Source organism: Subtercola boreus (genome assembly GCF_003399635.1).
GTDB lineage: Bacteria > Actinomycetota > Actinomycetes > Actinomycetales > Microbacteriaceae > Subtercola > Subtercola boreus_B.
Genome location: NZ_NBXB01000029.1, coordinates 1 through 56240, shown reverse-complemented (window position 1 = coordinate 56240; position 56240 = coordinate 1). Strand labels below are relative to the sequence as shown.

The window sequence follows — 56240 nt, the reverse complement described above, 5'->3', positions numbered from 1 at the left end:
CGTCACCCGGCAGGCTGCCGCGATCGCGTCGGAGCACATCCTGCTCGGGCTCGAACACGCGGCCACCCGCATCGGCCGCACGCTCACCCTCGACGAGGTCGACACCCCGCCGAGCCGGGCGCTCGACGGTCTCTGGGAGACGCAGCGGAGCTTCGCCGTGGAGATCGCCTCGCAGATCGGCACCCGTGCACCGAACGAGCCGCACCGACGCGTGCTGCTGGTGATCGCCGAGCGCATCGCCGCGACCCGCCGACGGGACGCCGACCTCGGCTACCGGGGACCGGAGGAACTGCTCGCCGACCTGAGGGTCATCCAGGACTCGCTCCGCGACGCCGGTGCCCTCCGGAGTGCGAACGGAGAGCTCCAGAACCTCATCTGGCAGGTCGAGACCTTCGGATTCCACCTCGCCGAGCTCGAGGTGCGCCAGCACTCGAAGGTGCACCGTGAAGCAGTCGCCGAGGTGCGGGCCGGAGGGAAGCTCAGCGAGATGACGCTCGAGGTGCTCGACGTCTACCGCACGATCGCGTTCCTGCAGCGCCGGTACGGGGTACGGGCCTCGAGGCGCTACATCGTGTCGTTCACGCAGTCCTCCGCCGACCTCGCCACGGTGTACGCACTGGCGGAGGCCGCGATGGGTTCGCCCGAGGCCTCGCCGGTTCTGGATGCGGTGCCCCTGTTCGAGACGTTCGACGACCTCGCTGCGTCGACGACGATCCTCGCCGAGATGATCGAGCTGCCCGAGGTGCAGGCCCGGCTCGACGCGACAGGGCGACGACTCGAGGTGATGCTCGGCTACTCCGACTCGTCGAAGGATGTCGGCCCCGTCTCGGCCACGCTCGCCCTCTACTCGGCGCAGCAGCGCATCACGCAGTGGGCGGCCGACAACGACATCGTGCTCACGCTTTTCCACGGTCGGGGTGGTGCCCTCGGCCGCGGCGGCGGGCCGGCCAACGAGGCTGTGCTCGCCCAGCCGCCCGGATCCGTCGACGGCCGCTTCAAGCTCACCGAGCAGGGGGAGGTGATCTTCGCGCAGTACGGCGACAAGACCATTGCCGCCCGGCACATCGAGCAGATGGCCGCAGCGACCCTGCTCGCCTCGACGCCGTCGAACGAGCAGGCGAACCAGTCGGCGACCGAGGACTTCAGCGACGTCGCGGCGACCATGGATGCCCGCTCACGCGAGAGGTTCTACGAACTCATCAAGAGCGACGGTTTCGCCCCCTGGTTCGCCCAGGTCACGCCCCTCGAGGAGGTCGGCCTGCTGGCGCTCGGCTCGCGTCCCGCCCGCCGCGGGCTCTCGATCGAATCGCTCGAGGACCTCCGCGCGATCCCGTGGGTGTTCGCCTGGACGCAGGCGCGCATCAACCTCACGGGGTGGTTCGGTCTGGGCTCCGCGCTCGCCGCCGTGGGCGACATCGGGGTGCTGCAGGATGCCTATTCGCGCTGGCCGCTGTTCACGGCCATGATCAACAACGTCGAGATGTCCCTGGCGAAGACCGACCTGCGGTTGGCGAAGCGCTACCTCGCCCTCGGCGACCGCTCCGATCTGGCTGATCTCGTGCTCGAGGAGATGGAACTCACCCGCGACTGGGTGAAGCGGACGACCGGCCACGATGCGCTGCTCGAGGCGCGACCCGTGCTCCGCCGGGCCGTGCGGCTGCGGAGCCCGTACGTCGACGCCCTGTCGCTGCTGCAGCTCCGGGCGCTCAGGGACATTCGCGCATCCGGCAGCGCCGACCCGCTCGACGAGCCGCACCAGCTGCTCCTCCTCGCTGTCAACGGGGTCGCAGCGGGCCTGCAGAACACGGGTTAGCAGCACGCATCGTTAGCCGGCGGCTCAGGGCGCGGGGCGGAACGCGGCTCCTGGATGATCGGGGGCGAGCCTCGGCGTCGGGGTGCCCGTGAGGCGCTCCCGCAGGGAGCCACCCCGCGATTCCGCGGGCAGCAGGCCGCGGTCGCGGAGCCTCGGCATGACCTCCTCGATGAACTCGGCATAGGTGGCGAGGCCGCCGTAGCTGTGCTCGATCAGGAAGCCGTCGACGTCGGTCTCGGCCGCGAGACGTTCGATCCCGTCGGAGACCCGGTCGGCCGTGCCCGTGATCTTCGTGCCGCCGAGTGTCGCGGCCAGCGCGTCGAGCACGTCGCCCACGGTCTGGCCCGAGCCCTGGTACATCGCGAGCGTCGTCTGGCCGATCTCCGTCGTCAAAGCGTCGACGGGGGTCGCGGGGTCGAGCCCCAGCAGGTTGACGCCGCTCCAGCCGAGGAACAGGGCCGCCATCGCGTCACGGCTCGGAGCGGCCGTAAGGGCCCGCCGGGCATCCCCAGCCTCGGCCTCGGTCGCCCCCACGATCACCGAGATGCTGTTGATGACCTTCACGGAGTCGCGGTGCCGGCCTCGCCGTTCGACCCGGTCACGGATGTCGCGCACGGTCGCCGCCGCCTTCACCGGGTCGCGCTCCTGGATGAACACGCATTCGGCGATCCGGCTGGCGAACTCCCGCCCGCTCGGCGATGCGCCGGCCTGGAAGAGTGTCGGCGTGCGTTGCACCGACGGGCTGACCGGAAACAGTCCGTCGAGCGAGAAGTAGCGGCCGTCGTGCGTGATGCGGTGCACCTTCGCCGGGTCGGTGAAGACACGGGCAGCCTTGTCGAGCACGAGGGCGTCGTCGCTCCAGCCCCCCTCCCAGAGCTTCATCGTGAGGTCGACGAATTCGTCGGCGCGGGCGTAGCGCTCCTCGTGCGGGGTCACGTCGGGGTGCCCGAGCAGCCGCACGAGGGCGGTCTGCATGTCGCTCGTCACGACGTTCCAGCCGATCCGCCCGCGCGTCAGGTGGTCGAGGCTCGCGAAGCGGCGGGCCAGCAGGAATGGATGCTCGGCGGTCGTCGATGCGGTCACGACGAACCCGAGCCGGTCGACAGTGGCGGCCAGGCCGCTGACGATGGTGAGGGGATCGTGCACGGGGAACTGCACAGCCTCACGCACGACGACCTCGGGAACGGCGAAACCGCTCGTTCCGTCGGCCGCAACCGCCTCGTGCATCGGATACCCGAGCGCGTCGGCGAAGAAGAGGAAGTCGAACCCCGCCGCATCCAGCTGCCGGGTCAGCGCCTGCCAGTACTCGAGGGTCGCGAATCCGGCCGGGTCGCTTCGCTCGTGGGGCCATCCGTTGCTGATGAAGCTCGGGGTGAGCTCTTCGAACGCGCCGAGCACCAACTGCTTCGGCGAACCGTCTCCCATCAGCCGAGCTGCGCTTGCCAGTCGGTGGGTACACGATCGGCGGGGCCGGGCGTCGTCTGGCCGAGGGGGTGATGCGTCGGGGCAGTGAGAGACGGGCCCTCGAAGACCGCCTCGGTGCGGTAGTCGAACATCCAGGTCTCACCCGGTTCGAAGCTCTGGATGACGGGGTGCCCCGTCTCACGGAAGTGCGCGGTCGCGTGCTTGGCCAGGGAATCGTCGCAGCAGCCGACATGCCCGCATTCTGCGCAGCGGCGGAGGTGGAACCACCAGAGCCCCTCGGCGTCGCACTCGACGCAGTCGTTTCCGCTCGGTGCCACGTCGGGATCGATTCCGCCTGATGCTGTCACACCTGCGATGCTAGACCATCAGTCAGCACCATCGCCCAGCACCCCGATCTCGACGAGGGCCTGTCTCGACCGCTCGCAGCAGCTCGTTGACGCCCTCTGACTCGCAGACGAACGCGGTCACGCCGGCCGCCCTCAAGCCGTACACGTTGGCCTGGGCCGAGCAGTTCGGGATGGGTGAACTGCAGAACGGTCGCGGTTCCCTAGTGGTCATGTACATGTCGCCGGGGGTAACCTGAGATTCTGAGGGGTTCAGAAGATCTAGTCCGCACCGGGTGAGCAGCTCGTGCGGGGCGCGAAAGACGACACCATGACGAATGAACCCGGCTTCACAGAGGTCCAGCCATCCCGCTGGACGCTGGAGGGGTGGGAGGGTCTTCGGGCCCTTGGACCGCACCTCGTGTCGGAGAATCCCGAGGGCTTCCAGGCATGGGGGAGGCGATGGTCGCTTCCGGGTGTCATCATCTCCGACGTGGCCCAGACCCCGCTTCAGATGTCGCCATCGGGGCGGGATCCTGAGCAGCGCGACTACGTCAGCATCGTGTTCGTTCGGCACGGGATCTTCGAGTTGTACGAATCCGGCCGGACGTTCCGGTTCGAAGCAGGCCAGGCCGGTTACATGGCGGGCTGGGACCAGGTCGAAGCTGTCAATCCGGTGAAATCGCGGGTGGCCATGGTCTCGATCCATCGTGATCTCCTGGCCGCACACGGGGTCACCGTCCCCGGGCGAATCGGCAGTTTCCCTGATGCATCGCGGCTGCGTCGTCCCACCCTCGCCTTCCTCCTCGCCCTGATGGTGGAGTTCGCCGCTGCAGGCGAGCGACCGATGGCGACCGAGGCCACCTCGACGGTGCTTGCCCAGCTACTGGCCGGACTTTTCCTCGAGGGCGCCGGTCGCCGCTCTGATGCCGAGATCTTCCCACAGGGTCTGCGTGCACGGGCTGAGGCTCTCATCGCCAACCGCTCCAACGATCCGGAATTCTCCCCCCAGGTGCTCGCCGAGATGCTGAACGTCTCTCTCCGTCATCTGCAGCGGAGCTTCTCCGTAGAAGGCGTCGGGCCAGCCGAGGTGATCAGGGGGAAGCGGCTGGAAACGGCGCTGGCGGCTCTTCGTCTGGCCTCCCACGCGCCACGATCGGTGGGGGAGATCGCGCAGCAGGCGGGATTCTCGAGCGTGAAGGAACTCCGGCACGCCCTCCGCGCGAGTTACGGGATCACCCCGCGCGAACTGCTTGCTGGCCGGCCGCTCGGCTCCGCCATAGACACGATCGACCGACTCTCCCTCATCGGCTGAAGCCCGGATCGCTGAGCCCCGATCGCTGAGGCCGCAGCCCGCCGCCTGAAGGAGTGCGGCCTGGCTTCCGACTACCCGATTGCCGAGAGCCAGACCGCGGGAATTCACACAGCAACGGAGCGTCAGAACTCGCTCGGTCACCGCTCGGGGAACTCCGGAGGCACCGCCTTCGTGGGGGGAGAGGCGGTGCGTCGGTATGAACTATCCGCCCTTCGGCGACGGCTCACAAGTCGCCGAAATGAGGCTTGACGAGATCTCTGCCGTGATCTAGCCTCCCTCACTCCGCGTGGCGACAGGTGGCGCGGAGCGTCCCCGGGGCTGTATCATCTGTTCTAGTCATTTGCACCTTTACTCAGTCGACTGGATCGATCCGATGCTCTCCACCTCGCCACAACTCGCGGTCTCGACCGTGATCTTCGCGCTGCGCAAAACGGGCGCCGAGAGCCCCGCGACGCTCTGGCTTCCCCTCGTGCGGCGCATCCGTGAACCGTTCGGGGGCAGGTGGGCGCTTCCGGGCGGCCCGATCCGGGCATCCGAGAGCCTTGCGGATGCGGCGGGGCGCAACCTCCTCGAGACGACGGCGCTCACTCCGCAGTACCTGGAGCAGCTCTACGCATTCGGCACGGTCGAGCGTTCGCCGGGCACCCGGGTCGTGTCGATCGTCTACTGGGCGCTCGTGGAGGCAGAGGAGGCCGAACGGGCAGCGGAGGGAGAGAATGTGCGCTGGTTCCCGGCCGACGACCTGCCGGAGCTCGCGTTCGACCACAATGCGATCGTCGACTACGCGCTCTGGCGGCTCCGCAACAAGATGGAGTACAGCCGCATCGCACACGCGTTCCTGGGCGAGATGTTCACGCTCGCGCAGCTGCGGGAGGTGTATGAGGCGGTGCTCGGGCGGCCGCTGGATCCGGCAAACTTCCGGCGCCAGATCGAGGCCACCAAATCCATCGTCGCGACCGAGGAGCGGCAGTCGGGCGGTCGGCACAGGCCGCCCCGGCTCTTCCGCTACAACGAGTCCTTCGACCTGGCCGACAACGGCCCGCTGCCACACGCCTGAACCGCCAACGCCGTCCGCAAGGAGCACGTCATGCCATCCGTCGCCACCACCCTGAACCTGATCCGCCCCGGCGGAGCCGTCACCAGCTGCAGCCCGGCCCTGAAAGACGCGCCGTGGAACTTCGACGCCGTTCCCCTGCCGGCCTACGGTCCGGGGTCGTCGATGGCCGACGTGGCTCCCGCTGACACCCCTCGCCAGGGCGAGATCCCCGCCGAGTACCGCATCGCGACAGACGAGGAACTCGACCGGCGCATCCTGGCCGCGAAGGCGACGCTCGGCGACCGTGTCGTGGTGCTCGGTCACTTCTACCAGCGGGATGAGGTCGTGAAGTACGCCGACTTCGTGGGCGACTCCTTCCAGCTCGCGAACGCTGCGCGCAGCCGACCGGCCGCCGAGGCGATCGTCTTCTGCGGGGTGCACTTCATGGCCGAGACCGCCGACATCGTCTCGAACGCCGACCAGCAGGTCGTCCTGCCGAACCTCGCGGCGGGCTGCTCGATGGCCGACATGGCCGACATCGACTCGGTCACCGAGTGCTGGGAGCAGCTCGAGGAGCTCTACGGCACCGAGCCCGATGCGAGCGGACGGGTGCCGGTCATCCCGGTGACCTACATGAACTCGTCGGCTGCGCTGAAGGGTTTCTGCGGCGAGCACGGCGGCATCGTCTGCACCTCCTCGAACGCTGCCACGGTGCTCGAGTGGGCGTTCGAGCGCGGCCAACGGGTGCTCTTCTTCCCCGACCAGCACCTCGGCCGCAACACCGCGAAGGCCATGGGTGTGCCACTCGAGCGCATGCCGATGTGGAACCAGAGAAAGCCGCTCGGCGGCAACGACCAGCAGGCGGTGGTGGATGCCCGGGTCATCCTGTGGCATGGGTTCTGCTCCGTGCACAAGCGGTTCACCGTCGCCCAGATCGACAAGGCACGCGTCGACTTTCCGGGCGTGCGCGTGATCGTGCACCCCGAGTGCCCGATGCCCGTCGTCGATGCGGCGGATGAAGCGGGCTCGACCGACTACATCCAGAAGGCGGTCCTGGCGGCGGAACCGGGACAGGTCTTCGCTATCGGCACCGAGATCAACATGGTGCAGAGGCTGGCGGCCGAGCATCCGGAGCACACGATCTTCTGCCTCGACCCGGTGGTCTGCCCCTGCTCGACGATGTACCGCATCCACCCCGGCTACCTGGCCTGGGTGCTCGAGGCGCTCGTGCGCGGCGAGGTGCTGAACCGTATCTCGGTCGACGAGAGCGTGGCGGTGCCTGCACGGGTGGCGCTCGAGCGGATGCTGGCGGCCCGGCCGTGACCGCGCGGATGGACGCCCGTGGCGGGTCTGCTGCAGCGTGGCCCGGTGCCCGGGGCGGGTCTCGAGGAGCGCGGCCGACGCTCGTGGTGGTCGGCAGCGGCATCGCGGGGCTGGTGGTCGCGATCGAGGCGAGCCGCACCCACAACGTGACCCTGATCACAAAGGCGGAGCTCGGTGAGAGCAACACCCGCTACGCGCAGGGCGGGATCGCGGCCGCGATGTTCCCCGAGGATTCCGTCGCCTCCCACGTCGCCGACACCCTGGCCGCCGGGGCCGGGCTGAACCGGCGGGCAGCGGTGGAGGTGCTTTGCGCTGAGGGTCCTGCCCGCATCCGCGATCTGATCCGGCTCGGCGTCGAGTTCGACGAGGAGGGCGGTGTGCTCGCCCATGGCCTCGAGGCGGCACACGGTTTTTCGCGCATCCTGCATGCCGGCGGGGATGCGACCGGTTCGGCTGTCGAGAGGGCGCTCGTCGGCGCGGTGCGGCTCACCGCATCCACCCTGCTCGAGGACACCTTCGTGAGCGACCTTCTCGTCGAAGACGGCAGGGTTGCCGGAGTGCATGTCGTCCTGCGCTCGGGCGAACACCGTACGCTGACGGCCGACGCGGTGGTGCTCGCGAGCGGGGGAGCAGGGCAGCTCTACAGCCACACCACGAACCCGCGGGTGACGACCGGCGACGGGGTCGCGGCGGCCTACCGGGCCGGTGCCGAACTCGGCGACCTGGAGTTCTTCCAGTTCCACCCGACGTCGATGGACGCCCCCGGCAACTTTCTCGTCTCGGAGGCCGTGCGCGGCGAGGGCGCCGTGCTCCTCGCCGAGGACGGTCACCGGTTCATGCTCGATGTGCACCCCGACGCCGAGCTCGCCCCCCGTGACGTTGTGGCACGCGCGATCGCGCGGCAGATGGAGGTGCAGGGCGGGCGCGGGGTGCTGCTCGACGCCAGCGGGCTCGGTTCTTCGTTCTTCGCCGATCGGTTTCCGAGTATCTCCGCCCAGTGCCGTCGCAACGGGGTCGACCCCAGCACGGAGCCGATTCGCGTCACGCCGGCGGCGCACTACTGGATGGGCGGTGTGAGCACCGACGACCGGGGGCGGACGACGCTCCCCGGCCTCTTTGCGGTGGGCGAGGTGGCGTGCACGGGCGTGCACGGCGCGAACCGGTTGGCGTCGAACTCTCTGCTCGAGTCAGTCGTGTACGCCTGGCGGGCGGTCGAGGCCCTGCAGGGTCGGGCCGACGACGCGCCGGGCCCAGGGGACGCAGATCGTTCCATCCCGGAGCGGGACGAACGATCCGGGTCCCTTCGCCGTGACGTGCTCGGCCCGGGGGACGCAGATCGCGCCATACCCGAGCGGGAGGGACGATTCGGGTCCCTGGGGGGCGGGGACGAGACGCGGCCGTTCAGCCGCGATGCGCTGCAGCAGCTGATGTGGGATGCCGTGGGGGTGCACCGCGACGGTTCACGGCTGGCTGACGCGCTCGAACAGTTCGAGACATGGGCAGAGGAGCGATCATCCGGAACCGCAGGCAACACCGGAAGCAGCACCGGACGCAACAGGGCGGAGGCGGATGCCTTGCGGGCGCTCGAAGACGACAACCTGCTGCTGCTGGCCCAGCTCGTCACCCGCGCGGCGCTCGCCCGGCGGGAGTCGCGCGGCGCGCACTTCCGCTCCGACTTCCCGGAGACCGACGACGCCTTCGGTCATCACCTCGTCACCCGTTCCGACCGGAGAGTGCTCGAATCGCTATGACAGCCACAACTGCAACAGCCCCAACTGCGACGCCAAGCGCTGCAACACCCACCCTCACACCGCGCCAGATCGACCCCGTGGTGCTGATGGCGCTCGACGAAGACGCGCCCTGGGGCGACCTGACGTCGCAGACACTCCTTCCCGCGGACGCCCGCGCCGACGCCGCGCTGGTGGCACGCGAGGCCGGCGTCTTCAGCGGCGGAGACGTGTTCGCCGCCGCCTTCCGCCTGGTCGACGAGTCGGTCACCGTCGAGGTGCTCGTGCCCGACGGCACGGCTTTCGAGCGGGGAGCGACCCTCGCAACCGTGTCCGGATCCGCCCGGTCGGTGCTGCAGTCCGAGCGGATTGCGCTGAACTTCGTGCAGCGCCTGTCAGGCATCGCCACCCTGACCGCCGAGTATGTGGCGCTCGCGGCCGGAACAGGGGCCCGCATCGTGGACACCCGGAAGACCACGCCCGGCCTCCGGGTCTTCGAACGCCACGCCGTGCGCTCTGGTGGCGGTCACAATCACCGGTTCTCGCTGAGCGATGCGGTGATGGCGAAGGACAACCACCTGGCCGTGCTCACCCAGGGCGGTCTGTCGGTGACGGATGCCCTGCTCGCCGTTCGCGCCCAGCTCTCCCACACCACCCACCTCGAGGCCGAGGTCGACCGGCTCGACCAGATCGAGCCGGTGCTGGCCGGCGGGGTCGACACGATCATGCTCGACAACTTCTCGCTCGCCGACCTGCGGGCGGGCGTGGAGCAGGTCGCCGGGCGCGCGATCGTCGAAGCGAGCGGTTCGGTGAACCTGGGGACGGTGGCCGACATTGCAGCCACCGGAGTCGACATCATCTCGGTGGGCGCCCTGACCCACAGCGTGCGATCGCTCGACTTGGGGCTCGACGTGACGCTGATGGCTGCGGCCACCCCTCCAACGCCGTGATCTACCTCGACTCGGCGGCCAGCACCCCGGTGCGCCGGGAGGTGCTCGAGGCGATGTGGCCCTACCTCACCGGCGATTTCGGCAATCCGTCGAGCACCCACTCGCTCGGCGAGCGGGCGGCTGACGCCCTGGCAGAGGCCCGGGCATCCGTCGCCCGTGTGCTCGGCGCGCGAGCCAGCGAGATCGTCTTCACCTCGGGCGGCACCGAAGCCGACAATCTCGCCGTCAAGGGGATCGCGCTGGGTGCCCCGCGGGGCCGGCACCTGGTGATCACGCCGATCGAGCACGAGGCGGTGCTCGAGTCGGCGGACTACCTGCGACGGCACCACGGCTTCCGCGTCGACGAGGTACGTGTCGACAGCACAGGCCTCGTCGATGCGGAACACTTCACCGCCCTGCTCACCCCGCAGACGACCCTCGCCTCGGTGATGTTCGCGAACAACGAGGTCGGCACTGTGCAGCCCCTCGCCGAGCTCGCCGGGATCGCCCGTGCGGTGCGGGTGCCGCTGCACACCGACGCCGTGCAGGCGGCTGGCTGGCTGTCTCTGGATGTCGCGGAGCTCGGAGTCGACGCGCTGAGCTTTTCGGGCCACAAGCTCGGCGCACCGAAAGGTGTGGGCGTGCTCTTCGCGCGTGGCCGCCTGCCGCTCGAGCCCGTAGTGCACGGCGGAGGCCAGGAGCGCGGTCACCGCTCAGGCACCGAGAACGTGGCGGGCGCGGTGGGCCTCGCCACAGCTCTCACGCTCGCCGAGCAGACGCGCACGGCCGACGCGTCACGCACTGAGCTGCTCCGCGACGCGCTCATCGCCGGCGTGCTCAGCGGCGTTCCGGATGCCCGGCTCACCGGTCATCCGACGGCCCGGTTGCCCGGCAACGCCTCCTTCTGCTTCCCCGGAACGAGCGGAGAGGCCCTGCTGCTCGAACTGGAGCGGGGCGGCATCGTCTGCTCGAGCGGTTCGGCCTGTGCGGCGGGCAGCGACGAGCCGTCGCACGTGCTGCTGGCGCTCGGCTACGAACCGACGCTGGCGCAGACCGCCGTGCGGTTCACGCTGGGCGCTTCGACGACCGCCCCGGAGATCGTGGAGACGATCGGGGCCGTCGGCCGGGCGTTCCGTGCGGTGCGGTCGCTTGCGCGATAACCCGCTGATCGCCTGGCCCGACCACGCGATAGCGCAGAACGGTCGCCGGGCGCAAGACCCCAACGGGAGCGCACGCGATGGGTAGGCTCGATGAGTGGCCACCGTCACACACATCGCAGGAGGGGTTTACACTCATGAACATTCTCGTAGCAATCATCGCGATCGTCGCGATCGTTCTGCTCATCACCGGCGGCGTCTCGTCGTCGCTCAGCTTCCTGATCTGGGTGGGTGTCGTTCTGCTCGTCATCGCCCTCATCGTATTCCTGCTGCGCTTCATCACCGGCCGCAAGGTCTGATCGAGCCTCACCGAAAAGCCCTCGCCGCATTCAGCGGACGGGGGCTTTTCTCATCTACCCGGTTCAGTCTTCGTGGGCGACCCGCGGCCGGCTGATCGCCGGAACCCCGACGACGAGCGAGTGCGGGGGAGCATCCTGCAGCACGACGGCGTTCGCACCGACAGCACTCCCGTCGCCGATGACGATGGGCCCGAGGAGCTTCGCCCCGGCCCCGAGCAGCACGTTGTTTCCGACGGTCGGATGCCGGGTGCCCGCAACCGGGCCGACTCCGCCCAGGGTGACTCCGTGGTAAATCAGCACGTCGTCGCCGACCCGCGCCGTCTCGCCGATCACGACACCCATCCCGTGGTCGATGAAGACCCGCCGGCCTATGATCGCTCCGGGATGGATCTCGACTCCCGTCAGCGACCGCGCGAGCTGGGAGAGCAGTCGCGCCGGCAGCTTCAGCCCCGGGCGGAGCCAGAGCGCATGGGTGAGGCGGTGCATCCAGAGCGCGTGCATGCCCGAGTACGCGAGCAGAACCTCGAGCTTCGAACGCGCGGCCGGGTCCCGTCTCTTCGCCGTCGCGAGGTCTTCGCGAAGGCGGGAGAAGAAGCCCAAGGCCGAATCAGCCTCGGAGGTCGTCGTAGAGCACCGACGACACATAACGCTCGCCGAAGTCGCAGACGATCGCCACGATGGTCTTTCCGGCGTTCTCGGGCCGCTTCGCCACCTCGAGGGCGGCCCAGAGGATGGCGCCCGAGGAGATGCCCGCAAGGATTCCCTCGTCGGTGGCTAGCTGGCGTGCCAGGCGGATGGAGTCATCCAGCGTCACGTCGATGACCTCGTTGTAGATGCTGGTGTCGAGGATGTCGGGCACGAAGTTCGCGCCGATGCCCTGGATCTTGTGCGGGCCGGGAGCGCCGCCGTTCAGAATCGGGCTGTCCTTCGGCTCCACGCCGATGACTTGGATGTCGGGGTTCTTGCCCTTGAGGTACTGGCCGACACCGGTGATGGTTCCGCCCGTGCCGATGCCCGCGATGAAGATGTCGACGGTGCCGTCGGTGTCGTCCCAGATCTCGGGGCCGGTCGTCGCCCGGTGGATCGCCGGGTTGGCCTCGTTCTCGAACTGGTGGGCGAGGATGGCGCCCTCGGTCTCTGCCGCGATGCGCTCGGCCGTCTCGACCGCGCCGCGCATGCCGTCGGGGCCGGGGGTCAGCACGAGCTCGGCGCCGTACGCCCGGAGCAGCACGCGGCGCTCCATGCTCATGGTCTCGGGCATCGCGAGGATCACTTTGTAGCCCCGGGCGGCACCGACCATGGCGAGGGCGATGCCGGTGTTCCCGCTGGTGCCCTCGACGATCGTTCCGCCGGGCTTCAGTGCGCCAGCCTTCTCGGCGGCCTCGATGATGGCCACACCGATACGGTCCTTCACGCTGTTCGCCGGGTTGTAGAACTCGAGCTTCGCGAGGATCGTGGCGCCTGAGCCCTCGGTGACGCGGTTCAGTCGGACGAGCGGAGTGCGGCCGACGAGGTCGGTGACATTGTCGTAGATGCGGGACATGTTCCCAGCCTAGCTTTCGGCCAGCAGGGTGAGCGTGTCTTCGTGCAAGACGCCGTTCGTTGCCAGCGCACTGCCAGACCACAGGGCGTCTTCGCCCGCGAGTCCGGTGAAGCGGCCGCCCGCCTCCTCGACGATCGGGATGAGCGCCGCGACGTCATACGGCTGCAGATCGTACTCGCCCGCCACGTCGACGAGCCCCTCGGCCACCATCATGTAGGCCCACATCTCGCCGTAGGCTCGCGTTCGCCAGACCTTCCGCGACAGTGTCAGCAGCGCGTCGAGCCGGCCGGCCTCGTCCCAGCCCTTCAGCGAGTTGTAGCTGATCGAGGCGTCGGCGAGCGTGGCCACCTTCGACACGGCGAGCCGTCGTGGTTGGCCGCCCTGCACGCTCAGCCAGGCGCTCTGCCCGGTGGATGCCCACCAGCGCTTCTGGAAGGCCGGGGAGCTCACGACGCCGAGCACCGGCACGCCGTCGACCACGAGGGCGATCAGGGTGGCCCAGACCGGCACGCCGCGGAGGAAGTTGGCGGTTCCGTCGATCGGGTCGATGATCCACTGGCGGTGCGGGGTGGTGCGGGCTTGGTCGGTGCCGCTGGCGGTGCTGCCGGTGCCGGGTGCGGGCTTGCCGTCGGCCGTGGCCTTGGTGCCGGGTTCGCTGGCTGGTGCGGTGGTGGCTCCCGTGCCGGGATCCTCCCCGAACTCCTCACCGAGGATCGCGTCGCCGGGGCGCTCCTTCGCGAGGCCGTCGCGGATCGCGCGTTCCACCGCCCTGTCGGCATCCGTGACCGGCGTGCGGTCGGGCTTCTGCTCCACCACGAGATCGAGCGCCCGAAACCGTTCGGCCGAGATCGCGTCGGCCGCGTCGGCCAGGTCGAGGGCGAGGCGGAGGTCGTCGGCGAGGCCGTATTCGTTCGGTTCGGTCACCCAACCACCCTACCGATGGCCCCGCTCCGCGCCACGCGGCCGCCCTGGCCGCCTCCCGCACACGTTCCGCTACGGTTTGTCGCTTCCGCGCGTCGGCGCGCACCCGCGGATGCGACAAACGGGCGCGGATGCGACGAAGGGGTGGGGATCCGACGAAGGGGCGGGGCGGGATGGGATCTTGAGAGCGTTGAGAGCGCCGATCCACGAACCTCGGTTCACCGATACCAGATGCGAGCCGCCCGCTGTTCGAAAGAGTGTCATCGTCTTGTCTTGTGGATTTACCGGCTGCACCGTGAGCATTCCCTTCGACCCGCACTCGGGCTGTGCCGCCGTTGAGCAGCCGGGGCTCCAGCCAGCCGCCGAGCGCGCCGGCCTTCACCGCGCCGCCCTGCAGGTCACGCGTGGCGCGGAGGCGCCCGAGCGTCACACCCAGCGAATTGACCCTCTGCTCACCTGTGAACGTGGAGTGCGCCCCTGTCATTCACTGAGCATAGCTCACGCTTGGCCCACCCCGGAGTCACTTCTCGAGGGTGGTGATGATCTTCTGCAGGGACTCGAGGCGCGCCTTGCCGCTCTCACCGAGCTCGCCGGCCGAGACGCGGTCGACGATCTCCCAGTCGTGGGCCTGGCTGAGCTCGATGCCGCCGGCTGACTTCGGCAGAGTCGCCGCGGGGATGGCATAGTTCGCGAACGACTTCAGGATGTTCGCGGGCTGCACGTGGCCGAGTCCGAACGAGCGCACTCCCGGGGTGTCGATGATCCAGCCCGGGTCGCCGTTGTCGTCGCGCACCCGCAGGCAGACGGTGGACGACGACGTGTGCCGCCCGCGACCGGTGACGTCGTTCACCCGGCCGACGGCCCGGTCGGTGCCGGGAACGAGGGCGTTCACGAGCGTCGACTTGCCGACGCCGGAGTGCCCCACGGTAACCGTGGTGTGCCCGACGAGCAGGGCCTTGAGGTCATCCAGCGGGAAGTCGTCCTTCGCGCCCATGATGATCTCGAGGTCGAAACAGTCGAACTGCTCCAGGAACGAGGTGGGATCGGCGACATCCGTCTTCGTGATGCAGAGGATGGGGGCGAGCCCGGCGTCGAACGCAGCGATGAGGTACCGGTCGATCAGGTTGGCCCGCGGCTCGGGGTTCGCCGCGGCGACCACGATGAGCATCTGGTCGGCGTTCGCCACGATCACGCGTTCGACGGCGTCGGAGTCGTCGGCACTACGGCGCAGCAGGGTCTTGCGATCATCCACCCGCACGATGCGGGCGAGCGATCCTTCGGCGCCGCTGGTGTCGCCCACGAGGTGCACGGTGTCGCCGGTGACGATGCCGAGGCGGCCGAGTTCCCGTGCGCGCGACGCCGTGATCACGGCCTCGTCGGCAGCGTTCTCGCGCACGAGCACCCCGAAGCGTCCGCGGTCGACGGAGAGGATGCGGCCGTTCACGGCGTCCGCGTGCTCGGGCCGCTGTTTGGTGCGGGGCCGGTTGCCTTTCGGATTCGGGCGGCTCCGGATGCTCGACTCATCGAATTCGTCGAACTCGTCGGGCTCGTCGTCGGCCCCGTCGCTCCACCAGGTCACTCAGGCAGCTCCGTGTTCGCATCATTCGGCGCGGAGACCGAGGTGGCGACATCCAGAGCCTCGGCCGGGGTGGCGACATCCACACTCGTGACGGCGCGCTGCCCGGGCTCGCCGAACACCAGCGCCTCCCACAGGGCGGCGAACTCGGGCAGGGTCTTGGCGGTCGTGGCGATGTTCTCGACGACCACGCCGTCGACCGCGAGGCCGATGATGGCGCCGGCGTGCGCCATGCGGTGGTCGTCGTAGGTGTGCCAGACGCCGCCGGAGAGCGGGCGCGGGTCGACGCGGAGTCCGTCGTCGAGTTCGGTGACGCTTCCACCCAGAGCGTTGATCTCGGCGGCGAGGGCGGCGAGCCTGTCGGTCTCGTGGTGCCGGATGTGCCCGATGCCCGTGATCGTGCTGGGGGAGTCGGCGAGGGCCGCGATCGCGACGATCGCCGGAGCGAGTTCTCCGCCCGCCGAGAGGTCGAGCTCGACACCGTGGATGCCAGGCCCTCCGGTGACCGTCAGCCTGTCGCCATCGCGGGTGACCGTCGCGCCGAAGAGCGGAAGCAGGTCGGCCAGGTGGGCGCCCACCTGTGTGGTGGACTCGGGCCAGCCGGCGAACGTCACGGATCCGCCCGTGACGAGCGCGGCGGCGAGGAACGGGGCCGCATTGGAGAGGTCGGGTTCGATGGCGACATCGTGGGCGGCGATGGCGCCGGGCTCCACCTGCCACACGCCGGGCTCGGGTGACGTGACGGTGACGCCACGGGCATCCAGAGCGGCGATCGTCATCTCGATGTGCGGCAGGCTCGGCAGGCGCTCACCCTCGTGCCGGAGGGTCAGTCCCTTCGTGAACCGGGCCGCCGCCAGCAGCAGTCCGGAGACGAACTGCGACGAGGAGGAAGCATCGATCGTGATCTCACCGCCGTCGACGGCCCCTGAGCCGTAGACGGTGAACGGGAGGTTCTGGCGGCCGTCGGCGTTGATGTCGACGCCGAGCGCCCGGAGCGAGGAGATCGTGGTGGCCATCGGGCGGCGGCGGGCACCCTCGTCACCGTCGAACACGACGGGGCCGAGGGCGAGCGCGGCGACGGGCGGCAGGAAGCGCATGACCGTGCCGGCGAGACCGCAGTCGACCGTGGTGCTGCCGAGGAGTTCGGCGGCGGGCGTCACCAGCCAGTCCGGCCCGAACCGTCCGGCGGCGGGGCCGGGTGCGGGGGGCTCGTCGACGATGGTGACCCCGAGCGAGCGGAGAGCGTCGGCCATCAGCTGGGTGTCCCGGGATCTGAGCGGCGCCGCCAGGCGGGACGGCCCGTCGGCCAGGGCTGCGAGAACGAGCTCGCGGTTCGTGAGGCTTTTCGACCCCGGGAGGGCCACCGTGGCAGCCAGGGGGCCGCGGGCGCGCGGTGCCGCCCAGTCGCGATCCGGTTCCACAGGGGCGGTGTCGCCGTAGGGGTTGAAGTCGGGGGCGGAATATCTCGAGATCAGCATCAGTTGTCCAGAGTATCGGCGATCCGCACATTCACGAAGGAGGGTGTCACCGTGGCAGTAGCAGCCAGCACTCTCGAGCGGCCCCGGAGTCGGTCCGTTCCGGCAGAGCGCATCGTAGACTTGCCGGTGATGACAACCGTGAACACTGATCCCCGCGCGCTCTTCGAGGAGCAGGCCATTCCCTTCCTCGACCAGCTCTATGGCGCCGCGCTCCGCATGACCAGGAACCCCGCTGACGCGCAGGACCTCGTGCAGGAGACCTTCGTCAAGGCCTATGCGGCCTTCGCCCAGTTCGAGCAGGGCACGAACCTCAAGGCGTGGCTGTACCGCATCCTGACGAACACGTTCATCAACGTGTACCGCAAGAAGCAGCGCGACCCCTACCAGGGCACCACGAGCGATCTCGAGGACTGGCAGCTCGGCAACGCCGAGTCGGCGACCGCCACGGGTACGTCGTCGCGTTCGGCCGAGGCGGAGGCCATCGACCATCTGCCCGACAGTGCGGTGAAGGATGCCCTGCAGTCGATTCCCGAAGACTTTCGTCTGGCCGTCTACCTGGCCGACGTTGAGGGCTTCTCCTACCAGGAGATCGCCGACATCATGAAGACTCCGGTCGGAACCGTGATGAGTCGCCTGCACCGTGGCCGACGACTGCTCCGCGGGTTGCTGACCGAGTATGCAGAGGGCCGGGGCATTCCCGTCCCCTCCAAGGAGAGCGTGGGGGCGGCGTCGACGAAGACGTCCACTACAGCTCCCGCCACCCGAGCACGACAGAAGAAGACCACACCGGCAGGTTCCACCGCTGCCGGTTCGAAGGGAAGCACGACATGACCGACTGCGGCTGCACCAAAGCCAAGGCTGAACTCGAGGAGTTCCTGCACAACGAGCTGGAGAGTCACGACGCTGCGGACATCCGCGAGCACCTCGCGGGCTGCTCCGACTGCTCGTCGGAACTGCACATCGGTGTAGTGCTGACCGAGGCGGTGCAGCGCGCCTGCAAGGAGATCGCGCCCGAGCAGCTCCGCGACCAGGTGCTGTTCAGCATCCGCCAGATCCAGAGCACGCACTAGCGGCTGTATTTGTCGTGCAAGAGAGGCCCCGCCCACCTTCCGGTGAGCGGGGCCTCTTCGCTGTATTGTCGTGCAAGAGAAGCCCCGCCCACCTTCCGGTGAGCGGGGCCTCTTCGCTGTATTGTCGTGCAAGAGAAGCCCCGCCCACCTTCCGGTGAGCGGGGCCTCTTCGCTGGGTTGGTTGTGCGAGGCGGCTAGAGGGTCAGTGCGCGCTGCAGCAGGTCGGCCTGCTCGCGGGCGTGGCGCTTCGCCGAACCGGCGGCCGGTGAAGCCGCCGAAGCACGCGAGGTGACCCGGATTGTGCGGCCCGCGGGCAGGCGGGAGGCCAGCTCGAGGCACACGAACGGCCAGGCGCCCTGGTTCTGCGGCTCATCCTGCACCCACACCAGTTCGGCGTTCGGGTACGACGCGATCACCGCGTTCAGCTCGGCGGCGGGCAGCGGGTAGTACTGCTCGAGGCGAACCAGCGCGATCTCGTCGTTCGGCGTCTTCTGCAACTCGTTCAGCAGGTCGTAGTAGACCTTGCCGGCCATCAGCAGAACACGCTTCACGCCCGACCTGTCGATTCCGCTCGCGGTACGGGGATCATCCAGAACCGGCTCGAACTTGCCCTGCGTCAGGTCGTCGACCGAGCTCGTCGCGCCACGGAGCCGCAGCATCGCCTTCGGGGTGAAGACGATCAGCGGGCGACGCGGGCGGGCGTAGGCCTGGCGGCGGAGCAGGTGGAAGTACGACGCGGGCGTCGACGGGCGCGCCACGGTCATGTTGTTCTCCGCGCACAGCTGCAGGTAGCGCTCGATGCGGGCCGACGAGTGGTCGGGACCCTGGCCCTCGTAGCCGTGCGGAAGCAGCAGCACGAGCGACGAGCGCTGGCCCCACTTCTGCTCGGCCGACGAGATGAACTCGTCGATGATGATCTGGGCGCCGTTGGCGAAGTCGCCGAACTGGGCCTCCCAGAGCACAAGCGCGTCGGGGCGTTCGACCGAGTAGCCGTACTCGAAGCCCATGGCCGCGTATTCGCTCAGCAGCGAGTCGTAGATCCAGAACCGGGCCTGGTTGTCGCTGAGGTTGACGAGCGGCAACCACTCCTGGCCGTTGTCGCGGTCGTGGAGCACCGCGTGCCGCTGCACGAACGTGCCGCGGCGGGTGTCCTGGCCCGAGAAGCGCACGGGGGTGCCCTCGAGCAGCAGGGAGCCGAGTGCGAGCAGCTCGCCGAACGCCCAGTCGATGCCGCCGTTGCGGCTCATCTCGACACGCTTCTGCAGCAGCTGCTGGAGCTTCGGGTGAACCGCGAAACCGGCGGGCGGGTTGTTGAACGCGTCGCCGATCAGGGCGACGGTGGATGCCGCAACCCCGGTCGTCTCCGGTTCGCCGGCCCCGCTGTCGTCGGCCTGCTGCGCCTCGGGGCGCTCGAGGTCGCTGACGGCGTTCATGTCGTCGGTGATGATCGGGATCGACGAGGTCTGGGCGGCGTGTGTCTCGGCGAATGCCCGCTCGAGGCGGTCCTGGAAGTCGCGGTGCGCGGCCTCGTACTCCTCCTGGCTGATGTCGCCGCGGCCGATGAGCGATTCGGTGTAGAGCTTTCGCACCGAGCGCTTGGCTTCGATCAGGTTGTACATCAGCGGCTGGGTCATCGAGGGGTCGTCGCCCTCGTTGTGCCCACGCCGGCGGTAGCAGATCAGGTCGATCACGACGTCGGCGTGGAAGCGCTGGCGGTACTCGAAGGCGAGCTGCGCCACGCGCACGACCGACTCGGGGTCGTCACCGTTCACGTGGAAGATCGGAGCCTGGATCGACTTCGCCACGTCGGTGGAGTAGACGGAGGAGCGGGAGTCGCTCGGCCGGGTCGTGAACCCGACCTGGTTGTTGATGTTGACGTGGATCGTCCCGCCGATCTTGTAGCCGCGGAGCTTCTCCATCTGCAGGGTCTCGTAGACGATGCCCTGGCCGGCCATGGCTGCGTCGCCGTGCACCAGGATCGGCAGCGTCGAGTACGTGCCCTTGGGCTTCCTGTCCTGCTTGGCGCGCACGATGCCTTCGAGCACCCCGTCGACGGCCTCGAGGTGCGAGGGGTTCGCCGCGATGTACACGGGGATCTCCTTGCCCTCTGTGCCCGTGAAGGTGCCCTCGGTGCCGAGGTGGTACTTCACGTCACCGGAGCCCTGCACCGTACGCGGATCCTGCGTGCCCTCGAACTCGCGGAAGATCTGGCCATAGGTCTTACCCGCGATGTTCGTCAGCACGTTCAGGCGGCCGCGGTGGGCCATGCCAATCGCGACCTCGTCGAGACCCTCGTCGGCCGCGGCCTGCAGCACAGCATCCAGCAGGGCGATCGTCGACTCGCCACCTTCGAGGCTGAAACGCTTCTGGCCGACGTACTTCGTCTGCAGGAACGTCTCGAACGCCTCGGACTCGTTGAGCTTCGACAGGATGCGCATCTGCTCGTCGTGCCCGGGCTTCGCGTAGGGGCGCTCGATCTTCTCCTGGATCCACTTGCGCTGCTCGGGATCCTGGATGTGCATGTACTCAATGCCGGTCTTCCGGCAGTAGGCGTCACGCAGGATGCCCAGGATGTCGCGGAGGAGCAGCGACGGCTTGCCGAGGCCACCCGTGACGAACTCACGGTCGAGGTCCCAGAGCGTGAGGCCGTGGCTCTCGATGTCGAGGTCGGGATGGGTGCGCTGCCGGTACTCGAGGGGGTCGATGTCGGCCATCAGGTGACCGCGCACGCGGAACGAGTTGATGAGCTCCTGCACGCGGGCCGTCTTGTTGACGGTGTCGCTGACGTCGACGGAGATGTCGGAGTGCCAGTGGATCGGAACGTAGGGGATCCGGAGCTCCGCGAAGATGTTCTCGTAGAAGCCTCGCTCGCCGATGAGCAGCTCGTGCACCTTCTTCAGGAACTCACCCGATCCGGCGCCCTGGATGACGCGGTGGTCGTAGGTGCTGGTGAGGGTGATGATCTTGCCGATGCCGAGGTCGGTGAGCGTCTTCGTCGAGGCACCCTGGAACTCGGCCGGGTACTCCAGCGCGCCGGCACCGATGATCGCACCGGAGCCCTTCATGAGACGCGGGATGGAGTGAACCGTGCCGATTCCGCCCGGGTTGGTGAGCGAGATCGTCGCGCCCTGGAAGTCACCGGCCGTCAGCTTGCCGCCGCGGGCCTTCGCCACGAGCTCGTCGTAGGCGGCGAGGAACTCACCGAAGTGCATGGTGTCTGCGCGCTTGATGGCAGGCACGACGAGCGAGCGGGTGCCGTCGGGTTTCGGCATGTCGATGGCGATGCCGAGGCCGACGTGCGCGGGGGAGACCACGACGGGCTTCTCGTTCTGCACGTCGTAGTACACGTTCTGGCTCGGGAAGTCCTTCAGCACCTGCACCAGGGCCCAGCCGATGAGGTGGGTGAAACTGACCTTGCCGCCGCGGGCGCGCTTCAGGTTCGAGTTGATGACGATGCGGTTGTCGATCAGGAGCTTCGCGGGGATGCTCCGCACGCTGGTCGCCGTCGGAACGCTGAGGCTCGCGTCCATGTTGGTGGCGAGCGACTTGGCGGGGCCGCGGAGCGGCGTCACCTTGTCCTGCTCGGCCGCATCGTCCTCCGACTGCGCACGAACGGTCGCCTCGGCCGGAATCGGCTGGGGGCTGGGCTCGCGGGAGGTGGTGCGGGCCACGGGTTGCGTGGCCGGGGCTGCAGATACTGCGGGGGCGGGGCTCTCGGCGGTAGCTGGCGCTGAGGCGGACGGAGCCGGGGGTGCCTCGGCCGGCGCTGCTGCGGATGGAGCTGGCTCTGGGGCGGGCGCGGCAGCCGCGACATCCTGAACCGGCACTGCGTCGGGGATCTGCGCCTCACCGGTCGAACTGTCGCCCGGGGCTCCTGCCTCGACTGCCTCGCCGCCGCCACTCGGCTTGTAGTGCTCGAGGATCGCCCACCAGGACTGGTCCACCGAGTTCTTGTCGACGATGTACTGCTCGTAGAGTTCGTCTACGAGCCACTCGTTCGCTCCGAATTCGCCCGACGAACCGTCGTCAGTTCCCGTTCCGGTCAACTGGCTTGACACAGCCGATCGCCCACTCTCCGTTTGTCACGTATGCGTTGTCACGTATGAATGCCGTGCCAGACAGCCGAAGAGCAAGATCCACGCGCCGACACGTGCTTGTCCAGCTTAAACCCTCCCGCCGAGTGTTCGGTCACCCAACGGGTCTAGCGTGGGGCGCATGGAGTTCCTCACCGCACATTCGCAGACCGATCTGACCTATTCCGACGTGTTCCTGGTGCCTTCGCGCTCGAACGTCGGCAGCCGGCTGGATGTGTCGTTGGCGCCCGGCGACGGGACGGGTGCCACCATCCCGATCGTCGCCGCGAACATGAACTCCGTGACCGGCCCGCGTCTGGCCGCGACCCTCGCCCGGCGCGGCGGCCTCGGTGTGCTGCCGCAGGACATGCACCTGCAGGATCTCGACGCGGCCATCCGCTGGGTGAAGGCGCAGTCGCCGCTCTTCGACTCACCGTTCGACTTCGCGCCCTCGGCCACGGTCGAGGAGGCCCTCACCGTGCTGCCGGCCGTCGCCGGCCAGGGCATCGTCGTGCACGACGCCCACGGAACGTTCCTCGGCTGCATCCCGGCGCTCCGCCTCGCGTCCGCGCTTCCCGACGCCCTGCTCGGCGACCTCCTGCACGGCCCGCTGACCTCGCTCGCGGCCGACGACTTCGACACGCCGCGCCAGGCCTTCGAGGCCATGGTCGCGGCCGAGCTCGACTTCGCGCCGGTGATGCGGCACGGGCAGGTCATCGGCACGCTCAGTCGCACCGGAGCACTCCGTTCGACGATCTACGAACCGGCGGTGGATGCCCTGGGGCGCCTCCGCGTGGCGGCAGCTGTCGGCATCAACGGTGACGTCGCGGCCAAGGCTCGCGCTCTGGCGTCGGCCGGCGTCGACGTGCTCGTGCTCGACACGGCGCACGGGCACCAGGACGGGATGATCGCGGCCATCCGCGCCGTGCGCTCTGCGGGGCTCTCGCTGCCCATCGTGGCCGGCAACGTGGTGACGGTCGAGGGGGTGCGGGACCTCGTGCAGGCTGGCGCGGACATCATCAAGGTGGGCGTGGGCCCCGGCGCCATGTGCACCACGCGCATGATGACGGCGGTGGGTCGGCCGCAGTTCTCCGCCGTGCTCGAGACGGCCGCCGCGGCCACCCTGCACGGCGCACACGTCTGGGCCGACGGGGGAGTGCGCTACCCGAGGGACGTCGCGCTCGCGCTGGCGGCCGGTGCGGCATCCGTCATGATCGGATCCTGGTTCGCCGGCACGATCGAGGCGCCAGGGGTGCTCCGGCAGGATGCAGCCGGCCGGCTCTACAAGGAGAACTACGGGATGGCGTCGGCCAAGGCGGTGACCGACAGGTTCGGGCGGCTCGGGGCCTACGAACTGGCCCGCAAACAGCTGTTCGCCGAGGGGATCTCGTCGAGCATGATCTACCTCGATCCGCTCCGCCCGTCGGTGGAGGACCTGCTCGACATGATCGCGTCGGGGGTGCGGAGTTCTTTCACCTACGCGGGTGCGCGGTCGGTGCCGGAGTTCCACGACCGAGCGCGGGTGGGCGTGCAGTCGGCGGCCGGGTACGAGGAGGGGAAGGCGCTGCCCGTCAGTTGGTGACGGCCCGTATGATTGTTGGTACTCATGGATGACCCTCCCTCACCCTCTCCGCTTCCCTCCGCCACGACACCGGCACTGACCTCGCGGGGTGATGCCCGTGGGCTCTGAGCTCATCCTGCTGCTCGTCGGCCTCGCCCTGACCGTCGGAACCGGCTTCTTCGTCGCCAGCGAGTTCTCGCTCGTGAACCTCGACCGCAGCGACCTCGAAGGCCGCCAGGAGCGCGGCGAGAAGGGTCTCGGCCAGACCATCTCGGCGCTGAAGATCACGTCGACCCATCTCTCGAGCGCCCAGCTCGGCATCACCCTGACCACCCTGCTCACCGGGTACACGATGGAGCCCGCGTTCGCCGGTCTCCTCCGGCCGCTCTTCGACGCAATGGGCATCGACGAGACCATCTCGACCGTCGTGTCATCCATCGTCGCCGTGGTCATCGCCACCCTCCTCTCGATGATCGTCGGCGAGTTGGTGCCGAAGAACTTCGCCCTCGCGCTGCCGATCAAGACCGCGAAGCTCGTCATCCCGTTCCAACGGGTGTTCACCGCGGTGTTCCGCCCCGCGGTGCTGCTTCTGAACAACAGTGCGAATGCGATCATCCGGAGCTTCGGCATCGAACCCAAGGAGGAGCTCTCGGGTGCGCGCACCGCTGAGGAGCTCTCGTCGCTCGTTCGCCGTTCGGCCCTCGAGGGAAGCCTCGACGTCGACACGGCCACGCTGCTGAACCGCACGTTGCTGTTCTCGGGGCACGACGCGTCAGATGTGATGACGCCGCGCCCGCGCATCGCCGCATTGAAGCGAACCGACTCGGCGAGCGACGTCATCCGGCTGGCGAACACGACCGGTTACAGCCGCTTTCCGATCGTCGACGAGTCGATCGACGACGTTGTGGGCGTCGCTCATGTGAAGCAAGCCGTGTCTGTGCCGCGGAGCAAGCGCGCCGATGTTCCGGTGATCGCGCTGCTCAGTGAGCCGCTGCGGGTGCCCGAGACGATGAAGCTCGACGTGCTGCTCGGAGAACTCCGGGGCAAGGGCTACCAGATGGCGATCGTGATGGACGAATACGGCGGAACGGCCGGCGTCGTCACCCTCGAAGACCTGGTCGAGGAGCTCGTCGGCGAACTCGACGACGAGCACGACCGCACCCGTGCGGGCGTCATCCGGAGCCGCAACACGATCTCGTTCCCGGGGCAGCTGCGTCCCGACGAACTGCTCGACCGGGCGGGAGTGCATGTGCCCGAAGACGGCCCCTATGAGACGGTTGCCGGCTTCGTGATGAGCGAACTCGGCCGGCTGCCGGTGATCGACGACACCGTGGCGCTGCCCGACGGGGAGCTCCGCGTGGAACGAATGGATGGCCGCAGAATCGACCGCATCAGGTTCACCCCGACACCCACCGAACCGCTTGCGGGCTCTGCGGGCGGTGCCGAGACGCTGAACGCGGAGCTGCTCCGCACGGAGTCGGTGGAGGATCTCGCCGGAACGGGCCGCGGATCGCTGGCCGATGAGGCTGCTGCGTCGCTCGATGCAGGTACCCGCCGGGATGCCGGCCGTGAGAGGGGTGAGCGCTGATGGCCGACTGGATCGGGATCGTCTGGCTCTTCGTGCTGCTGCTCGTCAACGCCTTCTTCGTGGCGGCCGAGTTCGCGGTGATCTCCGCGCGCCGCTCCCAGATCGAGCCGCTCGCCGAGGCGGGCATGCAGCGCGCGAAGACCGCGCTGTGGGCCATGGAGCACGCGACGCTCATGCTGGCCACGAGCCAGCTCGGCATCACCGTTGCGTCACTGCTCATCCTTAATGTGTCGGAACCGGCCATCCATCACCTGCTGGAGGTGCCGCTCGGGCTCACCGGCTGGTCGGAAGACCTGATCACGGGCGTGGCATTCGTCATCACCCTGGTGCTGGTGTCGTTCCTTCATGTCGTGATCGGCGAGATGGTACCGAAGAACCTGTCGTTCTCGGTGCCCGACCGGGCCGTACTGCTGCTCGCCCCGCCGCTGGTCTGGGTGGCGCGCATCTTCCGCTTCGTGATCGTGTCGCTGAATGCCACGGCGAACGGTGTGGTGCGGCTGTTCGGGGTCGAGCCCAAGAGCGAGGCGGCCAGTTCGTTCACGCTCGAAGAGGTGTCGAGCATCGTGGCGCAGTCGACCCGCGAGGGTGTGCTCGACGACAACTCGGGCGCCCTCCACGCGGCGTTCGAGTTCACCGAGAAGACAGTGGCGTCGGTGGCGCTGCCGGTCGCCCGACTGATCACGCTCGATCGCACCGCGACCCCCGCCGACATCGAACGCGCTGTCTCGAAGTACGGTTTCTCGCGCTATGTGATGGTGGATGCCACGGGAAACCCGATCGGCTACCTGCACCTGAAAGACGTGATCGACCTCGACGACGACGAATTCGAGCAGCCTGTGCCCGCGAAACGGATCCGGTTGCTCGCGTCGATCTACGACGGCACAGAACTGGAGGACGCCCTCGCGACCATGCGCCGCACCGGCGCCCACGTCGCGCGCGCCTTCAATGCCTCGGGCGACACCACCGGCGTGCTCTTCCTCGAAGACGTGATCGAGGAGCTCGTCGGCGAGGTCCAGGACGCCACCCGCCGCATCTGACCCCGCCCCACGCACCACCCCCCGCACCTCCCAACCCCCACCCGCCACCCGCCCCGTCGATCCACCGAAAACTGTCCGTAAGCCGCGGCTGTGGCGACAGTTTTCGGTGGATGGGCTGAGCGAAACCCGTCGAAGTCGGGGTGGGGCTGTGGATAACTGCTGTACGCGTCCGTTGGGGTTGCAGGATGGCGGGCATGCGATCACCTGCCACTCTTCCCGACGCCCTCTCGCAGGGGCCGTTCAGTCGCTTAAATGCTCGGCGGGCGGGTCTCGACGACAACCGGTTGCGGCGTTCCGACCTCAGTGCACCGTTCTGTGGTGTCCGGGTTCCGGCAGACGCTCTACCCGGTGGAGTGCTGGACCGATGTCGGAGCTATTCCGTGCGACTTCGGCCGGGACAGTTCTTCAGCCATGACACGGCCGCCCGGCTGTGGATGATGCCGACCGGCGACGCTCGCGACCTGCAGTCGCCACAGCTGCACGTCTCAGCGCTGACCGGAATCGCCTCGGCTCCGACCGCGCGAAGTATCCGCGGACACGACGTCTGCGATCGGTCGGTCGACGTCCACGACCGTTTCGGTCTGCCGGTGAGCGACGTCGTGTCGACCTGGCTGCACGTGGGGACGAGTTGGGCCGTGCGCGACCTCGTGGCAGCCGGCGACGCCATCGTCTACGCGCCGCGTTATCCGAAGGCGGGTGACGAACGGCCGTTCACAACAATCGTCGAGCTTCAGAAGCGCCTCGCGGCACACCGGGGGCGTGGCAAGCGGCGGCTCCTCTCGGCGCTCGAGCTCGTGCGCGAGGGAGTGGAATCCCCGATGGAGACGCATCTTCGTCATCTGATCAGGTGGAGCGGGCTGCCCGAACCCAGCATCAACGTCGACATCAGCGACGACGCGGGCCGCTTTCTCGGCCGGGCAGACCTGTACTATCCGCGCTACGGCATCGTCGTGGAATACGACGGTGACCACCATCGGCGGAGCAGAGCCGTCTACGCCGCCGATCAGCAGCGGATCGCCGATCTGCGCGACAACGGGCAGGTCGTCGTCCGCGTGATGATCGAGGGCCTCCGCGGCGAGACGCATCGCACCGTGGCCCTGGTGCGTAAGGAACTCCTCGCAGCCGGTTGGCGACCGACACCCCTCCCCCCGGTCATCCATCCACCGAAACCTGTCGGTATTCGTGCCCGTTACCGACAGAAAACGGTGGATCGACGGTGACTGGGGGTGGGAGGGAGAGAGGGGAGGGGGAGAGGGGGGGCTAGCGGAAGGCGGCGCGGGTGTACTGGGGGGGCCAGTAGTCGAGGGTGACGCCGAGTTCGTGGGCGGCGCGGAGCGCGAAGTGCGGGTCGCGCAGGAACTGCCGCGCCATCATCACCGCGTCGGCGCGGCCGGAGGCCACCACCTCCGCTGCCTCGGCTGCCGTCGTGATGAGGCCGACGGCGCTCACCGGCACGCCGGCCTCCGCCCGCAGCGTCGCGGCGAGCTCCACCTGGTAGAGCGGGGCGACGGGGATCGTCACACCCGTCACGTTGCCGCCGCTCGAGACGTCGAAGAGGTCTGCCCCGGCATCCTCCGCCCAGCCGGCGACGGTCACGGTCTGCTGGATGTCCCAGCCACCGCTTGCGGACCAGTCCGTGCCCGAGAAGCGCACGAAGAGCGGCATGAGCTCGCCGATCTCGGCCCGAACGGCCGCGACCACCTCGAGCACGAAGCGGGCCCGGTTCTCCAGGCTCCCGCCATAGGAGTCGGTGCGATCGTTGCTGAGCGGCGAGAGGAACTGGTGCATCAGGTACCCGTGGGCGGCGTGGAGTTCGATCACGTCGAAGCCGGCGTCGACCGAGCGGCGGGCGGCGGCGCGGAAGTCCTCGATGATCTGCTCGATCTCGTCGACGGTGAGCTCTGCGGGCTCGTCGTAGCCCGGGAACGCGACAGCCGACGGTGCGACGGTCGCCCAGCCGCCTTCCGCGAGAGGCACGGTGCCCTCCTTGTCGGCCCAGGGCCGGTAGACCGAGGCCTTCCGGCCGGCATGGGCGAGTTGCATGCCCGTGGCCGTGCCCTGGGCATGCAGCAGGGTGTTGATGCGGCCGAACGCCTGCTGCTGCTCATCGGTGTAGAGCCCGAGGTCCTGCGGGGAGATCCGCCCCTCGGGGTTGACCGCGGTGGCCTCGGTGAGGATGAGTCCGACACCGCCGCTCGCGAACGAGCCGAGGTGGGCGAGGTGCCAGTCGGTCGGCACGCCGTCCTGCTTCTCGGCCGAATACTGGCACATGGGCGCGACCCACAGTCTGTTGCGGAACTCGGTCGCGCGGATGGTCAGGGGGCTGAAGAGTGTTGCGGAGGTCACGTGGGAATAGAAGCGAGCGGGCGAACGAGTTATTCCGAGGCGGGCATGCTGGTGGCGCGAAGGGGCGCGGCGGGTTGAGGGCCGTGGCGGGGTGGTCGCGACATCCCACCGAGACCTATCGTGGGGGGATGAGCGTCGACACCTTCACCGATTTCACCGCAGCGGATGCCCGGGCCTTCGTCGAGCCCCCCGGGGAGCACGACGACAAGTACTCCCGCGGTGTGCTCGGCGTGATGACCGGCTCGGCGAGCTTCCCGGGCGCCGCCGTGCTCGGAGTCGAGGGCGCGAGCCGCACGGGGGTGGGCATGCTGCGCTACCTCGGGCCGGGGCGCGCAACGCGGCTCGTGCTCCAGCGCCGGCCCGAGGTCGTCACAGCCGAGGGGCGCGTGCAGGCGTGGCTGACGGGTTCGGGAATGGATGCCCGCACCCGCAGCGACGACGTGACCTCCGCCCTCGTAGAGGCGCTCGGCACGGGGGATCCGGAAGTCGTCGACGCCGGCGCGCTCGACCTGCTCGAGCACGCGACCGGCCCCGTGGTGATCACCCCGCACGCCGGGGAGTTGGTGACGCTGCTGGCATCCCGGGGCGTCGAGGCCAGCCGTGAGCAGGTGGCCGCAGAGCCGGAGCGCTGGGCGGTGGAGGCGGCGCGGCTGTTCGGTGTCACCGTGCTGCTGAAGGGGCACGTGACGCATGTCGTGGGCGTGAGCCACCACTTCCGGGTGACCGCGCCGACCACCGAGCTCGCCACGGCGGGGTCCGGTGACGTGCTGGCGGGCATCCTGGGCGCACTGGTGGCGACGCACCGCGAGCGACTGGATGTCGAACCTGCCGTGCTCGCCGAACTGGCCGCGGCGGCCGCGGTGCTGCATGGCCTCGCGGGCGAGCGTGCCTCGGGCGGTGGGCCGATCGTCGCCCTCGACATCGCGGAGGCCGTGCCGGCCGTCATCGGAGAACTCCGCCGCATAAGATAGCGGGGTGCGTCGACTGGCTACGAACCCCCTGCTGATCTGGCCCGTGTTCGTCGCCATCCATCTGTGGCTCGGATACGTGGGCCTGACGGCACCGACCCTGCCCTGGGGCGATGTGACCGTGGTCTACAACACGTGGATCCAGAACGGGTTCGAGGGCTACTGGATCGGCATCGATGGCCCGTGGGTGTATCCGCTCCTCGCCCTGGCGCCCATGATCGCCGCGGCGGCGTTCGGAAAGACGCTCTACGGCATCACCTGGCTCGTGCTGGTGGTCCTGGCGAACGGGGCCGTGCTGGCCTTCATCCTGAACTCCCGTGCGACCCGCGTCGCGCCCGCTGAAGACAGGGCCCTCGACCAGGCGCTCCGGCCGGACCGCACGCCGGCACCGGATGCCCGCCACACCGGCTTCAGCCCGAGCATCCGTTTCGTGGCCGCCTGGTGGTGGCTGGCGGCCCTGCTGCTGCTCGGCCCCGTCGCGCTCGGGCGCATCGACACCTTCGAGGTGGCGCTCGTCATCGTGGGGCTCCTGCTGGCCATCCGCCGCCCCGCCGTCGCCGGTGCGCTGCTCGCCGCCGCCACGTGGGTGAAGGTCTGGCCGATCGCCATGGTCGTCGCGGTCATGATCGCCACGAAGAAGCGCTGGAGCGTCGCCATCGCCGCAGCGGTGACCGCCGCCGTCATCGCGAGCGTGGGTCTGGCGCTCGGTGCCGGCGCGAACCTGATCAGCTTCGTAACTCAGCAGACCGGGCGCGGGCTTCAGATCGAGGCACCGATCAGCACGCCGTTCATGTGGGGTGCCTACCTGAAGCTGCCCGGGTCGGTCGTCTACTACGACCAGGACATCCTGACGTTCCAGGTGAAGGGCGCGGGTGGCCCCATCGCCGACGTGCTGACCACGCCGCTGCTCGCGCTCGCCGTGCTGGCCCTGCTGCTGATCGGGGTCTGGGTGGTGCGCTCGGGTGCGCGGGTGGCCAAGGTGCTGCCGCCGCTGGCCCTCGCCCTGGTGACGGCGCTGATCGTGTTCAACAAGGTCGGTTCGCCTCAGTTCATGCTGTGGCTGACGGCCCCGGTCATCCTGGGGATCATCTGGCAGGGCAAGCGGTTCCGCACCTTTGCGATCATCGCGGCCGTGCTCGCCCTGCTGACGCAGGTCATCTACCCGTACTACTACGACTGGCTGATCTCGCTGAACACGGCCATGCTCGTCACCCTGACGGTGCGGAACCTCCTGGTCTGCGTGCTGTTCGTTCTCGCGGTGCGTGCGCTCGTCAAGACCCGCGTGAAGAAGACCGCGCCGGTCTCCGTTCCTGTCGCTGTGAAGGTGGTCGCCTGATGCTCGTTGCATTCTCTCTTGCTCCCTCGGGCGGTGAGGGCCCCGATGCTTCTGTGCACGACGCGGTCGCGGCCGCCGTGCGCGTGGTGCGGGAATCGGGCCTGCCGAACCACACCGACTCGATGTTCACCACGATCGAGGGGGACTGGGACGAGGTGTTCGACGTCGTCAGACGGGCCACCGAGGCCGTCGGCGCCTTCGGATCGCGCGTCTCGCTGGTGCTGAAGGCCGACATCCGACCCGGTTACACGGGGGAGCTCACGGCGAAGCTCGACCGGCTCGAGCAGGCGCTCGGAGAGTAGCCCGCGCGGGGAGCAGCGGCGAGGCCCGTCATTCGGCGGTGCCGGCTCGCCCATCGGTGTCGGATCGCCGTTTGGCGACCCACGTCGCCCGCCGAAGGTACCCGTACGTCAGAAGGCCGGTGACGAGCGCGGAGAGCGCGGCAGCGACGACGACCATGACAGGCGTTCGGGCGTCGCCGGCAACGGTCGTGACCACCGAACCCAGAAGCGCGCTGGGAACCGCGCCGATGAGGACCGCGAGAGCGGCCAGCGCCGATACCCGCACGAGCTGGTGGGGCCGGGCGACATCGACCAGGGCGATGGCCAATGGCCAGGCCAGGAGCGACGCGGCGGCCGCGAGGATCACGAAGAAACCGAGGGAGAGAAGAACCAGCAGGGCGGAGAACAGCCCGTCGTATCCGGAGCGGGCGGGCGCGTCGGCGACGATGGTGTGCAGAGCGACGAACGCCACCACGAGCAGACCGAAGGCGAGCGAGACCACGAAGGCTCTCAGCGGTACCTTCTGGCGGAGATCCGGCACAGTGTTCCCCTCCCCGTGCCGATCGTACCGCGGATGCCCGGCCGGCGCAGAGCCGGTGCGGAGCCGGCGCGGAGCCGGTGCGAAGCCGATCGAATCGATTCGATCGGCAGCCGGTCGCGGCAGTAGGTTAGAGGGGTGACCCTCACTTCTCCCGGGCTGTCGTCGCTGTCGCCGGCCCGCATCCGTCTTGCGCTGGTGGCGCTGACCCTCGGCGGCTTCGGCATCGGCTGCACCGAGTTCGTCGCCATGGGGCTGCTGCCGAATCTCGCCAGCGACCTGCTGCCCGAGCTGTTCCGGGTCTCGTCGGAGCAGGCGAACGGCCAGGCCGGCCTGCTCATCACCGCCTACGCCGCGGGGGTGGTCGTGGGGGCGCCGACGATCGCCGCTGTCGCCGCGCGCTGGCCGCGGAAGGTGGTGCTGATGGTGCTGCTCGTCACGATCGTCCTCGGAACCATCGCCTCGGCCCTGCTCCCTACCTTCGGTCTCGTGCTGGTGGCCCGTTTCGTGTCGGCGCTGCCGCACGGTGCGTACTTCGGCATCGCCTCCCTGGTGGCGGCGTCACTTCTCGGGCCGAACAAGCGCGGCCAGGGTGTCGCGCTCGTGCTCGGCGGTCTCACCGTGGCGAACGTGGTCGGCGTGCCGTTCATCACGTGGGTGGGACAGTCGTCGAGTTGGCGCGTGTCGTACCTGGTGGTCGCCGGCATCTTCGTGCTGGCGTTCGTCGCGGTGACCCTCACCGTTCCGAACCTCCCCGGTGACCGCACCGCGACGATGCGCAAGGAGCTGAAGGCGTTCGGCCGGCCGCAGGTCTGGTTCGCCATTGCGATCGGGGCGATCGGTTTCGGTGGGTTCTTCTGCGTCTACACCTATGTCTCACCCATCCTCACCACCATCACGGGGCTGCCGGAGTCGGTCGTGCCGTGGGCCCTCGTCGTTGTCGGTCTCGGCATGACCATCGGCAACCTCACCGGGGGCTGGGCGGCAGATCACAACCTGAAGCGCTCGATGCTGCTGTTCTTCGGGCTGCTGCTGCTGGCGCTCGTCGAGCTCGTACTGTTCGCATCGAACCCGGTCGGGCTCTTCGTCGGCCTGTTCTTCGTGGGTGCCGCTGCGGCATCGATCTCCCCGCTCATCCAGACCCGGCTGATGGATGTCGCGGGCGACAGCCAATCGATCGCAGCTGCTCTCAACCACTCGTCGCTGAACTTCGGCAACGCGCTCGGCCCGATCGTCGGGGGAGTGGCCCTTACGTTCGGGCTCGGCTACATCGCACCGCTCGGCGCCGGAATCGTTCTCACGGTGCTCGGGATACTCATCGCGCTGGCCTCGTTCGCGGTGGAACGCCGCACCCGCCGCCGGATCGCCGTGGCGACCGCTGAGGCGGCCTTCCGCACCGAGCTCGACGGAACCCAGCCGATCGCGGTGCCGAGCCGGCGCTGACCGCCGCCCTGCCCGAACAGCGCTGACGCCGCCCTGCCCGAAAAGCGCTGACGCTACGAGGCCAGGCAGGCCCACTCTCAGCCGCGCGGAGCCTCGCCCGCAACGCCCTCGGGGTTCGTGAGGTAGTCGTCCTGGATGAGCAGGCCGTCCTGGATGGCGCGCTTTCGAAGGGCCACCTTCGTGCCGACATCGATGCCGAGAACCCGGTACTTCTCGCGGATGCGCTTCAGGTAGCTCTTCGCCGTCTCCTCAGAGATGCTGAGCTGTTCAGCGACCTGCTTCACCGGTTCGCCGCCACCGTAGAGCGCCATCACGCGGCGTTCCTGTGCGCTCAGTTTCGGCGAGCCGTTGACCTCCTGCGCGCTGAGGGCGAGATCGAGTTCGCTGGAGATGAACGGTTCGCCCTTCGCGGCAGACCGGATCGCCTCGACGATCATGTCGGCCTCCTCGCTCTTCACCAGGTAGCCGAGCGCTCCGGCCGCCAGGGCCTCCCGCACGACCACCGGTTCGGAGTAGGTGCTCATCAGCACGGTCTTCACCCCGGCCGACTTCAGGGCCCGGAGCTTCACGGAGATCGGCAGGTTGTCCTTCAGATCGAGGTCGAGCAGCACGACGTCGACAGGGAATTCCGGGTCTGTCAGCAGGTCGGGCCACGTCGTGACGGCGGCCACCATGTTGATGTCGCTCGCGGCACCGCGGATCCACTCGGTCAGTGCGCCGAGCAGCATGCGATGATCGTCGACGATCGCCAACCGGATGTTCTCATGCGTCGTTGGCATGTCTGGCCTTCCCTCTGCATCACTCGCGATTCTAGGATTCCGGGGACTGGACCTCTGCGGTGATGTGAATGTCGATCGAGCCGTTCCTGCCGCTCTCCGAATGCTGTCCCACCCGATCCAGCGCCCCCCAGATCGTCACGTCGAAACGTCGGCGTGGAATGCCGTCGATCGAAATTTCCATCGGAATCACCATCATATCCACCAGAGTCCCCCGACTGGGGTGCACAGACGGCCCGATGGTGACCGTGATGGAGGGCTGCTGCCTGTTGGCTGCAGCTGCGATGAGCCAGAGCGCTGACAGGAAGCCCTCCCGTTGCTCCGGTTCGAGGTACCCGGCCAGCCCGTCGGGATCCACGAGAGTCACCGTCGGGCGGAGCACCTCGGAATCGCCGACGGCGTGCTGCAGCCAGGTCTGCAGGCGACCTTCGATGAGGCGGCGGCGGAGTTCGTTCGCCAAGGACGACGCAGCGGCAGCCTGTTCGGCGTCGAGGGGGAGCGGGATGCGTCCGGACGCCACGTCGGAGAGCAGCTCCTCTGCGCTCCGGTCGAGCCGCGCGAGTTCGTCTGAGCCGAGGATGCCCACCGCGAACCGGGGGGAGGAGATCGTGCTCTCCACCAGGGTGCGGTCGAGTTCCCGGTCGATGAAACGGGTGAACGACTTGACGATCAGGATCGCAATGAGCGTCGGCGCGAGGGCGGCCACGATCACTTCGATCTGGGGCCTGGCCGCTGAGGGCTGTTCGCCGAGGCCCACGGCCGTCACGGCCAGGAGGAAGACGACAAGCACGATGGTCGCCAGGATGAGCTGGTTCAGCGGCCGGTAGGCCACCAGCGAGAGCAGGGTGGCTCCGGCCCCGATGATCACCGTGACTTCGGGGATCGCAGCCGTGAATCCGCGCGCCGACACCAGGTCGAGTACCACTGCCGCGGCGAGCAGGAACAGCACGCCGGCGTAGGCGGGTGTCGGCAGATGCCCGCCCCGGGAGTTGGCGATGATGCATCCACCACCCATCGCCACGGCGATCATGGCCCAGGCGCCGACCGTCAGCCACGGGTTGTCGTAGGCGCCCCAGTTCAGCAGGAAGATGGCCAGTCCCCGGATGCTCAGCAGGATCCCCGCCACGACGGCACCGATGCCGAGGTAGCCGATGCCGATCCGGGAGTCGGTCGCCACGTCGCGCCGGAGCGACTCCAGTGCCTCAGGGCCGAGGGTGCGGGCCCGCACCAGCCGGGTGAGCAGGCCGCTGCCCTGGTCGTCGGTCTCTGGTCCTGGTCGTGCTTGGTCGCTCATCGTGGAACCTCCAGGACGACGGTCGTTCCGGCCCCGGGGGCGGAGAAGATGCGGGCGTTCCCGCCGACGTCGCGGATGCGCGCCACCACCGACTCCGCGAGTCCGAGCCGGGCGCTGTCCACCCCGTCGGTCTCGAACCCCACTCCGGAATCGGTGACCATGGCACGAACGCCGCCCGCGTCCTGCGTGATCGTCACATCGGCCTCGTCGACCTGGGCGTGACGCCGCACGTTCTCGAGACACTCACCGAGCGAGAGGAGGAAGGCGCTCCGTACGACCGGCGGGAGGGTGACATCGCCGTCACCGTGCCAGTGCACCGTGAGGCCGCGCCGTTTGAATCGCTGCTGCAGAGCCTTGATGCTCTGCGTCACGGGTGGTGCCTGGTCGGTGCGCAGGTTGTAGGTTCCGGATGACCGGGGTGCGGGTGTCTCGCCCTGGCGCAGTTGCCGCAGCAGCACGGCGTCGTCGCTCGCCTGCACGCGGAGGGCGTCGGGATCCACTCCCCGGCCGGAGTGCGCGAGCAGGGTGAGGGTTGCGAGCACCGTGTCGTGCAGCAGCCGCGCGCTCCGCCGGCGTTCTGCCTCGAGTTCGCTCGCCCACCGTTCCGCGCGGTGCACCGCACCGAGTCGCGCGATGCGGTCGCGGGCGCGCCTGACGCTGTCAGTGATCCAGATGCCGACGAGCGTGTTCACCGACCAGCTGACGATGAAGATGGTGAGCGCCTGCACCGCCTCGTCGGAGGTCATCGACGAGAGCGCGATGGCGAGGTTGACCAAAAACACCGCGGTGAGGTAGACGCGGCCGGAGAGTGAGCCTTGAAGGACGATCGCCATCGCCCCGATGCCGCCGCCGGAGACCAGCAGGAGTGCGCTCAGGATGCCAGGATGCTCGGTCACCACGCTGCCGAGGAGCCCGCTCAGGGCGAGACCGGCCACCGTGCTCACGACCACCCAGAGGGTGGCTGAGGAGCGGCCGACCATCAGGTAGCCGAGGAGCATCACCGCGTAGAGCGGGAGGGCGATCGCGATGGCGTAACCCGGCACGGTGCCGGCGATCGCCAGGCAGACGAGGGACGACAGCGTGAAGACCCAGCCCTCCACCCACGCAGCTGTTCGCAGCAAGGGTTCCTGGCGCCTGATCACACTCGTGATCCTAGCGGGGCACCCCGCGTCAGAGGGCCAGGAGCCGCCGCAGTTCCCGGCTGACCAGCTCGTTTTCGATGAGGAAGCCGTCGTGGCCGAACCGCGACGAGATCACGGCTGCCTCGTCCCCGTCGATGTTGGCAGGGATGTGACGTGCGATGACCTGCTGGTCCTCCACTGGGAAGAGCCGGTCGCTGTCGATGCCGATCACCAGCGAGACGGCGCTCACCCGGTGGAGGGCTTCGACGACCCCGCCCCGGCCGCGGCCCACATCGTGCGAACTCATCGCCTCGACGAGCGTGATGTAGGAGTTGGCATCGAACCGGCGGGTGAACTTGTTGCCGTGGAAGTCGAGGTACGATTCCACCGCGAAGCGCCCGCCGCGGCCGAGGGGGCTGATGTCGCTCTGCCAGCTGCGTTCGAACCGGTCGTTCAGTTCGGTGGGGCTCCGGTAGTTCAGCAGGGCCATCCGCCGCGCAAGCGCGAGCCCGGAGTGGGGGCCTTCGCCGTCCTTCGCGTTGTAGTAGCTGCCCTCATGGAAGAGCGGGTCTGCCCTGATGGCCTCGATCTGCACCGAGTTCAGCGCGATCTGGTCGGCACTCGAGATCGGCGGAGCCGCGATCATGGCCAGCTTCTCGGCCTTGCCCGGGAAGCCCACGCCCCACTCCAGCACCTGCATGCCGCCCATCGAGCCGCCCACGATCGCGGCCCACCGGCGGATGCCGAGCTGCTGCATCACCCGCTCCTGCGCCGACACCTGGTCGCGGATGCTCGTGAACGGGAACCGCGCACCCCACTCCTCGCCGTCGGGGGCGATGGAGGCCGGCCCCGTCGATCCCTGGCAGCTGCCGAGCATGTTGGGGGCGACCACGAAGTACTTCTCCGTGTCGATCGCCTGGCCGGGACCCACGATCCCGCCCCACCAGCCGGCTGTCGGATGCCCGGGCTCGGCCGGCCCCGTGAGGTGGCTGTCTCCGGTGAGGGCGTGGGCCACGAGGATCGCGTTGTCGGCGGCGGCGTTGAGCGTCCCGAACGTCTCGAAGGCGATCCGGGCATCCGGAACCGTGCCTCCGCCCTCGAAGGTGATGTCGCCGATGTGGGCGAACTGCCGGCGCCCGACCGGATCGCCGTCCCGCCAGGCCCCGGTCGCCGGGGGCTTGCCGAGGATGGACCGGATCTGCGCGTCCGTGATGAAGTCGCTCGGAACGGTGTCTTCGGGTATCTGCCAGTCCATTGTTCTTCCATTCTGGCAAGCGAAAGGGGCGGCCGGGCGCATGTTACGCGCGGCCGCCCCTTTCGCTAGGAACTCAGAGCGCGTTCACCCGCGCGACCTCGCGGGCTGCGGCGAGACCGGTCGCCAGGTCGGCTTTGATGTCGTCGATGTTCTCCAGGCCCACCGAGAGACGCACCAGGCCCGGGGTGACGCCCGAGGTCAGCTGCTGCTCCGGGGTGAGCTGCGAGTGCGTCGTCGACGCCGGGTGGATGACCAGCGAACGCACATCGCCGATGTTGGCCAGGTGCGAGAAGAGCGTCAGCGAGTTGACGAGTGCGCGGCCGGCATCCACACCGCCCTTCAGTTCGAACGAGAGCACAGCGCCGACACCCTTGGGGGCGTAGCGGTTGGCAGCCTCGTACCACGGGCTCGACGGCAGGCCGGCGTAGTACACCGTGGCGACGTCGTCGTGGTTGTCGAGCCACTCGGCGACATGCTGGGCGTTCTGCACATGGCGTTCGATGCGGAGCGAGAGCGTCTCGATGCCCTGGATGAGCTGCCACGCGCTCGCCGGGGCGATGGAGGAGCCGAGGTCGCGGAGCAGCTGCACCCGCGCCTTGATGATGTAGGCGATGCCGTCACCGAGCGCCTCGGTGTAGGTGACGCCGTGGTACGACTCGTCGGGCGTGGTGAGGCCCGGGAACTTCTCGGCGTTCTCCGACCACGTGAACTTTCCGCCGTCGACCAGCACGCCGCCGATGACCGTGCCGTGGCCGCCGAGGAACTTCGTCGCCGAGTGCACGATGATGTCGGCGCCGTGCTCGAACGGGCGGATCAGGTAGGGCGTCGCGATCGTGTTGTCGACGATCAGCGGCACGCCGTTCTCGTGCGCCACATCGGCGACCAGGCGGATGTCGAGGATGTTGATCTTCGGGTTGCCGATCGTCTCGGCGAAGAACAGCTTCGTGTTCGGGCGCACGGCCCGCTGCCACTCGTCGCTGTCGTCCTGGTTCTCGACGAAGGTCACGTCGATGCCGAGCTTCTTCAGCGTGTACTTGAAGAGGTTGTAGGTGCCGCCGTAGATGGAGGCGCTCGACACGATGTGGTCGCCCGCCTGCGCGATGTTCAGCACGGCGAACGTCTCTGCCGCCTGGCCTGAGGCGACCAGCAGCGCTGCTGTTCCGCCTTCCAGGGCCGCGACGCGCTCCTCCACGACGTTCTGGGTCGGGTTCTGGATGCGCGTGTAGATGTTGCCGAACTCGGCGAGGGCGAAGAGGTTCTTGGCGTGGTCGGCGTTATTGAAGACGTACGACGTGGTCTGGTAGATCGGCGTCGCGCGGGCGTTGGTGACGGGGTCGGGCGCAGCGCCGGAGTGGATCTGCTTGGTCTCGAACTGCCAGTCGGCGTTGTCTGTCATGAGAAAAGTCCTTTGGTCGGTACGGCAAGACTAGGGAGGGTCATCGGGCCGGTCAACGGCGCCGGAAACACGGGGTAACGTGAATCGCAAACCTCTCTCGAAAGGCCTCGCATTGGGCATCCAGAATCGTCGCGCCGTCGTCACCGGAGCAAGCTCGGGCATCGGGGCGGCCACCGTGCGCCTGCTCCGCGCCCACGGCTGGGATGTGGTGGGGGTCGCCCGCCGCGAAGACAGGCTGCAGGCGCTCGCCGCGGAGACGGGTGCGAGCTACTTCGTGGCCGATCTGCTGAAGCAGGAGGACGTCGATGCCCTCGCCGCGCACCTCGCTGCGTCTGGTGGAGTCAGCACCCTGGTCAACAATGCGGGCGGCGCGGCGGGTCTCGATTCCGTCGAGGCGAGCCGGGTCTCCGACTGGGAGTGGATGTTCGAGGTCAACGTCCTCGCGGTCAAACGGGTGATCTCAGCGCTGTTGCCGCTGCTGCGGGCCTCCGTCGCCGGCGCCCCGACGGGCACCGCGGTGGCCGACATCCTCACCGTCTCGTCGACGGCCGGCCACTTCGCCTACGCGGGTGGCGGCGGCTACAACGCGTCGAAGTTCGCCGTCAGTTCGCTCTCCGAAGTGCTGCGGCTCGAACTCAGCGGCGAGCCGATCAGAGTGCTCGAGATCGCGCCCGGGATGGTGAAGACCGAGGAGTTCTCGCTCAACAGGTTCGGTGGTGACGCGGCCAAAGCCGAAGCCGTCTACGCGAATGTGCCCGACCCGCTGACCGCAGACGACGTGGCCACCACGATCGTCACCATGGTCGAGATGCCTCCCCACATCAGCCTCGACCTCGTGATCATCAAGCCGGTGGCCCAGTCCGCCGTCTACAAGGTGCACAGGGGCCCCCTCGAGGTGAAGCAGTAGGGGCCGATTCCCGGTACCGTTGACGGATGGCCGAGAGCGAAACCACGACAGACACCGAGACACCCGCCGCAGACTCTGCACCTGCAGACTCTGCACCTGCAGACTCTGCACCTGCTCCAGACGCGGAACCGACGCCCGAACGCGAGGTCCTCGGCTGGCTCGAGTTCGGCGAGGCATCACGGGTGCTGGCGACGAGCGTGCTCGAGAGCGGTTTCGTGCCCGACTTCGTGATCGCCATCGCCCGCGGCGGCCTGCTGCCGGCGGGCGCGCTCGCCTATGCGACCGGCACCAAGAGCTGCGGCAGCCTCAACGTGGAGTTCTACACCGACGTCGAGACGACGCTGCCCGAACCGATCATCCTGCCGCCGATGATGGACAACACGGCCCTGATCGGCAAGAACATCCTCCTGGTCGACGACGTCGCGGACTCCGGGCGCACCCTCGCCCTCGTGGTGGGCCTTCTGGAGCGGGTCGGCGTGATCGTGAAGACGGCGACGCTCTACTCGAAGCCGCGCTCGGTGATCGAGCCCGACTTCTACTGGAAGAAGACCGACCGGTGGATCGTCTTCCCGTGGTCGGCGCACCCGCCGGTGACGGTGTGAGCGGCACTGACGGTGTGAGCGGCACCGACGCCATGAGCGGGCGAGCACTGTGAGCATCCACCTCGTCGGCGGCGGCTGGCCGATGATCGACGACGGGGCCGTCTACCGGGAGTTCCTCTCCGAGGCGGCTGAACGCGCACTACAGGCGGGCAGGCTCGAGGGGCCCCGCATCGCGATGATCCTGGTGCGCGACGGCGACGGCCCTGCGAAGTACGCCGAACTCATTGCGGGGCTCGCTACGATCACGGAGCTGCAGCCCGTGCCGATCCTCGCACCGGAGGGCGTCGCGATGGACGCAGCCGGCCTCGCCGAGGTCGACGGTATCCTCGTCTGGGGCGGGTTGACCCCCGCCTACCGTGACAGCGTCGCTCCTGCCTTCGGCGAGATCCGGCGCCAGGTCGCGGCGGGCGTGCCCTACCTCGGCTTCTCGGCCGGAGCGGCGATCGCGGCAGACGGGGCCCTCCTCGGCGGCTGGACGATCGGTGACGTTCCGGTCTGTCCGGAGGACGCCTCGGAGGAACTCGACGAAGTCACGTTCGGTGAGGGGCTCGGCCTGATCGACCTCGCCGTCGACGTGCACGCCGCCCAGTGGGGCACGCTCGCCCGCCTGATCGCGGCCACCGAGGCCGGGCTGACCGACGGCGGCATCGCCATCGACGAGCACACTGTGCTGATCGTGGGTGACGGCCCGCTCCGGGTGGTCGGCCGCGGGAGCGTCTGGACGGTGACCGACGACGACGGCAGTGTGAAGGTCGCCACGATGGGGGAGAGCTGAGCGAGGGCGGCGCCGCAACGCCCAAGGGTGCCGCAACGTCGAACGACTTCTCGCTCGACGACCTGGTCTCCGCCGGCAGAATGGACGCGGGGTGGGCGGAGGCGCTCGCCCCGGCAGCAGACACCTTGGCGTCTCTCGCCCTGTTCCTCGACGGGGAAGTCGCTGCAGGCGTCAGTTTCCTGCCCGCAGCCGAAGACGTTCTGCGCGCCTTCCGGCAGCCGCTCGCCGACGTGCGGGTGCTGATCGTCGGCCAGGACCCCTACCCGACCCCCGGGCATCCGATCGGCCTCTCCTTCGCCACCTCGCGCCACGTCAGGCCGCTGCCGCGGAGCCTGGTGAACATCTACCGGGAGCTGACGGATGACCTGGGTGTTCCCGCGCCGGTGCACGGCGACCTCACCAGCTGGACCGAGAACGGCGTGCTGCTGCTCAACAGGGTGCTCACGGTGCGGCCCGGCGAGGCCGGTTCGCACCGGGGCCGCGGCTGGGAGAGCGTCACCGAGCTCGCCATCCGGGCGCTGGTGGCTCGCGGCACACCGCTGGTCGCGATTCTCTGGGGAAAGGATGCCGCGAAGCTCCGGCCGCTGCTGGGTTCGGCGGCGGTCATCGAATCGGCGCACCCGAGCCCCCTCTCGGCGCGCCGCGGGTTCTTCGGATCCCGCCCCTTCAGTCGCGCGAACGAAGCACTCGAGCGCTGGGGGGTCGAGCCGATCGACTGGGCCCTCACCGATCAGCAGCCGAGCGCCTAGGCTTCAGAGCATGCTCGAAGAGGAATACCAGCCCAGGAGGAAGCTTCCTGTGAACCTGCGCCCGCCCGTGCCTCCGGAGCCGGTCTTCGAATACACGATCCGTAGGGCGACCGCGGCTGACATGCCCTACGTGCGGGAGATCTACAACCACTACGTCGCCAACACAGTGGTGACCTTCGACGAAGACGCCATGACGCTGAAGGAGTGGAAGCAGAAGTTCGCCTGGCTCTCAAAGCTCGACATGCCGTTCCTGGTCGCGATCTCGGGCAGCAACCAGGTGATCGGCTTCGCCTACGTGTCTCCGTGGAAGCAGAAGGCGGCCTATCGCCGAACCGTCGAGGACAGCATCTACCTGGGGCCGGCGGCGACTGGCAAGGGCCTCGGTAAGGCGCTGCTGAAAGAGCTGCTCGCAGAGGCCAAGGCGGCGAAGATCAAAGAGGTGCTGGCCGTCGTCGTCGACAAGGGTGCCGAGGGATCGATCCGCCTGCACGAGAGTTTCGGTTTCAAAGAGGTGGGCCGCCTCGGCAAGGTCGGCTTCAAGTTCAACCGCTGGCTCGGTACGGTGCTGCTGCAGAAGCACCTGAAGTGAGCTATTCGCCGACCGTGGTGATCGACGAAAGGAGTTACCTCGCCGCATCCGCATCCGCATCCGCATCCGCATCCGCGTCCGTGAGGCCACCGGCCTTCCAGACGACGGTTGCCCGCTGCCAGTCACCGGGCTGCGACTGTGCGTTCGTCATCCTTCCAGCGTAGGCCCCGCCGCTAGGCTCGGAACATGGCAGAGCTGCATGACCTCAGTGCCCTCGAACAGTGGCGTCTCCTCCAGCGGGGCGACATCGGGGTGGTCGAACTCACCGACCACTACCTCGCCCGCATCGAGCTTCTGAACCCTCTCGTCGGAGCGTTCCACGAAATCACGGCAGAGCGCGCCAGGGAGCGCGCCCGGTTCGTCGAGGAGCAGGTGCCGCGAACGACGACCCTCTGGGGCCTGCCGTTCGGCGACAAAGACCTCGTGCGACGTGCCGGGGTGCGCACCACGTTCGGCAGCCGGCTCTTCGCGGACTTCGTGCCGGACACGTCCGACGAGGCAGCTCTCGACATGGACGCTGCCGGGGGAGTGAGCCTCGGCAAGACCGCGACCCCCGAGTACGGGTTGGCCGGGTACACGGAGAACCTCGTCTTTCCGCCCACGCGGAACCCCTACGATCTCACCCTCGGGCCCGGCGGCTCGAGCGGTGGAGCGGCCGCGGCCGTGGCATCGGGCATGCTGCCGTTCGCGCCCGGCTCCGACGGGGGTGGCTCGATCCGCATCCCCGCCGCGGCGACCGGGCTCGTCGGGCTGAAACCGTCCCGCGGCCGGGTTCCGTCGGGTTCCGGGATCGGCGCCCTCGCAGGGCTGCCGGTGGGTGGTCCGCTGGCGCGCTCGGTGGCGGATGCTGCGCTGCTGCTCGACGGACTGATCAGTCCGAACGGAGCCCCGCAGCGCCAGCCCTACGCACTCCGGGCGCCCGAGAACACCGACGGACCGTTCCTGGGGGCTGCGATCCGGGGGGAGGGGCGCTTCCAGCTCGGGGTCATGCTCGACTCGCCGTGGGACGAGGCCTACGAGATCCTGATCGACCCGGAGGTGCGGGAGACGTTCGACCAGACCGTCGACCTGCTGCAGACGCTCGGCCACGGTACAGAGACCCTGCGGCTCGAGCCCGCACCCGAGTACGGGCCGGCGTTCCGCACGATCTGGCAGGCGGGCGCTGCTTCCATCCCGGCGGATGCGTCGACTGAGCACCTCCTCGGGCCCCTCACCCGCTGGCTGATGCACCGCGGGCGGTCGCTCGGCGCTGCAGAACTCACCTCTGCCCTGGCCACCCTGTCGAGCTTCGAACGGTCCGTCATCCGCCAGTTCGCGGGGTTCGACGCCATCGTGACTCCCGCACTCGCGCTGGCACCGCGGCCGGTGGGCTGGTTCGACCCCGAGGATGCCGAACGGAACTTCGAACAGCAGGTGCAGTACGCCCCGTTCAGCTCGTTCGTCAACGTCAGCGGGCTGCCGGCGATCACCCTTCCGGTGGGGGAGACGGCGTCGCACCTGCCGATCGGTGTACAACTCATCGGGCGGCCGGGTGGGGAGGCAACGCTGCTCTCGATCGCCCGTCAGCTCGAGCGGAGACTCCGGTGGGAGCTCGTGCGTCCGCCCCTCTGGTCTCTGCAGGCTGGGACGAACATATGAGGTAAGGCTATCCTCTTGCAGACGATGTAAGGCAAGCCTATGCTTATGACAAATGAGCGTACTGACGAATGGGCCCGAAGCACTGGCCGCTGTAGCGGCACTGTCGGCCCCGAAGACCCGATCCGTTCGGAGCGGTCGCCCCGCAGCCGGCGGCCGAATCCTTCTCGCTGCTGACGAGTCGTCGCTCGACGCGCTCGTCGACATGGTCGCCACGCTCTCCGAGTCGGCACGCGGGCAGGTCTTCGTAGAGGTCGCCTCGGCTGACGACATCGTGCTGCTGTCGACCCCCGAACTCGTGACCGTGGCCTGGCTGACCCGCGAGAGCCGCAGCGGCAATCCGGGTACGTCAAGGCGTTGTGCTCACGGCCAGGCCCTCGAACGAGCGGTCACCGCGTGGGTGAGCGAGATGCGCACCGGCGACGTCGAGCGTGACGGCGGCGAACTCACCGTCTGGGTCGAAGGCAGCGGCAGCCGCGTCTACGAACTCCGCCAGAGCCTCATCGAGACGCTCGGCCGCACCTCCGGCACCTCCACCGACAGCACCAGCGAGCTCGCCCGCTAGGAACAGCGCCCCAAAAGCCGCGCCCACGGAGCCGTGCTCGCGCGCGCATTTCCCGTTGCGCGCGGTGCTGACTCTCGGTCGGTAGTTTCCGCAGCGCGAGCGCGCCGCATCCGCGCATAATTCAGGACACGCGGGCCGCCACGCCCGTCTCATCCATGGCCCCGCGCCTGACCTGAATTATGCACGGGGGCTCGGGTCAGACAGGATGCCGCGAACCGTCATCGGTGCCGCGGCCCACCAGTGCGGGGCGCCTGGCTTCCGTACCGCGCCCGCGGAGCCGCGCCCGCGGAGCCGCGCCCGGCGGCGCTCACTGCGGGCTGCCGGTCGCGCGCTCCGACACGCTCCACAGCCGTGCCGCAAGAGCGGTGTCCCTGGCCCCAGACGACGTTCGGCCGTTGGGCTTGAACCCGTCGAAGTAGGTTCCGCTCGCGGATCCGACCTGCTCGACCGACGCGAGGTGGATGAGCGCCGCCGCACCCTCCTCGGGGCTCGAACCCAGGTTGCCATTGCCGACGGCGTGCGCGAGTTTCATCAGCCCGGTGTCGGCGGCGAACGAACTGGCCACGAATCCGGGATGGAACGCGTAGGCCTCGATCCCCGTCCCCGCCGTTCGGCGGGCGAGCTCCACCGTGAAGAGGATATTCGCGAGCTTCGCCGCGCAGTACGCCGGCCAGCCGCCGAGCCATGCCCGGTTGCGAAGGTCGAGGTCGCCCGGTCGCACCCGCCCAAAGATGTTGGCGGCCGACGCGGTCTGGATGACACGCACCGGGCCCGTCGCCGCACTCTCCCGCAGACGCGGCAGCAGCAGGCTGGTGAGCAGGAACGGCGAGAGGTGGTTCGACTGGATCGTGCGTTCGTGGCCGTCGGCCGCGAGGGCCCGCTTCTTCACCAGCCCGCCGGCGTTGTTCGCGAGAACGTCGATGCGCTCGTAGCGGTTCAGAAGGACATCCGCCAGCCTCCGGATGTCGTCGAACCGGTCGAAATCGGCGAGAAATGCTGTGCCGCCGATCCGTTCGGCGACCTCGCGGGTGCGATCCGGGTTGCGGCCCACGACGGCGACGTCTGCGCCTCGCGCGGCAAGCGCGGTTGCGGCCGCCCGCCCGATGCCCGAACTGGCCCCGGTGACGACGACCGTCCTGCCCACCATGTCGCCCATGTCGCCCAATCCACTCATGTCGCCCGTTCCGATCCCATCGCCCATCAGCGGTACCCGCCCGCTTCGAGTCCGGCCTCGACCTCGAAGCGGTTCTTCAGCGGATCGGTGCCCGCCAGAAAGTAGACCAGCGGAAACGTCAGGCCGTACGTCTTCCACTGGTGCCGGTGCACCTGCTCGTGTTCGAGCACCCTGTCACCGGCGTTCTGGTCGGTCAGGTAGACGCCGCCGATGCAGCTGCCGCCGCGCGAGAACGCCCAGGTCGGCACCCCGGTGAACACGAAGAGCCCGTTCACCCGGCGGATGCGGCCTGTGCTGAGAACAGCGCCCCAGACGACGCCGACCAGCGTCGCGTAGAGGTAACCGGCCCGCGCCACGGGCGGGGCGAGCAGCAGGGGCTTCAGGATGCCCGCCAGAACACGCACGAACACGGGTCAGTGACTCGACGCGTCGCGGCCGTAGGTCTCGAGCAGTCGGAGCCACACCTCGCTGATCGTGGGGTAGGAGGGGACCGCGTGCCAGAGGCGGTTCAGCGGAACCTCACCCACGACGGCGATCGTCGCCGAGTGCAGCAGTTCCGCGACATCCTGACCGACGAAGGTGACGCCGAGCACGACCTGTCGCTTCTCGTCGACCACCATCTTCGCGGTGCCCTCATACCCGTCAGCCGTGACGCTCGCGCCGGCGACCCAGCCGATGTTGTACTCGACGGCCTTCACCGTGTAGCCCGCCTTCGTGGCTGCGGCCTCCGTGAGCCCGACGGAGGCCACCTCGGGGTCGGTGAAGGTGACCTGCGGCACCGCTTCGTGGTCTGCGGTGGCGACATGCGCGCCCCAGGGCCCGGTCGACAGCGGCTTGCCGAGCGCCCGGGCGACGATGACGTCTCCGGCGGCGCGCGCCTGGTACTTGCCCTGGTGCGTCAGGAGAGCCCGGTGGTTGACGTCGCCGGTCGCGTAGAGCCACACGCCTCCGAGGGCGTCATTGTCACCTGGCGCGACCAGCATCGTGTCATCGACGGCGAGCCAGCTGTGCGCATCGAGGCCGATCGTGTCGAGGCCGAGGTCACCGGTGTTCGGAACCCGGCCGGTGGCCACGAGCAGTTCGTCGACAACGAGTTCGCTGCCGTCGTCGAGGGTGAGGGTGACTTCGCCACCGCTTCCGTCCCGGCTCACCCGGGTGGCCGAGACACCGATCTTCACGTCGGCACCGAGTTCGACGAGGGAGTCCCGCACCATCTCACCGGCGAACGGCTCCTGGTTGCTGAGGAGCGCGCTGCGGGAGAGCACGGTGACCTCCGAACCGAGCGAGGCGTAGGCCGTCGCCATCTCCGCCCCCACGACGCCGCCGCCCATGATCGCGAGCCGGGCCGGGATCGAGGTGGCAGAGGTGGCCTCGCGGCTGGTCCACGGTGCCGAGTCGCGAAGCCCCGGGATTTCGGGCAGCAGCGCCGCCGAACCCGTGGAGACGACGATGGCGTGCCGGGCGGTGAGCTCCGAGACCTTCCCCTGGGCATCCGTCACCGACAGTGTCTTGACGCCGGTGAACCGGGCGTGCCCGCGCACCAGGGTGATGCCTGCGCCGTCGACCCACTCGGCCTGGCTGTCGTCCTTGTAGTCGTTCACCGTCTTGTTGCGACGATTCAGAACGGCCTGCACGTCGATGTCACCGGTGATGGCCTCGCGGGCACCGCCGACCTTCTGGGCGGCCCGGAGAACCGCTCCGCTTCGAAGGAGTGCCTTCGAGGGCATGCAGGCCCAGTAGGAGCACTCGCCACCCACCAGTTCGGCCTCCACCAGAGCGGCGCTCAGCCCGCCCTGCACGACCCGGTCTGCAACGTTCTCACCGATCGCGCCGGCACCGATGACGATGACGTCGAAGGTAGTCTCTGCGGGGGTTGCGGATGACGACATGGGGATCCTTTCAACGTGCCGTGGCCGAGCCTCGGCGTGGTACAGGTTGTTCGTTCAGACTAGCCGCGCCGATGGGTCACCGGCCCACGAACACGGCGGGCTTGCGCTGGAGGAAGGCCTCCATTCCGATTCGGGAATCCTCGCTGCCCGCGAGAGCCACTAGAGCCGGCTGGAGCCCCTCTTCTGCGGCCGCATCGCCGAGGCGCACGGCGGTGCGGGCGTTCCGGAGAGTCGCCTGCACCGCAAGCGGGGCCTGGGCGGCCACCCGTTCGGCGATCGCCAGGGCACGGTCGAACTGCTCACCGTCGACGGTCACCTCCTGCACCAACCCGATCCGGTGCGCCTCGCGGGCGTCGAAGAGGTCGCCGGTGAGCATCCACCGCATGGCATTCCCCCAGCCGGCAGCGCGCGGGAAACGGAGTGTTGCACCGCCGAAGGGCAGGATGCCCCGCGTCACCTCGAGCTGGCCGAACCTCGTCGACTCGGCCGCGACGGTGATGTCGGCGGCCAGCATCAGCTCGATCCCGAGCGTGAAACAGCTGCCCTGCACGGCCACGACGACCGGTTTCGAGAGCTGCTGGCCGTTCACCTGCCAGGGATGGATGCCGCCCTCCGGCACGAAGTCGAGGCCGGTGCCGGGGCTGGCGTCAGGGCCCAGGCCGGCGCCCGCGCTCGCATCGCTTTCCGTACCGCCGCCGATCCGCGGACCGATGTCGGCGAGGTCGAGCCCTGCGGTGAAGTGCTCGCCGACGGCGTAAACCAGCCCCACCCGGAGCTCCGCGTCCCGCTCCAACTCCCCGTAGGCGGCGGCCAGCTCCTGCAGCATCGCGAAGTCAGCGGCGTTCCGCTTCTCGGGGCGATTCAGGCCCATCAGCAGCACGTGGCCGCGGCGTTCGACGATGATGCGCGTAGTCATCCTGCGATGCTAGCCCCCCAGCATCCACGGGTCAGAGCGGGCGGGTCAGAGCGTGCGGGTCAGCGCCGAGATGATCCGCAGCACTGCTGACAGGTCGTCGGATGCCGCGTCGGGGCTCGAGGGTGCGAACTGGGTGATGCCGGCGCCGGCCAGGGGGAAGCGCTGCCGCACGGCCGCGATGTTCGCCACCAGGGTCGCCACGCTGATCCCGAAGGGCTCGGGGTAACTGAGCGCGGCGATCTCCGCCGGATCGAGAACGTCGAGGTCGACGTGCAGGTAGACCTCCGTCGCGCCCGTCCCCTCGAGCGCAGCCACGAGCGCCGAACCGTCTCCCAGCCCGTCGACCGGCACCCACGGGATGCCCAGCCGGGCGATGAAGTCCTCTTCCTCGTCGTCGACAGAGCGCACCCCCGCGAGCACCACCCGGGTGGCGTCGAGCGTCTCGTCGACGAGCGGCACCAGCAGTTCGGGGCCGTCACCGAGGAGCGTGCGGAGCACCATCCCAGAGAAGGCCCCCGGCACGGGGGAGCCGGGCGTCATCAGGTCGGCGTGGGCATCCAGCCACACCACCGCAAGCGTGCCGCCCGACCGGGCCGCACGACCCATTGCGGCGGAGATCGGCGCGAGTTCCACCCCGCAGTCACCGCCGATCGTCACCACGATGCCGGGACCGAGGTCGCCCTGGTGGGCATCCGGAGCCGTGAGCGCCGCCAGGGCGATCTCGACGGAATCCCTGACACTCATGATGGCGCTGACCCGCGCGACCCCGCTGTCGAGGCTCTCGCCGGCACCGAGCGGAACCTCGACGCGCCGGGTGACGGCCTGCGGCAGGTCTCCCTGGATCGCGTCGGCACCATCGATCAACTGCATGGCACGGGACGAACCCGAGCCCTGCCATTCGGGAACGATCAGAAACGTTGCGTGCACATGACCCAGTGTGGCACGGCCGCTCTGTTTCGCTTCGTTACGTGCTCGTTGTCGTCACCGGGCCGGGTGCGTTTGACTGGTACCCGAACGAGAACCACTGAGCGGCGGGTAACACCACCCACCCCACACGACAGGAGGCGAACGGATGACCGGCAGGAGCCCGCACGCCGACCAGCGCCCTCACCTCGCTGTCGTCGAGGTCACCCGCTTCCGCCCCCGCGACACCGAGTACCACGCCTACGTCGACATGCTGAACTCGCGGGTGGCCGCCGAGGCCGAAGCGCAGGGCTTCCGCGTGACACGCACGGGCGCCGCGGATGTCGCCACCGCCCAGCTGCTCGCCCTCACCGACTCCGCCGAGGCGATCGTCATCATGGGCGGCGAGGACATCGCGCCGCGCTTCTACGATGGCTCGCTGTCCTATCCCGCCCAGGGACAGCACTTCGAGACGGCCGACGAGGGCCAGCTCGCCCTCGTGCGCCGCGCATTCGGCCGGGGAACCCCGCTGCTCGGCATCTGCCGTGGACACCAGATCATCAACGTGGCCTTCGGCGGCACCCTGCAGCAGGACATCGGCGACGACACCATCCACAAGAACCTCGGGGCCCCGGTCTCGCGGGCGATGGCCGGTCATCCGGTCGATCTGGCCGAGGGCAGCGACCTCGCCCGTGCGCTCCGCGCGCAGTCGGTGCAGGTGCAGAGCGCCCATCACCAGTCGATCGACGAGCTCGGATCAGGCCTGGTCGTCGTCGGCACCGCACCCGACGGATCGCCGGAGGCCGTCGAGCACCGTTCGGCTCCGATCACCGGCGTGCAGTTCCACCCCGAAGACCCGGGGGCTCCGGATGGCCAGCTGGCGTCACTCGTCGCGGAACTCGGCAGAGCCGTTCGCCAGGACAGCGGGGCGATCAGCCTCAGCGCGTGAGCGAACCGACGGTTCCGGTGATGCCCCGGATCGCTCCGGTTGAGGTGAAGGCCGGGTCGCGGAACGCCGGGCCCGCGAGCTGGGGGGAGGCGGCCCGCCGGTCTGAGCCGAGGTCGGCCCGGCGCGAGATGCGCCCCACGATCACGGCGACGGGCACCGAGATGACCGCCCAGGCGGCGACGGCGATGACGACGATGAGAAATGCCATGGTGTGCTCCCTACAGACTGGTCATTGGCTGATGACCACTGCGGCGAGTCGACAGTACAACCCGGCGCTGGGTCATGTGGTGCGATGCCAACCTATGCCCCTTTGGGGGGTAAGAACTGCCTCTTCCGCTAATTGCGTCGGCGTGTTGCGAAACTGCCTCGTCTGTGGATCACGAACAGTTGCCGACCTGCAGCGGTACCCGCGGGTAGTCCGCCGGTGGAGTTGGCGTCTCGCGGAAGTTGCCCGCGAAGACCAGTCGCCACTCACCGGGCGCGATGGCCGTCGACGGGGAGACAGGATATTCGGCTGTGTTCCCGCGCACGGTGATGTGCAGCGTACCTGTTTCGTCGGCGCGGCCATCGCCGCGGAAGGTGAAACTCGTCGGGCCGCCGGTCTGTTCGCTGTGCGCCGTACCGAATTCACCGGGGATCAGACCGCTGACTGTGACGAGCAGCCCGGCACCGGTGCCGCTGACCAGGTCGGCCGGCTCCACGCAAGCCAGGGCTGAGATCGTGACCTGGTCTGACGGCAGGTATGCGATCGACAGGGGAGCGCTGAGCACGACCGGATCGGCGCGACCCGATTCGGAACTCTCGTCGGCGGGGCCTCCCACAGGGTCGACGCGCACGAATGTGCCCAGCATGAAGCCGCTCTCGCCGCTGTCGGTGAAGTTCTCAGGGAAGACGTCTGGAGTCCACGTGACGCTCGCCCGGCCGGAGTCGTCGGTCGTGACCCTGACAGGGCTGCTCAACACAGAGAAGTACCCGTCGGGGGTCTTCGACTCACCTCTGTATCGGGCATCCGTCCGCACCTCGTAGTCCGTGTCCGGAGCGAGCCCGAAGAGGCCTGCGGTGAGCCCGCTTCCCCAGCTCGGGGCCGTGAAGGTCGTGGTGGATGTCGCAACCGACGGCCCCGCAGGCGCGGGTGGAGTCGACGGGGCGGTCGTGGCCGGCGGGATGGTCGCGGTCCCGGTCGGGCGCGGCGGGGCCTCGGTCGGCGTCGGGCTGGCCGTCGGCGTTGCCCCCGGGAACAGGTTCGGCCCGAACCCCAGCGCGAGAGCACCTCCGGCGGTGCCGACACCGAGCACAACCAATGCGGCCACGACCACAGCCCCCCAGCGGAAGCGTCTCTTCGGAACCGCGCTCGCCGCCGGCAGCACCGGCTGTAGTGAGGGGGCAGGCGTTCGCGGCTCGGCCGCAGCGAGCACGTTCCCGGTCATCCGGGCGATGAGCTCGTCGAGTTCCTCGCCGCTCGGTGGATCATGCCTCATTTTCGGTCACCGCCTTCCGGAGTCTGCTGCGCGATCGGGAGACCCGCTGTCGCACGGCTCCCACCGTGATACCGAGATGCTCGGAGGCCTCGGCGTAGCTCCGGCCCTCGATGAGACAGAGTTCTGTGACGCTTCGGTCGAGCGGGGAGAGCAGGGCGATCTCCTGCATCACCCAGCGGAGCCGGTCGCGAGCCTCGCCGTCGTCGTCTGTCACCAGGAGGTCGCTGGGAAGCTCCTCAGTGGATTGCCGATAGTGCGCCCTGTTCACATTCAGGGCCAGATAGCGGCAGGTGGCGAGCAGCCACGGCAGCAGGGAGTCGTCCACGAGCGCGATCGTCTCGGCTCGCCGCCAGGTGGTCAGGAACGTGTCCTGCACGACCTCCTCGACGTCGGCAGCGTTGCCGACGAGCGCCCACGCATACCGGGTGACCGGGCGGGCATGGCGCGCCAGAAGGGCGGCCAGCGCGCTGCGATCGTTGCCGACCACGCCCGCGAGCAACTCGCCGTCAGAGACATCCACCCCGGTCATCCATACCCCCGCCCTCACAACAAGGATGTCCGGCGGAGGCCGAGAATCACAAACCCGTGGCATCCGAATTTTTCCGGCGTGGTCTTCCGTGCCGGGTTCTGTAGGCTCAGAGCTCGACGCTCCGAGATTCGCGAAGGAGGGCCATGCGCCGGTTGATCCTCGCGATCCTGCTGGCGCTCGCCCTCACGTCGTGCTCGTCGTCTACGCCGGTTCCCGGCAGCGCGCCGACGGATGTCGCATCCGAGGCCCAGCCGGACGTTCTGATCCTCGGTGACTCGTACACCGCGGGCGAGGGTGCCGAGAATCCGACCGACGGGTACGCCTACCGGGTCGGCCCGGCCCTCGGCTGGCACGTGACCGTCGACGGGGTCGGTGGAACCGGGTACGTGAACCCGAACCACGCGATGGGCAACTACCGCACCCGTCTCGCAGCATCCGGCTACGGAGACACGTTCGACATCGTGCTCATCGAAGGCGGCACGAACGACCAGGGTGCCTCTGCCGACGGGTTCTCGGCCGCCGTCGACGACACGCTCGCGGCGTTCGGCCAGCGCTTCCCGAGCGCCCGGATCATCCTTCTCGGCCTGTTCTCGTGGGAGGACGCCATCACGCCGGAGAAGTCCGCCGTGAACTCGGCACTCCGGGCGGCCGCCGATTCGCACGGGCTCGAGTTCGTCGACCCGCTCACCGGCCGATGGTTCACCGCGAGCGACAGGGCGACACTGATCAATCCCGCGAACGACCACCCCAACGCGGCAGGGTACGAGGTCATGGCGGCGCGGCTGGTAGATGACCTTCGGGCGGGCGCTGCCCCGACATTCGAGCCTGCGCGTCGCGGCCGCTGAGCCCATTCACTGAGAAGTGGCCCCAGGCAGATTCGAACTGCCGCCCCTGCCTCCGGAGGGCGAAATCGCACTGATTGGCCACGGTCAATCCCGCAGAGATCGCCCAAAGTACGGCAACTTTGGGTCACACCGTGGCTCGTCAGTCTCGGCTAGTTTGCGTCGGATGTTGCCAAAATGTTGCCAACGGGTCACTTACCCGCGATGAAGCTTTCGAGATCGCGCCTACGCACCCGCATCTTTGGTCGACCGTGACCGAGCTCAACAGTCGGAAGCTCTCCGGCTCGAATGATGTCATACACGTAGTCGATCGAAGTCTCCAAGACCTCGGCCACCCGACGCACTGAAAGCAATTGCAGAGGGTCGTGAGACAGAGTCTCGTGTTTTTTGCTGGGGGCAGCGGAAATCTCTTTTCGGACGATTTCTCTGATTGCTTGCTCGATGGTCATGAGAGCATCATCGGGCACCTATTGACCCTTTTCGTGGGTACGTGGCCCTGTTTTGCGTGGGTACAAAGTGATCGGTGGGTACGCGCGATTTCTGTTCCTGCTCGAACCGCCCCGCTGGCCAGCGGCCACTAAGGATCGAGCGCGTCATTCGACGGTCTGAATCGGCAACTCGGGGGTACCTCGTGTACCCACTTGTACCCACTCACCGATTCCTGCACTAGGGGAGAGGGATATTGGAAGCTCGCGGGCTTCCCGTGGCTCGCGCTCGGGAAAAATTGCATAGTCCATCCGGTACGTCGTGGGCGTGCCTGCTCTGGCAGGCTCTACTCATGCAGTCACATCCGGCATTCGAACCACCCGCTGACAATTCTCATCTCTGGCGGTATATGGACTTTGTCAAGTACATGTCCTTGCTGACAACCTCTAACCTGCACTTCTCACGCAGTGATCTCCTTGGCGACCCGTTCGAAGGAGCGTTGCCCAACGTGGTAGCGCGCCAGCGCGACCTTGCCCGCCAGTCCAACAGGGACGTGACGGTCAATGCCTGGAACGTTACCCACTATGGGCCGCACCTGAGGTTCCGGAACTACGTCTCGTGTTGGTACGAATCAGAATATGAGTCTGCTGCAATGTGGAACCTGTATGGCGGCCTTTCGGGAGCGGTGGCCATATCGACGACTTTCGAGCGGATATCTCAAGCGCTTCCATCCGCTCACGATCCGTTCTCTTCGATCTCCCCACCCTTCGCCGGAAGGGTGAAGTACATCGACTACGACACTGGCCAATTCCCGACCAACAATGGCTTCATTCCATTTCTTTACAAGAGGAAGAGCTTCGAACACGAGCGCGAGGTCCGCATCATCTTCAGTAGCGTTGCGCGCGGCGAAGAAGACCCTTACGAACGCGACAACGCCGTACTGGCCAGATCTCAACCAAGGGCGATGAGTCTCCCTGTAGACCTGTCCCTGCTGATCGAAAATGTATTTGTGCATCCGGGTTCGGACGAGTGGTTTCGACGCCTTGTCGAGTCTGTCAGTCACAAGTACGGAGTTAAGGTGCACGCGCGGCAGTCCAAGATCGCTGATGATCCTGTCTATTAGGCCAAGGCCGCCGGTGACGCTAGTGCCTGCTCGTAGCCGCAGTGGGCGGCTCGTTAATCGGGCGAGGTTTCATTGACCCACTCACTTGCGATCGTCAGTAGATGATCAATCCACGTAGGGGACATCAGCAACTTGTAGTCGGGGGCGCCTCCTGCCCTTATCGCCAAGGTGCCTGAGTGGATCCCGGTCATCCAGTCGATGTCGATCGGGAGATCTCCAGTGTGAACGAGTTCGTTCCGCATCCAGTGGTAGAGCAGATCGTTGATGTCTGTGACTTGGTTTCGGAATTCCACTTGCCGTATTGGGGAGTAATAACGGTCGGTGAGGAATTTCGTGAATGCTTCGCGATTCGACACGTTCGGCCTTACCACTCTCGCGGCTGCGGCGATGGCCACACACGCGGTGAGCATGGCACCCTCAAGCCGGTCCGCACGCAAGAGAATGCGGCTGTCCTCCACTCGATCCAAAACGCTCATACGTGACCTCCGCCATGATCGTAGTTCACGGCTGCTCCTGGCCTAGGCTTCGAGCATGGATCAGATCGAACGGGTACGAGTTCTGGTGGAGGCCGCGATGCGGGCGCTGGAAGACAATAAATCTTCTACGACCTCAGTTGCGCTGTTGACGCCGACCGAAAATGGTACCAATGTTGCCGATTGAAAACGGTGCCACGTGGTGTGTTTAGTTTGTCGTAGTGGTGAGGGTTTTGTGTCCTCGGAGCCGGTAGCTGGTGCCTTTGAGGCTGAGGACGTCGGCGTGGTGCACGACCCGGTCGATCATCGCTGACGCGATCGTGGGGTCACCGAAGACATCGCCCCACCGCCCGAAGGGCAGGTTGCTGGTGAGGATCAGGGAGGCGTGTTCGTACCGGGACGACACGAGCTGGAAGAACAGGTTCGCTGCGTCCTGGTCGAACGGGACGTAACCGACTTCGTCCACGATCAGCAGGCTGTAGCGCCGCAGCCGGCTGAGTTCGGTGGCGAGCTTGCCGCGTGAGTGTGCTTCCTGAAGCCTCGTGACCCACCCGTTCGCGGTGTCGAACAAGACCCGGTGCCCGGTCTTCGCGGCCTTGATCCCGAGCCCGATCGCGAGGTGTGTCTTCCCGGTGCCGGGCGGTCCGAGGAGGATGACGTTCTTCGCTTCCTGGAGGTAGCTGCTCGTGCCGAGGTGCGCGATCAGGGTGCGGTCCGCTCCCGGCTGGTGCTCGAAGTTGAACTCCTCGAGCGTCTTGATCCCCGGGA

Annotated in this window: 55 protein-coding genes (1 of these 55 running past the window's edge); 29 read left to right on the top strand and 26 right to left on the bottom strand. The window is 68.3% G+C overall.

Translation table 11 applies throughout. The features are described from left to right. Nucleotides 1-1813, top strand: the 3' portion of a protein-coding gene (locus B7R22_RS10185; RefSeq protein ID WP_116411644.1) for a phosphoenolpyruvate carboxylase. 866 nt of this gene lie to the left of the window's left edge; only the last 1813 of its 2679 coding nucleotides appear in the window; its start codon lies off the left edge, out of view; it ends in the stop codon at nt 1811-1813. 24 nt (nt 1814-1837) lie between these two features. Here B7R22_RS10185 and B7R22_RS10180 read toward each other — a convergent pair whose 3' ends face one another. Continuing rightward, the gene (locus tag B7R22_RS10180) at nt 1838-3238 is read right to left on the bottom strand and encodes an NtaA/DmoA family FMN-dependent monooxygenase (protein WP_116411643.1); all 1401 of its coding nucleotides are present in this window, start codon (nt 3236-3238) and stop codon (nt 1838-1840) included. Next, nucleotides 3238-3585, bottom strand: coding sequence for a UBP-type zinc finger domain-containing protein (locus tag B7R22_RS10175; RefSeq protein ID WP_116411642.1), 348 nt, complete (start codon nt 3583-3585; stop codon nt 3238-3240). The genes B7R22_RS10180 and B7R22_RS10175 overlap by 1 nt, the downstream gene beginning before the upstream one ends. 307 nt (nt 3586-3892) lie before the next feature. On the opposite strand from B7R22_RS10175, the gene B7R22_RS10170 reads away from it, so the two are divergent. The 7 genes from B7R22_RS10170 to B7R22_RS19190 all read left to right on the top strand — a co-directional run bounded on the left by B7R22_RS10170 (nt 3893) and on the right by B7R22_RS19190 (nt 11347). Next, a complete protein-coding gene (locus B7R22_RS10170) occupies nt 3893-4876 on the top strand; it encodes an AraC family transcriptional regulator (RefSeq protein ID WP_147305350.1) in 984 nt (327 codons plus the stop codon). A 373-nt stretch (nt 4877-5249) separates the two neighbouring features. Further along, the gene (locus B7R22_RS10165) at nt 5250-5933 is read left to right on the top strand and encodes an NUDIX hydrolase (RefSeq protein ID WP_116411640.1); all 684 of its coding nucleotides are present in this window, start codon (nt 5250-5252) and stop codon (nt 5931-5933) included. A gap of 30 nt (nt 5934-5963) precedes the next feature. Next, nucleotides 5964-7235, top strand: a complete 1272-nt coding sequence (gene nadA, locus B7R22_RS10160; RefSeq protein ID WP_116411639.1) for a quinolinate synthase NadA — start codon at nt 5964-5966, stop codon at nt 7233-7235. 8 nt (nt 7236-7243) lie between these two features. Next, nucleotides 7244-8986 (top strand): L-aspartate oxidase, encoded by a 1743-nt coding sequence (gene nadB / locus B7R22_RS10155; protein WP_116411638.1) that lies wholly within the window; start codon nt 7244-7246, stop codon nt 8984-8986. 86 nt (nt 8987-9072) lie between these two features. After that, nucleotides 9073-9912 (top strand): carboxylating nicotinate-nucleotide diphosphorylase, encoded by an 840-nt coding sequence (nadC, locus tag B7R22_RS10150; protein WP_253259027.1) that lies wholly within the window; start codon nt 9073-9075, stop codon nt 9910-9912. Then, nucleotides 9909-11051, top strand: coding sequence for a cysteine desulfurase family protein (locus B7R22_RS10145; RefSeq protein ID WP_116411636.1), 1143 nt, complete (start codon nt 9909-9911; stop codon nt 11049-11051). Before nadC ends, B7R22_RS10145 begins: the two co-directional genes overlap by 4 nt. 134 nt (nt 11052-11185) lie before the next feature. Then, nucleotides 11186-11347, top strand: coding sequence for a hypothetical protein (locus B7R22_RS19190; RefSeq protein WP_172582296.1), 162 nt, complete (start codon nt 11186-11188; stop codon nt 11345-11347). 63 nt (nt 11348-11410) lie between these two features. On the opposite strand, the gene epsC is transcribed toward B7R22_RS19190, so the two are convergent. The 5 genes from epsC to aroA form a co-directional block, all read right to left on the bottom strand. Beyond that, nucleotides 11411-11947, bottom strand: a complete 537-nt coding sequence (gene epsC / locus B7R22_RS10140) for a serine O-acetyltransferase EpsC (protein ID WP_116411635.1) — start codon at nt 11945-11947, stop codon at nt 11411-11413. A 7-nt stretch (nt 11948-11954) separates the two neighbouring features. Beyond that, complete coding sequence (gene cysK, locus B7R22_RS10135; RefSeq protein ID WP_116411634.1) at nt 11955-12890, bottom strand: cysteine synthase A; 936 nt, start codon at nt 12888-12890, stop codon at nt 11955-11957. A 9-nt stretch (nt 12891-12899) separates the two neighbouring features. Beyond that, nucleotides 12900-13814, bottom strand: a complete 915-nt coding sequence (locus tag B7R22_RS10130) for an inositol monophosphatase family protein (RefSeq protein WP_116411633.1) — start codon at nt 13812-13814, stop codon at nt 12900-12902. Between the two features lie 517 nt (nt 13815-14331). Then, nucleotides 14332-15390 (bottom strand): ribosome small subunit-dependent GTPase A, encoded by a 1059-nt coding sequence (gene rsgA, locus B7R22_RS10125; protein WP_116411632.1) that lies wholly within the window; start codon nt 15388-15390, stop codon nt 14332-14334. Continuing rightward, entirely contained in the window at nt 15387-16865 is a 1479-nt protein-coding gene (gene aroA, locus B7R22_RS10120) for a 3-phosphoshikimate 1-carboxyvinyltransferase (RefSeq protein ID WP_116411631.1), read from the bottom strand. The genes rsgA and aroA overlap by 4 nt, the downstream gene beginning before the upstream one ends. Nucleotides 16866-16994: 129 nt before the next feature. Between aroA and B7R22_RS10115 the strand changes: the two genes are divergently transcribed. Together B7R22_RS10115 and B7R22_RS10110 are read left to right on the top strand one after the other, a co-directional pair. Further along, entirely contained in the window at nt 16995-17696 is a 702-nt protein-coding gene (locus B7R22_RS10115) for a sigma-70 family RNA polymerase sigma factor (RefSeq protein WP_116411630.1), read from the top strand. Then, nucleotides 17693-17935, top strand: a complete 243-nt coding sequence (locus B7R22_RS10110) for a zf-HC2 domain-containing protein (protein WP_116411629.1) — start codon at nt 17693-17695, stop codon at nt 17933-17935. The genes B7R22_RS10115 and B7R22_RS10110 overlap by 4 nt, the downstream gene beginning before the upstream one ends. Before the next feature lie 194 nt (nt 17936-18129). On the opposite strand, the gene B7R22_RS10105 is transcribed toward B7R22_RS10110, so the two are convergent. Further along, nucleotides 18130-21993, bottom strand: coding sequence for a multifunctional oxoglutarate decarboxylase/oxoglutarate dehydrogenase thiamine pyrophosphate-binding subunit/dihydrolipoyllysine-residue succinyltransferase subunit (locus tag B7R22_RS10105; RefSeq protein ID WP_116411628.1), 3864 nt, complete (start codon nt 21991-21993; stop codon nt 18130-18132). A gap of 157 nt (nt 21994-22150) precedes the next feature. On the opposite strand from B7R22_RS10105, the gene B7R22_RS10100 reads away from it, so the two are divergent. The 4 genes from B7R22_RS10100 (at nt 22151) to B7R22_RS10080 (ending at nt 27414) form a co-directional block, all read left to right on the top strand. Further along, entirely contained in the window at nt 22151-23590 is a 1440-nt protein-coding gene (locus B7R22_RS10100; RefSeq protein ID WP_116411627.1) for a GuaB1 family IMP dehydrogenase-related protein, read from the top strand. Nucleotides 23591-23681: 91 nt separating this feature from the next. Continuing rightward, nucleotides 23682-25157: a hemolysin family protein gene (locus tag B7R22_RS10095; protein WP_116411626.1), complete on the top strand. Its 1476-nt coding sequence runs from the start codon at nt 23682-23684 to the stop codon at nt 25155-25157. Then, nucleotides 25157-26194 carry a hemolysin family protein gene (locus B7R22_RS10090; protein WP_116411625.1) on the top strand — a complete coding sequence of 346 codons (1038 nt, stop codon included), beginning with the start codon at nt 25157-25159 and terminating at the stop codon, nt 26192-26194. Before B7R22_RS10095 ends, B7R22_RS10090 begins: the two co-directional genes overlap by 1 nt. A 380-nt stretch (nt 26195-26574) precedes the next feature. After that, complete coding sequence (locus tag B7R22_RS10080; protein ID WP_116411623.1) at nt 26575-27414, top strand: hypothetical protein; 840 nt, start codon at nt 26575-26577, stop codon at nt 27412-27414. Nucleotides 27415-27454: 40 nt separating this feature from the next. On the opposite strand, the gene B7R22_RS10075 is transcribed toward B7R22_RS10080, so the two are convergent. Further along, complete coding sequence (locus tag B7R22_RS10075; RefSeq protein WP_116411622.1) at nt 27455-28540, bottom strand: NADH:flavin oxidoreductase/NADH oxidase; 1086 nt, start codon at nt 28538-28540, stop codon at nt 27455-27457. Nucleotides 28541-28668: 128 nt separating this feature from the next. Here B7R22_RS10075 and B7R22_RS10070 point away from each other — a divergent pair, with 128 nt between their 5' ends. Genes B7R22_RS10070 through B7R22_RS10060 form a run of 3 tightly spaced genes read left to right on the top strand, consistent with a single transcriptional unit; the run spans nt 28669 to nt 31146 of the window. Further along, nucleotides 28669-29511: an ADP-dependent NAD(P)H-hydrate dehydratase gene (locus B7R22_RS10070; RefSeq protein ID WP_116411621.1), complete on the top strand. Its 843-nt coding sequence runs from the start codon at nt 28669-28671 to the stop codon at nt 29509-29511. A gap of 4 nt (nt 29512-29515) precedes the next feature. Beyond that, the gene (locus B7R22_RS10065; RefSeq protein ID WP_116411620.1) at nt 29516-30844 is read left to right on the top strand and encodes a glycosyltransferase 87 family protein; all 1329 of its coding nucleotides are present in this window, start codon (nt 29516-29518) and stop codon (nt 30842-30844) included. Next, nucleotides 30844-31146, top strand: a complete 303-nt coding sequence (locus tag B7R22_RS10060; RefSeq protein ID WP_116411619.1) for a thiamine-binding protein — start codon at nt 30844-30846, stop codon at nt 31144-31146. Before B7R22_RS10065 ends, B7R22_RS10060 begins: the two co-directional genes overlap by 1 nt. 28 nt (nt 31147-31174) lie before the next feature. Here B7R22_RS10060 and B7R22_RS10055 read toward each other — a convergent pair whose 3' ends face one another. After that, nucleotides 31175-31666 (bottom strand): hypothetical protein, encoded by a 492-nt coding sequence (locus B7R22_RS10055; RefSeq protein ID WP_116411618.1) that lies wholly within the window; start codon nt 31664-31666, stop codon nt 31175-31177. Between the two features lie 135 nt (nt 31667-31801). Here B7R22_RS10055 and B7R22_RS10050 point away from each other — a divergent pair, with 135 nt between their 5' ends. Beyond that, nucleotides 31802-33106 carry an MFS transporter gene (locus tag B7R22_RS10050; protein ID WP_116411617.1) on the top strand — a complete coding sequence of 435 codons (1305 nt, stop codon included), beginning with the start codon at nt 31802-31804 and terminating at the stop codon, nt 33104-33106. 77 nt (nt 33107-33183) lie between these two features. Here the strand turns inward: B7R22_RS10050 and B7R22_RS10045 are convergent, their stop codons facing one another. The 5 genes from B7R22_RS10045 to B7R22_RS10025 form a co-directional block, all read right to left on the bottom strand. Further along, nucleotides 33184-33885, bottom strand: coding sequence for a response regulator transcription factor (locus B7R22_RS10045; RefSeq protein ID WP_116411616.1), 702 nt, complete (start codon nt 33883-33885; stop codon nt 33184-33186). Between the two features lie 31 nt (nt 33886-33916). Then, the gene (locus B7R22_RS10040) at nt 33917-35176 is read right to left on the bottom strand and encodes a hypothetical protein (RefSeq protein WP_116411615.1); all 1260 of its coding nucleotides are present in this window, start codon (nt 35174-35176) and stop codon (nt 33917-33919) included. Continuing rightward, complete coding sequence (locus B7R22_RS10035) at nt 35173-36318, bottom strand: sensor histidine kinase (protein WP_147305349.1); 1146 nt, start codon at nt 36316-36318, stop codon at nt 35173-35175. The genes B7R22_RS10040 and B7R22_RS10035 overlap by 4 nt, the downstream gene beginning before the upstream one ends. Before the next feature lie 28 nt (nt 36319-36346). Continuing rightward, nucleotides 36347-37552, bottom strand: coding sequence for a homoserine O-acetyltransferase MetX (gene metX / locus B7R22_RS10030; RefSeq protein ID WP_116411613.1), 1206 nt, complete (start codon nt 37550-37552; stop codon nt 36347-36349). Between the two features lie 73 nt (nt 37553-37625). Continuing rightward, a complete protein-coding gene (locus tag B7R22_RS10025; protein WP_116411612.1) occupies nt 37626-38948 on the bottom strand; it encodes a bifunctional o-acetylhomoserine/o-acetylserine sulfhydrylase in 1323 nt (440 codons plus the stop codon). A gap of 79 nt (nt 38949-39027) precedes the next feature. On the opposite strand from B7R22_RS10025, the gene B7R22_RS10020 reads away from it, so the two are divergent. The 7 genes from B7R22_RS10020 (at nt 39028) to B7R22_RS09990 (ending at nt 44770) form a co-directional block, all read left to right on the top strand. Then, a complete protein-coding gene (locus tag B7R22_RS10020; protein WP_253259000.1) occupies nt 39028-39855 on the top strand; it encodes an SDR family oxidoreductase in 828 nt (275 codons plus the stop codon). Between the two features lie 26 nt (nt 39856-39881). Beyond that, nucleotides 39882-40457 (top strand): phosphoribosyltransferase, encoded by a 576-nt coding sequence (locus B7R22_RS10015; RefSeq protein ID WP_116411611.1) that lies wholly within the window; start codon nt 39882-39884, stop codon nt 40455-40457. A 49-nt stretch (nt 40458-40506) separates the two neighbouring features. Beyond that, nucleotides 40507-41232: a peptidase S51 gene (locus B7R22_RS10010; protein ID WP_116411610.1), complete on the top strand. Its 726-nt coding sequence runs from the start codon at nt 40507-40509 to the stop codon at nt 41230-41232. An 80-nt stretch (nt 41233-41312) separates the two neighbouring features. Next, nucleotides 41313-41981 carry a uracil-DNA glycosylase gene (locus B7R22_RS10005; RefSeq protein ID WP_116411609.1) on the top strand — a complete coding sequence of 223 codons (669 nt, stop codon included), beginning with the start codon at nt 41313-41315 and terminating at the stop codon, nt 41979-41981. 10 nt (nt 41982-41991) lie between these two features. After that, complete coding sequence (locus B7R22_RS10000; protein ID WP_116411608.1) at nt 41992-42570, top strand: GNAT family N-acetyltransferase; 579 nt, start codon at nt 41992-41994, stop codon at nt 42568-42570. 186 nt (nt 42571-42756) lie between these two features. Continuing rightward, nucleotides 42757-44208 (top strand): amidase, encoded by a 1452-nt coding sequence (locus B7R22_RS09995; protein ID WP_116411607.1) that lies wholly within the window; start codon nt 42757-42759, stop codon nt 44206-44208. 52 nt (nt 44209-44260) lie between these two features. Beyond that, nucleotides 44261-44770 (top strand): SIP domain-containing protein, encoded by a 510-nt coding sequence (locus B7R22_RS09990; RefSeq protein ID WP_116411606.1) that lies wholly within the window; start codon nt 44261-44263, stop codon nt 44768-44770. Between the two features lie 307 nt (nt 44771-45077). On the opposite strand, the gene B7R22_RS09985 is transcribed toward B7R22_RS09990, so the two are convergent. From B7R22_RS09985 to B7R22_RS09965, 5 genes are all read right to left on the bottom strand, one after another. Next, entirely contained in the window at nt 45078-45971 is an 894-nt protein-coding gene (locus B7R22_RS09985) for an SDR family NAD(P)-dependent oxidoreductase (RefSeq protein WP_253258999.1), read from the bottom strand. After that, the gene (locus B7R22_RS09980) at nt 45971-46354 is read right to left on the bottom strand and encodes a Fe-S oxidoreductase (protein ID WP_253258998.1); all 384 of its coding nucleotides are present in this window, start codon (nt 46352-46354) and stop codon (nt 45971-45973) included. The genes B7R22_RS09985 and B7R22_RS09980 overlap by 1 nt, the downstream gene beginning before the upstream one ends. A 3-nt stretch (nt 46355-46357) precedes the next feature. Beyond that, on the bottom strand, nt 46358-47833 hold the full coding sequence (locus B7R22_RS09975; RefSeq protein ID WP_116411605.1) for a dihydrolipoyl dehydrogenase family protein: 1476 nt from the start codon (nt 47831-47833) through the stop codon (nt 46358-46360). Between the two features lie 76 nt (nt 47834-47909). Then, nucleotides 47910-48749: a crotonase/enoyl-CoA hydratase family protein gene (locus tag B7R22_RS09970; RefSeq protein ID WP_116411604.1), complete on the bottom strand. Its 840-nt coding sequence runs from the start codon at nt 48747-48749 to the stop codon at nt 47910-47912. Between the two features lie 45 nt (nt 48750-48794). After that, nucleotides 48795-49676 carry an arginase family protein gene (locus tag B7R22_RS09965; protein ID WP_172582295.1) on the bottom strand — a complete coding sequence of 294 codons (882 nt, stop codon included), beginning with the start codon at nt 49674-49676 and terminating at the stop codon, nt 48795-48797. Between the two features lie 145 nt (nt 49677-49821). Here B7R22_RS09965 and B7R22_RS09960 point away from each other — a divergent pair, with 145 nt between their 5' ends. Continuing rightward, nucleotides 49822-50601 carry a gamma-glutamyl-gamma-aminobutyrate hydrolase family protein gene (locus tag B7R22_RS09960; protein WP_116411603.1) on the top strand — a complete coding sequence of 260 codons (780 nt, stop codon included), beginning with the start codon at nt 49822-49824 and terminating at the stop codon, nt 50599-50601. Here the strand turns inward: B7R22_RS09960 and B7R22_RS09955 are convergent. The 3 genes from B7R22_RS09955 to B7R22_RS09945 all read right to left on the bottom strand — a co-directional run bounded on the left by B7R22_RS09955 (nt 50591) and on the right by B7R22_RS09945 (nt 52608). Next, nucleotides 50591-50809, bottom strand: a complete 219-nt coding sequence (locus tag B7R22_RS09955; RefSeq protein ID WP_116411602.1) for a hypothetical protein — start codon at nt 50807-50809, stop codon at nt 50591-50593. The two genes, B7R22_RS09960 and B7R22_RS09955, sit on opposite strands and share 11 nt — an antisense overlap. Before the next feature lie 169 nt (nt 50810-50978). Further along, the gene (locus B7R22_RS09950; RefSeq protein WP_116411601.1) at nt 50979-52079 is read right to left on the bottom strand and encodes a hypothetical protein; all 1101 of its coding nucleotides are present in this window, start codon (nt 52077-52079) and stop codon (nt 50979-50981) included. Continuing rightward, on the bottom strand, nt 52069-52608 hold the full coding sequence (locus tag B7R22_RS09945; protein WP_116411600.1) for an RNA polymerase sigma factor: 540 nt from the start codon (nt 52606-52608) through the stop codon (nt 52069-52071). The genes B7R22_RS09950 and B7R22_RS09945 overlap by 11 nt, the downstream gene beginning before the upstream one ends. Nucleotides 52609-52751: 143 nt before the next feature. Here B7R22_RS09945 and B7R22_RS09940 point away from each other — a divergent pair, with 143 nt between their 5' ends. Next, nucleotides 52752-53453 (top strand): SGNH/GDSL hydrolase family protein, encoded by a 702-nt coding sequence (locus B7R22_RS09940; RefSeq protein WP_116411599.1) that lies wholly within the window; start codon nt 52752-52754, stop codon nt 53451-53453. Nucleotides 53454-53641: 188 nt separating this feature from the next. On the opposite strand, the gene B7R22_RS09935 is transcribed toward B7R22_RS09940, so the two are convergent. Beyond that, entirely contained in the window at nt 53642-53899 is a 258-nt protein-coding gene (locus B7R22_RS09935) for a helix-turn-helix domain-containing protein (RefSeq protein ID WP_116411598.1), read from the bottom strand. A 329-nt stretch (nt 53900-54228) separates the two neighbouring features. Between B7R22_RS09935 and B7R22_RS09930 the strand changes: the two genes are divergently transcribed. After that, nucleotides 54229-54999 (top strand): DUF2971 domain-containing protein, encoded by a 771-nt coding sequence (locus tag B7R22_RS09930; protein WP_147305348.1) that lies wholly within the window; start codon nt 54229-54231, stop codon nt 54997-54999. A 53-nt stretch (nt 55000-55052) separates the two neighbouring features. Here B7R22_RS09930 and B7R22_RS09925 read toward each other — a convergent pair whose 3' ends face one another. Further along, nucleotides 55053-55475, bottom strand: coding sequence for a hypothetical protein (locus B7R22_RS09925; RefSeq protein ID WP_116411596.1), 423 nt, complete (start codon nt 55473-55475; stop codon nt 55053-55055). Nucleotides 55476-55530: 55 nt separating this feature from the next. Between B7R22_RS09925 and B7R22_RS20085 the strand changes: the two genes are divergently transcribed. Next, the gene (locus B7R22_RS20085) at nt 55531-55659 is read left to right on the top strand and encodes a hypothetical protein (protein WP_301182611.1); all 129 of its coding nucleotides are present in this window, start codon (nt 55531-55533) and stop codon (nt 55657-55659) included. A gap of 21 nt (nt 55660-55680) precedes the next feature. On the opposite strand, the gene istB is transcribed toward B7R22_RS20085, so the two are convergent. Beyond that, the coding region (gene istB, locus B7R22_RS09920) for an IS21-like element helper ATPase IstB (protein ID WP_116411595.1) at nt 55681-56240 on the bottom strand (560 nt) is incomplete at its 5' end.

Bases quoted from the DNA above. Each gene is read 5' to 3' on its own strand.
- B7R22_RS10180 (WP_116411643.1), bottom strand. From the start codon at position 3,238: ATGGGAGACGGTTCGCCGAAGCAGTTGGTGCTCGGCGCGTTCGAAGAG.
- B7R22_RS10170 (WP_147305350.1), top strand. From the start codon at position 3,893: ATGACGAATGAACCCGGCTTCACAGAGGTCCAGCCATCCCGCTGGACG.
- B7R22_RS10165 (WP_116411640.1), top strand. From the start codon at position 5,250: ATGCTCTCCACCTCGCCACAACTCGCGGTCTCGACCGTGATCTTCGCG.
- nadA (WP_116411639.1), top strand. From the start codon at position 5,964: ATGCCATCCGTCGCCACCACCCTGAACCTGATCCGCCCCGGCGGAGCC.
- nadB (WP_116411638.1), top strand. From the start codon at position 7,244: ATGGACGCCCGTGGCGGGTCTGCTGCAGCGTGGCCCGGTGCCCGGGGC.
- nadC (WP_253259027.1), top strand. From the start codon at position 9,073: ATGGCGCTCGACGAAGACGCGCCCTGGGGCGACCTGACGTCGCAGACA.
- B7R22_RS19190 (WP_172582296.1), top strand. From the start codon at position 11,186: ATGAACATTCTCGTAGCAATCATCGCGATCGTCGCGATCGTTCTGCTC.
- cysK (WP_116411634.1), bottom strand. From the start codon at position 12,890: ATGTCCCGCATCTACGACAATGTCACCGACCTCGTCGGCCGCACTCCG.
- aroA (WP_116411631.1), bottom strand. From the start codon at position 16,865: ATGCTGATCTCGAGATATTCCGCCCCCGACTTCAACCCCTACGGCGAC.
- B7R22_RS10115 (WP_116411630.1), top strand. From the start codon at position 16,995: ATGACAACCGTGAACACTGATCCCCGCGCGCTCTTCGAGGAGCAGGCC.
- B7R22_RS10110 (WP_116411629.1), top strand. From the start codon at position 17,693: ATGACCGACTGCGGCTGCACCAAAGCCAAGGCTGAACTCGAGGAGTTC.
- B7R22_RS10100 (WP_116411627.1), top strand. From the start codon at position 22,151: ATGGAGTTCCTCACCGCACATTCGCAGACCGATCTGACCTATTCCGAC.
- B7R22_RS10095 (WP_116411626.1), top strand. From the start codon at position 23,682: ATGCCCGTGGGCTCTGAGCTCATCCTGCTGCTCGTCGGCCTCGCCCTG.
- B7R22_RS10090 (WP_116411625.1), top strand. From the start codon at position 25,157: ATGGCCGACTGGATCGGGATCGTCTGGCTCTTCGTGCTGCTGCTCGTC.
- B7R22_RS10070 (WP_116411621.1), top strand. From the start codon at position 28,669: ATGAGCGTCGACACCTTCACCGATTTCACCGCAGCGGATGCCCGGGCC.
- B7R22_RS10060 (WP_116411619.1), top strand. From the start codon at position 30,844: ATGCTCGTTGCATTCTCTCTTGCTCCCTCGGGCGGTGAGGGCCCCGAT.
- B7R22_RS10045 (WP_116411616.1), bottom strand. From the start codon at position 33,885: ATGCCAACGACGCATGAGAACATCCGGTTGGCGATCGTCGACGATCAT.
- B7R22_RS10040 (WP_116411615.1), bottom strand. From the start codon at position 35,176: ATGAGCGACCAAGCACGACCAGGACCAGAGACCGACGACCAGGGCAGC.
- metX (WP_116411613.1), bottom strand. From the start codon at position 37,552: ATGGACTGGCAGATACCCGAAGACACCGTTCCGAGCGACTTCATCACG.
- B7R22_RS10025 (WP_116411612.1), bottom strand. From the start codon at position 38,948: ATGACAGACAACGCCGACTGGCAGTTCGAGACCAAGCAGATCCACTCC.
- B7R22_RS10015 (WP_116411611.1), top strand. From the start codon at position 39,882: ATGGCCGAGAGCGAAACCACGACAGACACCGAGACACCCGCCGCAGAC.
- B7R22_RS10005 (WP_116411609.1), top strand. From the start codon at position 41,313: ATGGACGCGGGGTGGGCGGAGGCGCTCGCCCCGGCAGCAGACACCTTG.
- B7R22_RS10000 (WP_116411608.1), top strand. From the start codon at position 41,992: ATGCTCGAAGAGGAATACCAGCCCAGGAGGAAGCTTCCTGTGAACCTG.
- B7R22_RS09995 (WP_116411607.1), top strand. From the start codon at position 42,757: ATGGCAGAGCTGCATGACCTCAGTGCCCTCGAACAGTGGCGTCTCCTC.
- B7R22_RS09990 (WP_116411606.1), top strand. From the start codon at position 44,261: ATGAGCGTACTGACGAATGGGCCCGAAGCACTGGCCGCTGTAGCGGCA.
- B7R22_RS09985 (WP_253258999.1), bottom strand. From the start codon at position 45,971: ATGGGCGATGGGATCGGAACGGGCGACATGAGTGGATTGGGCGACATG.
- B7R22_RS09975 (WP_116411605.1), bottom strand. From the start codon at position 47,833: ATGTCGTCATCCGCAACCCCCGCAGAGACTACCTTCGACGTCATCGTC.
- B7R22_RS09970 (WP_116411604.1), bottom strand. From the start codon at position 48,749: ATGACTACGCGCATCATCGTCGAACGCCGCGGCCACGTGCTGCTGATG.
- B7R22_RS09960 (WP_116411603.1), top strand. From the start codon at position 49,822: ATGACCGGCAGGAGCCCGCACGCCGACCAGCGCCCTCACCTCGCTGTC.
- B7R22_RS09955 (WP_116411602.1), bottom strand. From the start codon at position 50,809: ATGGCATTTCTCATCGTCGTCATCGCCGTCGCCGCCTGGGCGGTCATC.
- B7R22_RS09950 (WP_116411601.1), bottom strand. From the start codon at position 52,079: ATGAGGCATGATCCACCGAGCGGCGAGGAACTCGACGAGCTCATCGCC.
- B7R22_RS09945 (WP_116411600.1), bottom strand. From the start codon at position 52,608: ATGACCGGGGTGGATGTCTCTGACGGCGAGTTGCTCGCGGGCGTGGTC.
- B7R22_RS09940 (WP_116411599.1), top strand. From the start codon at position 52,752: ATGCGCCGGTTGATCCTCGCGATCCTGCTGGCGCTCGCCCTCACGTCG.
- B7R22_RS09935 (WP_116411598.1), bottom strand. From the start codon at position 53,899: ATGACCATCGAGCAAGCAATCAGAGAAATCGTCCGAAAAGAGATTTCC.
- B7R22_RS09930 (WP_147305348.1), top strand. From the start codon at position 54,229: ATGCAGTCACATCCGGCATTCGAACCACCCGCTGACAATTCTCATCTC.
- B7R22_RS09925 (WP_116411596.1), bottom strand. From the start codon at position 55,475: ATGAGCGTTTTGGATCGAGTGGAGGACAGCCGCATTCTCTTGCGTGCG.
- B7R22_RS20085 (WP_301182611.1), top strand. From the start codon at position 55,531: ATGGATCAGATCGAACGGGTACGAGTTCTGGTGGAGGCCGCGATGCGG.